This window comes from Micromonospora sp. LOL_021 (genome assembly GCF_048060215.1).
Lineage (GTDB): Bacteria > Actinomycetota > Actinomycetes > Mycobacteriales > Micromonosporaceae > Micromonospora_E.
Genome location: NZ_JBHMIN010000054.1, coordinates 1 through 45,008 on the forward strand (window position 1 = coordinate 1; position 45,008 = coordinate 45,008).

Genomic DNA, 45,008 nt, shown 5'->3' on the forward strand with positions numbered 1-45,008 from the left:
CCGCCGACGAACGCCTACGCGAGGTAGTCAACAGGGCCAACGTTGCCTGACGCGGCACTAGCAGAACGGCGCACGCCACACCGCCCGCCCCCTCCGGATTGGCCCGGCGACAGCTGGGAAACAATCGCCAGGTGAGCGACGGAGGGACGGTTGGGCAGGACCGCGCTGGTGGCGGCGGCCGGCGGCTGCTCGGTTTCCTGCTCGCTGTGCTCCCGGTCGCCGTGGTGCCGGTGACCGCCGAGGCGCTGCGCCACCGGCTGCCGGACCGGCTGCCGATGCACTGGAACACCGCCGACGTGGTCGACGCGACCAGCTCGCTGACGAACAGCGTGACCGGCTACACGATCGGTGCGGCCGCCGGAGCGGTGCTCGCCGCGGTCGGGGTGCTGCCGCTCGGGCTGCGGTGGCAGCTGCGCCGGTGGCTGATCACCATCGGCGCGGCGGTCGCCGGGTTCGTCGCCGGGATCTGGCTGACCACCGTTGCACTGTCGGTGGACGTCCTGGACCCGACCCGGGCGCCGGCTCCGAGCTGGCACATTTCCGCGCTGATGATCGGGGTGACCGGTTGGACGGTGCTGGCGTACGCGGCGTGTGGTCCGCCGCCGGCCCGGCCGGCGGCGGACGGCCGACCCGCCGCCGAGCTGCCCCGGGTGCCGCTGCCGGCCGACGGTGCCGGATGGACCGAGCAGACATCGGTGTCCCGCACCGGGCTGTGGATCCTGGTCCCGTTGCTGCTGCTCGCCGGGGTCCTGGCGGTCTGGATCAACGTCTGGGTGGCCAGCCCGGTGTTGCTCACCGTGGCGTTGGTGATGCTGCTGCTGGTCAACCGGCTGACCATCGACCGGCAAGGCATCCACATCGGATTCGGTCCGTTCGGGTGGCCGCGGATCAGCGTACCGGCGCGGGAGGTCGTCGGGGCCGTCCAGACGACGGTACGGGTGTCCGAATGGGGCGGCTGGGGCTACCGCTACCACCCCGACACGCGTGGACGTGGCCTGATCACCCGATCCGGTCCGGGCATCCGGGTGCAGCTGTCCGGTGGGCGCTATCTCGTGCTGACCACCCGGGAGCCGCAGACCGCAGCCGGTCTGGTGAACACCATCGCCGACCTCGCCGACCGCTGACTCCGGTCCCGGAGGCTCACAGGCCGGTCGGCCAGCCACTCGACGACTGACCGGACGGGTTGAACACGGTGTGCAGCTCCGCCGCCACCCGGTCCTGAGCCGCCTCCGCCACGTCCAGCACCGCACCCATCCCGAAGAACTCGTGCGGTACGCCGTCGTAGTGGATGTGCTCGACCGGCACCCCGGCCGCCCGCAGCCGCTGCACGAACGCCCGCCCCTGGTCACGCAGCGGATCCCGTTCCACGGTGAGCACCACCGCCGGCGGTAGGCCGGCCAGCCGTTCCACCGGCAGATCGAGCAACGCCACCCTCGGGTCGTCGAGCATCTCCGGCCGGGGGAAGGCGTGCCGGGCGAACCAGCTGAGCATCGGACGGTTCAGCGGTGCCGCGTCGGCGGCGTCCACCCCGGATCCGTCGTCGACCGTCACACTGGTCACCGGGTAGATCAGCACCTGCAGCAGCGGCAGCCGCTGACCGGCGTCGCGCAACTGCAGACAGGTGGCCACCGCCATGTTGCCGCCGGCGGCCTCGCCGGCGATGGCGAGCCGCTGCTGGTCACCGCCGATCTCACCGGCGTTGTCCAGCAGCCACCGGGTCGCGGCGAGCACGTCGTCGTGGGCGGCCGGGAACGGATGTTCCGGGGCGTGCCGGTAGTCCACCGCCACCACCAGACACCGTTCCTTGTTGCACAGCGCCCGGGGGGTGGCGTCGTAGGTGTCCAGGCTGCCCACCACCCAGCCACCCGCGTACAGGTAGATCAGCACCGGCAGGCCACCGGTCGGTGACGCCGACGTCGGCCGGTACACCCGCAGGGTCAGTTCCCCGCCGGGACCGTCGATGGTGAAGTCGAAGACCGAGTCGACCGGCTCCCGTTCCTCCAGGTCCCCCCGGTCGGTACGGATCCGGGCCACCGCGTCGGACAGGGTCGGCTGACGCCGCGCCTCGACCGGGTCGAGGATCTCGGTGGGTCGGGGGCCGAGCGCGGCGAACGCGTCCAGCAGCGCCTGGGACTGCGGCTCCAGCAGCCCGGACGCGTCGGTGGCGAACCAGCCACGCCGCCCCGAGGTCCGGTCGCGGAGCCGGTCGACCAGCGCGGCCGGACCGCCCAGCAGCCGACTGCTGCGGGAGGTGTTCGGTGCCTGCGGGTGCGGATGGGTCGGGGCACGGTACTTCGCGGCGGTGAACTGCGCCCCGAGTTCGGCCATCCGCTGCGGGCCGACCGCGGCCCGCAGCGCGGGCAGCAGCGTCCCCTCCTGCTCGGCGGCCTGCCGGCGGACGTCGGCGATCAGGTGGTTGAGCGCCTCCTCGAAGTCCAGGTTGCCGGGTCTGGACCGGTCGATCTCGGCCGCCGCCTGCTTGATCCGCTGCCGGGTGTCCCGCCCCCGCCGGACCAGTTCGGCCACCGACCCGGCGGTCAGCCGTTCGGTCACCGTCGGCTCGTCGAAGACCGGGTCGAGGACCTGCTCCTCGGCCGCCAGGTGCATGGAGATCCGGTAGACCACCTGATCGGCCAGGATCCGCCGGTCGCCCTGCCCCGTCTCCAGCCGCCGGAAGAGCTGGTCCAGCAGGACGTGATCGTCGTTGATCGCCCGGTCGATGTCGCCCGGCAACACCTCGATCACCCGTACCATCGTTCTCCCCCGCTGTCCGCACCCCCGCCGGGCTTCGGTCGCTGACGTCAGCCCGGGTACGGGTACCCCCGGCGCGGGCCATGATTCCGCGTTACGGGCGATTGCTTCGGCGAATCTCCTCCGACCGTCGCCCACCGGGTGCCAGGATTCGGTCAGCAGGGTCCACCCAGCCGATCCGCAGGAGGAGATCCGCCATGTCCGTCGCCGCGGCCGGGGTACCCGCCTGGGTCGACCTCGGCACCTCCGACCTGCCCGGTGCGATCCGGTTCTACGGCGAGCTGTTCGGCTGGTCCGCGCAGCCGCCCGACGATCCGGACGCCGAGGGCTACACCCTGTTCAGCAAGGACGACAAACTGGTTGCCGGGGCCGGCTCGGTGTCCACCGGCGGGCAGCCGCCGACCTGGACCACGTACATCGGCACGCTGGACGCCCAGGCGAGCGCCAAGCTCGTCGAGTCGGCCGGCGGCACCGTGCTGATGCCGCCGTTCGACGTGCTCGACCGGGGCCGGGCGGCGGTCTTCACCGACCCGGCCGGGGCCAGCTTCGCCGTCTGGCAGCCGCTGTCCATGGCCGGCGCGGAGCTGGCGAACGTGCCCGGCTCGCTGTGCTGGAACGAGCTGACCACCCGCGACCCGGAGGGCGCAAAGGAGTTCTACGGCGCGGTCTTCGACTGGGAGTGCCGGGACACTCCGTTCCCGCCGATCATGTACACCGAATGGCTGGTCGAGCAGCAGCCGGTCGCCGGGATGATGCCGATGGTCGGCGACGACTGGCCGGCGGACCTGCCGGCCCACTGGATGGTGTACTTCGCGGTGAACGACTGCGACGCCACCGCCGAGCACGCCGCCGCGCTCGGCGGGACCGTCTCAGTCCCGCCCACCGACCTGCCGCACGGCCGGTTCGCCGTGCTCAACGACCCGCAGGGGGCCTTCTTCTCGGTGATCCGGATCGCCGGCGACTGACGGATCCGTACCGTTGACGGACCGGTCGCGGACCGGGACGACCAGCGGGCCGTGCGCGCCGGGTAGCACCCGCACCCTGGCCCGGTAGTACCGGGCCAGGTTCTCCTCGGTGAGCACCTCCGCCGGCGGGCCGGCGGCAACGGTCCGACCGGCGGCGAGCAGCACCAGCCGGTCGGCGTACTCGCCGGCCACCGACAGGTCGTGCATGGTGGCCAGCACGGTCAGCCCACGGTCCCGGCGCAGCTCGTCGACCAGCTCCAGCACCTCCTGCTGGTGGCCGATGTCCAGCGCGCTGGTCGGCTCGTCGAGCAGCAGCAGCGGGGCGCCCTGGGCCAGCGCCCGGGCCAGCAGCACCCGCTGACGTTCACCACCGGACAGGGTGGCCAGCCGCCGGTGCGCGAACCCGGTCAGGTCGAGCCGGGCCAGCACGTCGTCGACCACCGCCAGGTCGGCCGCCGACTCCCGGCCCAGCAGCGGGACGTACGGGGTACGGCCAAGCAGCACGTAGTCGGCGACGGCGATCCCGGCCGGCACCACCGGCGACTGTACGACGGTCGCGACCAGCCGGGCCCGCGCCCGCCGGCCGAGCCGGCTGACCGGCGTACCGAACAGGTCCAGGCTGCCGTCGACCGGCAGCAGCCCGCCGACCGCCCGCAGCAGGGTCGATTTGCCGGCCCCGTTCGGCCCGATCACCGCCACCCACTCACCGGCGGCCACGGTCAGGTCGACACCGTCCAGCACCGGCGCGCCGCCGAGGCGTACCCGCAGATCCTGACCGACCACCGGGGTGCCGGCGGCGGCGGTCGCCGGCCCGGTCTTGAGCGCCGGCCCGGTCTTGAGCGCGGGCCCGGTCGCCGGCCCGGTCACAGCGCCACCGTCCGGCGGGTGGTACGCAGCACCAGCACGAAGAACGGGGCGCCGAAGAAGGCGGTGACCACCCCGATCGGGATCTCGGCCGGCGCGGCCACGGTCCGGGCCACCACGTCGGTGACGGTCAGGAACGCGCCGCCGAGCAGCATCGACAGCGGCAGGATCACCCGATAGCTGCTGCCGGCGACCAGCCGGACCAGGTGCGGCACGATCAACCCGACGAAGCCGATCAGCCCGGACACCGACACCGCCGCGGCGGTGCCCAGCGACGCGGCGGCGAGCAGCAGGTAGCGGGACCGCTGCGGGTGCAGGCCGAGGCTGGCCGCCTCCTCGTCACCGACCGACAGCACGTCCAACTCGCGGCGGTGCGCCAACACCACCACGGCGGCGATCACCGCGTACGGCAGGACCAGCCGGACCTCGTGCCAGCCGTCGGTGGCCAGCCGGCCCAGCAGCCACGAGTAGACCTCCCGGATGGTGTCCACGTGGCGTTGCAGCAGATAGGTCTGCCCGGCGGCGAGGAACGCCGACACCGCCACCCCGGCCAGGATCAGCGTCGCGGTGGACCGGTCCGACCCGGCGGCACCCGTACCGAGCAGGTAGGTCAGCGCGACCGCGCCGAGCGCGCCGACGAACGCGGCCAGCGGCACCGTCACCGGCAGCCCGGTCAGCACTCCGGTGCCGGGGCGCAGCGCGATGACCGCGGTCACCGCCAACCCGGCTCCGGCGGCGACGCCGAGCAGATGCGGGTCAGCCAGCGGGTTGCGGAACACCCCCTGGTAGCAGCCGCCGGCCAGGGCCAGCATGCCGCCGACCAGCAGCGCCAGCACCACCCGGGGCAGCCGCAGCTGGGTGACGATCGCCACCTGCCGGTCGTTGAGTCCACTGTCCACGTCGACGCCGGGCAGCAGGTTGAGCAGTTCGGCGGCGACCGCCAGCGGCGGCAGACTGGCCGGGCCGAACGCCAGCCCGGCCAGGGCTGCCAGCATGACGGCGGCCAGCGCGCCGGCGAACCAGCCGGTGGTCAGCCCGGGCCGCCGCCGGACCGGCCGCCGGACCGGCGTACGGAGCATGTCAGGACGCCGCCGCGTCGACCGCGTCGACGATCGCCCGTACCAGGTCGACCACCCGGGGACCCCAGCGGGAGGCGACGTCGTCGTCGAGCTCGACCACCTGGCCGGTCTGTACGGCGGTGATGGTGGACCAGCCGGCCCGCTGCGCCACCGTCTGCGCGTTCTGCTGGCAGCACCTGGTGTCGGCCAGGAAGATCAGGTCCGGGTCGGCGTCGATCAGCGCCTCGGCGGACAGCTGCGGGTAGCCGCCGGCCTCCCCGGACGGGTCCGCCGGGTCGGCGATGTTGGTCAGCCCGACCATGGTGAACAGCGAGCCGACGAAGGTGTCGCTGGTCACCGTGTAGAGGGTCGGGTCGAGCTCGTAGTAGTAGCTCAGCGGCTCGGCCGGCTGCGCCACGTCGGCGACCAGCTTGTCGATGTCGGACCGCATGGTGCCGACCAGGTCGGCCGCCGCGTCCGGGTGCCCGGTGAGCGCGCCCAGCTCGGTGAGCTGGCGGTACGTGTCGTCCAGGGTGACCGCCGCCTCGGCCAGGTAGACCGGGATCGACAGTCGGGTCAGCCCGGCCACCACCTCGTTGGTGTCGCCGGAGAGCACCACCAGGTCGGGTTCGTAGCCGGCGATCGCCTCGACGTTCGGGGTGAACCCAGACAGTTCGGTAGTCGGCGCCTCGGCCGGGAAGTTGGAGTTGTCGTCGACTGCGGCCACCTGGTCACCGGCGCCGATCGCGAAGAGCATCTCGGTGGCGGTCGGCGACAGTGCGACGATCCGCTCCGGGCGTACCTCCAGGGTCAGGTCGCCGACGGTGACCGGGTAGCTGGCGGCGGCCTCCGGGCTGACGCCGGGCTGCGCGTCGTCGGGTCCGCCGGAGCCGTCGCCGGCCTGGCCGCATCCGGTCAGGGCGAGGGTCGCGGCGGTGGCGACCGCAGCGGTACGCAGCAACGCTGCCCGCAGCGAAAGGGGTCTGCTCATCTGGTCCTCCTGTCGGTCGAGGGCTGGTGCTTCGCCGACAGGTCGGGGGTGGTGACGCCGGCCCCGGCCAGGTGGCGAGGCGCCCTTCCTCGAGAGCGCGGTTCGCGACCACGCCGCAGGCGACCTGGCTAGCCCCCGGTTGTCGGCCGGGGCATCACAGTTGCGGGACAGCGCCGGGTTCGCACCGGCTTCGCTGCGGGGCGGTCAGTAGCACGGTAACCCACCGGCGCCGGCCGGCAGACACCGCGACAGCGCAGGGCTGCCGTACGGTGATGTTCACCGCACGGCAGCCCTGCGTGCCGTCAGTAGCCGGCAGCCCTGCCCGACGTCAGGAGCTGGTGATCCGGACGTCGTCGACGGCCGCCTCGACCAGGCTGGCGGTGGAGGCATCCGCCGCCTCGACCAGGATCCGCACCGTCTGACCCGCGTACGGGGTCAGATCGTAGCTGCCGGTCGACCAGGACCCGTACCGGTTGCTCCCCGCGCCGGACTGGTTCAACAGCGTCGTCGTGCCGCCACTGTGTACCACACTGATCCGCAGGTAGTCGGCCGACGACGAGTTGCTCAGGTGGGCCAGGTACCAGGCGAGCGACAGGGTGAGGGTGCCACTCGACGGCAGCGTGATCGCCGGGGAGCGGGCACTGGTAGCCCCACTGTCGATGTCGTACGAGCCGGCCGAGGAGCCGGCCAGCCGACCGGTGACCAGGCTGTTGCTGCCCTGGTAGGCGGTCAGCTGCAGGGCCCCGCCGGAGCTGGTGGCCTGCGCGACGCCGCGCTCCCACTGCCCGGTGCTGGCGGTGTCGGTGCCGCTCGGGTCGGTCGTCCAACCGGTCGCGGACTCGAAGTCGTCCGCCCAGACGGTGCTGCCCGGCGGGTCGACCGGACCGCCGCCGCAGTACTGCGACTCCTTGCCGATCACCCGGTACGGGCAGTCGGCGTACTCGCTGAGCATCAGCACCGCTTCCCGGTTGCGGGCGGTCTGGGTGGGGATCACCTCGTCGGGCGGGTAGAAGCCGCCGCCACCGGACGATCCGGGGTACAGCTCGAAGGTGTACGCCCAGATGCCGTGCACGCCCCACATCCAGTCGATGCTGCTGCCGTCGGTGATGTAGAGGTCGGACGACTGTTCCGGGGTGTAGCCGTTGGTCGCCGCCATCTGCGAACCGAGGGTGGCGAAGGTGTTGTACTGGTCGGTGGTCATCCCGGACGGGGTGTTGGCTGTGGTCCAGCCGAACGGCCAGAGCACCAGCTCCGAGTAGCTGTGGAAGTCGATGTTGGCCTTGATCTGCTGTTCGCCGCCGACGACCCGGCTGTTGACGAAGTCGCGCAGCGCCTGGGTCTCCGGGGCGGAGAAGGCGTACGGGCCTCGGTAGGTCGACGACGACGGGGATCCGGAGGATCCGCCGCAGCAGCCCCACAGGTAGTCCCAGTTGCGGTTCAGGTCGGTGCCGACGGCGAAGGCACCGCTGTTCGGCTGGCGGTTCTTGCGCCAGGACCGGTACGAGCCGGTGGCGATGTCGTACTCGCTGCCGTCCGGGTTGACGGTCGGCACGATCCAGATCTCGCGGGTATTGACGATGTTGGTGATCCGCGAGTCGCTGCCGTAGCCGTCGGTGAACAGGTTCAGCAGGTAGATCGCCATCTCGACGGTGAGGTGCTCGCGGGCGTGCTGCTGTGAGTTGAACAGGATCTCCGGCTCGTCCTCGTCGGTGCCGACGTTGTCGGAGATCTTGACCGCCATCAGGTCGCGGCCCTCGTACGAGGTCCCGATGCTGATCTTCCGGGCGATGTTCGAGTGGCTGGAGACTACCTGGTTGACCACTGTGGTCAGCTCTGCGTAGTTGTGGTACGCCGAGTCGGACGGCGGGAAGTCCAACGTGGTGACGTCGCCGGATGCGTCGGTCCTGGTGGGTGCCCGCACCGCTTCGACCTCGAAGCCGAGCGCCTGGATCGCGCTGACCTCGGCCCGGGTCGCGGTGATGTTGAGGATGCCATGCTCGATGTAGTCGATCGCGGCGCCGGTCCCGGCCACCGCGTCGCGGTCGGCGAAGGTACGCGGCCCGAGGACCCGGTACGGGCCGGCGATCGACTCCCGGTCGACACCGCTGGGCTTGGGATCGGCCGAGACCGGGCCGGTCACGACGGCGAACAGGCCGACGACGGTCGCGACGGCCAGGACGGTGGTCCTGCGCCACGAGCCGGCGTTGGCAGTTGGTGCGCGGAATCGCATATAGACCTCCTGGGGGTGGGGAGGACTCCGCTAGTGAGCACAACTGCACCACCTGTCACATGGTCATATCAATATCTTTCGCGATCAATTCCATGCCAAGCTGATCATCACACGGCATCGATACTTCTCGTACCGGACACCGGGCGGGGAGGGACTACACTGTCCATGGCGGATCTCAGCCACTACGGACTCCTCGATCCACTGCGCCGCGAGCATCAGGCGGAGACGGCCGTCCGCGACCGACGGCGCAACCCGCAACTCATGATCATGTGAGCGCTATGAACGTCTCGTCGCGGTTGTGAGGTCCATAACGCTCACATGATCATGAATCCCGCCCGCCGGAGCGCCGGAGACCCGCCGGTAAACCGGGTGACGCCGTTCGCCGGCCGCACGATGATGGCCAACGTGGCGCAGGTGGAAGTCGTCGTCGCCCATCACGAACGCGCGACCCTGCGCGTCGGCGAGGTGTTCCTGAAGGTCGACGCCGACCAGATGCGCGCCGACGTCGAGGTCGAGGCCATGGCGAGAGCACCGGTGCCGACTCCGCAGGTGCTGTGGCGTAGACCGCCCGTACTCGCGCTTGCTGCCGTTGCCGGGACGGCGCTCGGCCGGCTTGGCGAGCCGTCGGCGGCGTCGGCGGCGGCCTGGGCTGCGACGGGTACCGCCGTACGGATGCTGCACGACGCGCCGCTGCCGCCATGGCCCGGTCGGAGCCTGGAGGAGTTGGCTTCGCAACTCGACGGCGAGTGCGAGTGGCTCATCGCGAACAGGGTGCTCCCCGCCGACCTCGTCGTGCGCAACCGCCGGATCGCCGCAGCCGCGTTGCGGCCGTGGACACCGGTCTTCACGCACGGCGACCTGCAGATCGCCCACGTGTTCGTCGACGGTGACGAGGTCACCGGCATGCTCGACTGGTCCGAGGCAGGCTGGGGTGACGCCCTGTTCGACCTCGCGACCCTGACGCTGGGGCACCGGGAGCGCCTTGGTGACGTCCTCGCCGGCTACGGCACCGACGTCGACCTCGACGTGATCCGCGCGTGGTGGTCGCTACGCAGCCTGTTGGCGATCCGTTGGCTGGTCGAGCACGGCTTCGACCCGGCCTCGCCGGGCTGCGAGATCGACGTGCTGAGATCCGCGGGGACCCCGCTGACCGGCCAATGACCGACCGGATCGGTGAACTGTAGGGTCGGGCACCGTGGCGGGTCTCAGGTGGCGGGTACGGTTGGCGGGCGTGACCGCCGCCGCCGGGTTCCTCGCCGTGGCACTCGGCATCCGGGTGCTGGCCGGTGGGAACGGCGTGCTGGACAGTTCCGGCGCGCTGCAGCAGTACTCCGGCACCGCCCTGTACGCGTCGATGGTCTACGCGGGCGTGTTCGTCCTGGCTCCGCGTGCCGGGCCGATCGTGGCCGGGGCGGGTGCCGTCGCCTTCTGCTGGCTCGTCGAGTTCCTGCAGCTGACCGGCGTACCGGCGGAGCTGTCCGAGCGCAGTCTGCTGGCACGGCTGGTCCTCGGCGTCCATTTCGACCCCACCGACCTGGCCTGGTACGTGGTGGGGGTACTGCCGTTGGTCCTGCTGCACGCGGGCGTCGACCGTTGGCGACTGTGCCACCGGGACCGGCAGCCGGCTGACGCCGGTGCCGGTCGCGGGCGTGGCCGGTGAGTCACGGTGTGGCCGGGCGGCCCAGGGCCGCCTGGACGATCCGGATCGCCTCGGCGGGGTCGATGCCGCTCCGGGCGATGATCGTCGCGTAGTCGCGGGCGGCGCGGTGGGCCTGTTCGAGAGCCTGGTCGCCGGCGGCCGTGACGAACGAGCCGGCCCGGCCACGGGTCTCGATCAGCCCGGCCTCCTCCAGCTCCCGGTACGCCCGGCCGACGGTGTTCACGGCCAGGCCGAGGTCGGCGGCGAGCCGGCGGACCGTCGGCAGCCGGGTGCCGACGGCCAGCGACCGGTCCTGGATCTGCCGGGCGAGCTGGGCCCGCAGCTGCTCGTACGGCGGCGTCGGCGAGGCGGCGTCGATGACGATCATCGGACGATCATGGCCTGCCGTGCGGTCGCCCCGACAGCCATGGTCCGGGTCTGGACCAGACCGAACGCGACGACACCGGCCACGACGAGTCCGATAGCGACCGCGTTCCACCAGCCCAGCGACTCCCCGTACAGGAAGATGGCCGGCAGCGACCAGACCAGGCTGGGGGTGACGAGGGCGCGCGCGTCCTCGACCCGCATGACGACGTCGGCCGTGAGCGACGCCTCGTCCTCGGCGACGGCCGGGCTGGTCAGCACCTGACGCAGCTGCATGACCATGCCGGCGCCGGCACCGACGAGGCCGATCAACACGACGGCGGCCCCGGCCCGCAGCACCGGGTCGGAAACCGGCAGTACGCTCACCGCGAGCACCAGCGCGCCGGTGTAGGCGGCGACCGTGAAGATGGCGTACGGCCGGCCGAGCACCGCCGGCCAGCCGAACCCGACCGAGTGGGCCACCCGCCGGGGCAGTTGCGCGCCGGCTCGCCGGTCGACGCGGCGGACCCATCGACGGAGCAGCCACTGCGCCACCAGCATGCCGACCACCAGCGCGGTGAGCACCAGTAACGGCAGCCAGGAGTACGCCGTGTCGGTGGCCCGGCCCGTCGCGTGGGTGAGTGCCGCGCCGATCAGGAACCCGGCCAGCAGGATGTCGCTGACGAGCTTGGCCCGCCGTCGCACGGCCAGCCGCGTCGCCAGCAGCGGCGTCGGCTCGGCCTCGGTCAGACCGTGCCGGTCCAGCCACTGCCTGGTCTCGCTGTGCTCTGTCTGGCGCATCGCCACCCACCTCCATAGTCGCAAGCTTTGTCTTACAACAATGAGTCATAACATGCGACAAAGTCAAGTCAGTCAGGCGTTGACCCCGTCCCCCGCCCTGCGCTGGAACCCAGAGGAGGGGAGGAAACCCTCGCAGCCCTGAAACACAACCGCTAGTATTACGTAGTACAAGTAATACGTGACATATGGAGGCACGGTGAAGCTAAACAGCAAGGGTCAGGTGACCATCCCTGCGCCGCTGCGCGCCAAACACGGCCTGCATGAAGGCGACGAGATCGAGGTTGTCGAGGAGGGCGGCGCGCTGCGGATCGTGCGGGTCGACGGTGCCCTCTCCAGAGGACAACGGCTTGTGCGGCATCTACGCGGGCAGGGCACCGCACGCGAGACGGAGGGCATGACCACGGACCAGCTCATGGAGTTGCTCCGTGGCGAGTGAACGGCTTCGCGCGGTGCCCCAGAGGCATTCGGACGGGACCGTCACCCTGGTCGACTCCAACGTCCTGCTCGACATCCTCACCGAGGATCCGACGTGGTCACAGTGGTCGGGTTCAGCGCTCGCCGCCTCCCGCGACGCAGGCGTGCTCGTGATCAACCCGATCGTGTACGCCGAGATCTCGGTACGGTTCGACCGCATCGAGGATCTGGACGAGGTCGTCCCGGCATCGGATTTTCTCCGCGAACTACTGCCTTACCCTGCGGGTTTCCTGGCGGGGAAGGCATATGTCAAGTACCGCAGGCAAGGTGGCACCAAGAGCTCGCCGATCGCCGACTTCTACATCGGCGCCCATGCGGCAGTATGCGGCTATCAGCTCCTCACCCGGGACTCCGCCCGGTACCGCAGCTACTTCCCCAGGCTGGCCGTGGTCGCCCCCGACTCGTCGCAGGCATAGCCGAGGTCATGCCGCTCACTGTCCGCGAGCTGGTGACGTAGACGCCCCGGTCGGTGACCGCTCGGCGGCGGCGAGGCCGCGTCAGGTCACCACTGACGGGCCCGTCAGTGGCCGAGGTCTGCGGCGCCCAAGCCTTCCCATGGGCCAGCCACGACGGCATCATGAAATCGTTGTATGTCGATCTTGTGGTGCCTGGAGACAGGCGGAAGATCGGCGAGTGCCCCGACCCTATGGGAGAAAGTATCCGAAGACTGACCACACTGCTGGTGGCGTTCATGATCGCCATGGCCGGCCTGTTCGCGACCACCGCCGCCCCAGCTTCGGCGGACTACCCGGACCCGCCCGCCGGGTGGCACGCTTCGCAACGTCTACAGTGACCTGAGCTTCGCCACTGGTACGGCAACTACGGGATCCAGAACGACCTGTGGAGTTCGTACCTCTGCAAGTACCGCGCGTACGGCAGCCCGCCCAACGTTCTCTACTTTCTCTGGACGTTCGAGTAGCAGGTGGCTCCTGGGGAGGCTCCACCGTGGAGCTATGGTCTGCTCCCAGCAACGCCCTCACCCACGTCAACCGGGCGTGCGAGACGGGGGCCGGCGAGCCGGGTCGAAGACGCGGGCCATCATCAGGGCGGCCCGGCGCCGACTCACGAATCGGCTCACGAGCACGCCGAGCCGGTTGCCACCGCCGTCAACGACGATCGGGCCCGGATCCCGGCGCTCGAGGTGGCGCAGCGCGGTCGCGACGACGTCCTCCGCGGCCCGCACCTTCCCTGCGGTCAGCACCGCCGCGTCCGGCCCCATCCCGGCCGTGAAATCGGTGCCGGTGGCTCCGGGGGCGACCGCGAACACCGTCAGGCCGGTGCCACGCAGCTCCGTCCATAGTGACTCGGTGAAGCTGAGCATGAACGCCTTGGCGGCGCTGTAGACGGCCATCCGGGGAGTCGGGAAGTACCCGGACACGCTGGCAAGGTTGATGATGAAGCCGTTGCCGGCACCCGTCAGCTGCGGCATGAAGGCCGCTGTCAGCGCGACCGGTGCCATCACGTCAACGGCGACCTCGGCGGTCGACTGATTCGGGTCCACATCGGCAAACAGGGCGAAAGAGCCGATCGCGGCATTGTTGATCAGGCTTGTCACCTCGACGCCCCGGTCGGCGACCACTCGGCGGATCTCGGTCGGCGCAGCGGGGCTGGACAGGTCCACGGGGACGACCTCGATCCGTACATCAGCAGTGCGGCGCAGCTCGTCCGCGATCGACGCCAACCGGTCGGCGCGCCGCGCGACCAGCACGAGGTTCGCGCCGCGCCCGGCCAGCGTCCTGGCGAAGGCAGCGCCGATCCCGGAGCTCGCCCCGGTGAGCAGAACGGTCTGTGAGCGGTAGTCGACAGGCATACGACCAGCCAACGTTCTGCCGGCGGCAGTGTCCAAGACCTGTTTCGCACCCCGTCATGCAACAGGCGCATGACGATCGGGACCCAGGGTCAGCCAACGAGGTGCCGCTCAGCAGAGCGGACGAACTCCGCGACCAACGGGTTGGCGTCCCCGGCGCGGGTGACCACGGCGACCTGGCAGGGCTCGACCTCGTCGATGGCAACGGTGACCAGGTCCGGACGTAGGCTGAACCGCCGGTCACCGGCCGGGACGACGGCGATGGCACTGCCGTCGGCGATGGCTTCGAGTTTGTCGTCGTAGGTGTCGGCCAGCGTGGGACCGAGCTGGGCGGGACTGCCGTCCGGGCGGGGTTCGAGCCGCCAGAAGCCGGCCCAGTCGGCGCCCATGCCGGTGCAGCCGACCAGCGGCTCCGCGGCGATGTCCGCGGCGGTCACCGACTCCTTGCCGGCCAGCCGGTGCGCGGCGGGCACGACCAGGACCCGGGGTTCGTCGTAGAGGACAGCCACGTCGAGGTCGTCGGCCGGAACCGGCAGCGGCGTACGGATGACCAGGGCGTCGGCCTGCCGGCGCAGCAGTGCGTCGGCATCCCGGGTGTCGAGGTGGCGGGTGCGGACGTGGGCGTCGGGAAACCGGTGGCGCAGGTCGCGTACGGCGGGGGTGATGATCAGATCGTCGACGTACCCGATGGTGATGGTGCGCTCCGGTGCCGCCGCCCGCGCGGCGAGCACCGCCTGTCCGGCACCGTGCAGTAGCTGCTCGGCGCGGGGCAGGAACGCCGAACCGGCGGCGGTGAGCCGGCTGCCCTGGCTGGTGCGTTCCAGCAGGCGTACGCCGAGAGCGTCCTCCAACCGCTGGATCTGTCGACTCAGCGACGGCTGCGCGACTCGGAGCTGCTCAGCGGCGCGCGCGAAGTTCAGCTGATCGGCGACCACGGTGAAGTACCGGACCAGCCGCAAGTCCAGATCCGGAAGCATGCCGAAAGCCTACTCGTCATGCAGTTCCTGCATAGCGAGGTCGTGCAGCAGGTCGGTGGAGCGCTCAGCCCGCTGGCCGCCCAACCGGATGTCGCATCCAGGCAAAGGGGGGATGCGCTGCAGACAAGGACGTTCGCGAGGAGGTCCGCGACGCCATCGCCGCTCCGGCTGCGGCACTCGGCCAGTCCATGCAGACGTAAAACAACGGTCTCTTCCCTGCGGGGCGCCAGCGGTGCCGGCTCCCGGGAGCCAAGCGTGCTCCGAGAGCCTGATGCCACAGGTGCATCATGATGCATCTCCGGCATCACACTCGACCGACACCCCCGGCCCGAGAAGCGACACTGCGTACGTCAGGCGCTGCGTTCCGTAAGGCGTCGTCGGGATCACGGTAATCGGCGGCGCCGCGGCCTGGCCCTCAGCGCCGGCCTGGCAGCCAGCGCCGGCCCGGTCCCCGTCGGCGGTGGGACGCACCGTCGAGACGGTTGCGGGCGATGGTGAGCAGTTCGCCGACCTCGGTCGGCAGCCGTCCGGCGGTCTCCCGGTGCAGGTGCCGACGAGCCGCCGCCGGGAGACCCGCGAGCAGGGCGTCGTCCAGCCCGGTGACCAGGCAGAGCCCGGCGAGTCTCGCCTCCAGGTCGGGCAACGGCTCGCCGCGCTGCAGCCGTACGGTCAGCCGGGCCCAGGCCCACGCGGCCCGGTTAGCGTCGGTCGGCACATGGCGCACGGCGGTGGTCAGCAGACGGCGTACCGTCCGGGGCCGCACCACACCCGCCGCGACCAGCCGCCGCGCGATCTGCTGATGTGCGCCGGGCGCCAGCAGCGCCAACCAGGTGCCCACCCGCCGGTACCCCGGCTCGGCGGCCATCCAGCGCAGGATCCAGCCGCCGAGCGCGTCCACCGGCACGTGCCGCGCCACCAGCCAGAGCCGGCCGTCGCGCACCCGCAGCGCCCCGGCGTCGACCAGGTCCACCAGCAGCGCGGCGGCCAGGCCGAACCCGACCGCCCGGTCCGGCAGCCGCGGCCGACCGGTCACCGCGTCCTGCGCCAGCAGGAAGAACTCGTCGGCCAGCAACGGTCTCCGCAGGTGCACCACCGGCATCGGCAGCGTCGCAGCCGCGACGGCGGCCCCGGCGGCGGTTCCGATCTGGCCGCCGCGCTGCTGGTGGACCATCATGGCTCCCTTCGTGGTCACAGGCCGACGGCCTACGCCGGCATCCGGGCCTGGAACTGCCGCGACTGCCAGTCCCGCAGCGCCTGCTTGATCCGTACGTTCTCGTCGCGGGTCATCGCCAGCTCGGCCCGCACCGTGGCCAGCTCGTCGGCGACCAGGTGCAGGAAGGCGCGTACCTCGGCCGGGTCGAGACCGCGCCGGGTGCGGTCCAGGAACTGCCGGTCGCGGACCAGCCCGGGGCTGATCGACGGCCGGGCCGCGCCGCGGTAGTGGTGGGTGCCGGCGTTGCGGGTGTGCGGCCGGGACTGCCGCCGGGTACGCCGGGGAAACAGGACGAGGTGGAGAAGCCTGCGCACGGTGGAACCGCCTTTCGCATTTCGACGGGATCGCTGTCAGGGTGTTTATGATCAGGAGTGAGATTCGGGGGTACGGCCGTCGCGCTCGACGACGCCGGGCCGCCGCAAGGCGTGTTTGAACACCGACAGCAGCATCATCTGGCCGGTGCGGGGGCCGCTGACGAAGGTACCCATCACCGCGATCATGGTCACGTGCGGAATGTCGTGGCCGTGCCGCAGATGTGACACCCGGATCGCCACCGGGCCGTTGCCGAATGCCCAGTCTTCGGCGCGCAGCCGCAGCACGTCGCCGACCTTGATCAACGGTTCACCGGACAATTTCGCACCACCCTCCGCCGCTGCCACTCCGGCCGTCGTCGCTGCTCTCCGGCGGGTGCGGGAACTCCGGCGGCGACAGGCCGGCGACGGTGAGCACGGTCCGGATCCGCCGGGCCCGTGGCACGTCGCGCCGGTCGAGGATCGCCAGGGCCATGGTGAACGGTGCGCAGAACGCCACCGATCCGCACGTCGGGCATTCGCCGATCCGCCTCGGCAGATGCTTCTCGGCGGTCTCCCTTGCGTGCCGCAACACCGGGTCGTCGTCCGGATCCGCCCCGGCGGCCACCACCTTATTGATCATCGAATCCCTCCCGATTTTTCTGCTGTCAGCAGATCCACCCTGGACCCGCAGCGCCAGCAGTGGAAGGATTCCCACTAACAGAACCCGTTCCGAAACTTCGATCTTGAATCGGGAAGGACCGGTAATTCGTGAGCAGCAACGGGGTTCCTCGCACTCTCAAGTTCCTCCGCACCCTCAACGGAGGCATGACCCAGGAGCAGTTGGCGCAACGGTTGAGCGTCTCCACCTCGCTTATCGCCAAGTTCGAGACGGCCCGGCAGATCCCCTTGCCGGACACCGCCGAGCAGATCGACGATGTCTTCGGCAGCGGCACCCTGGTGCAGGAGACCGCCGCGGACGCTCGCAACGCCGTCCCGCCGGACTGGTTCCAGCCGTGGCCGGAGTACGAGGCCCAGGCCGAGATGCTGCGCTGGTATGAGCCAACCTACGTCCCCGGGCTGTTGCAGACCGAGGCGTACGCCCGCGCGGTGCTCGCCGTCGGCCTGCACCCGCCGGAGGTGGCCGAGCAGCGGCTGGCGCACCGGCTGGCCCGCCAGGTGACCGTCTTCGACCGCCGGACGCCGCCGGTCACCTCGTTCATCGTCGACGAGGCCGCGCTCCGCCGGGGCGACCCGGTGGTGATGAAGGAGCAGTTGCTGCACCTGGTCAACATGTCGCGGAGCGACCGGGTGCTGCTGCACGTGGTGCCGGTCGACGCCGGGCTATACGCCGGACAATCCGGCAATTTCATTCTTGCCACGCTGCCGGACGGGGCGACGGTCGCCTACACGGAGAACCCGGTGGACGGCCGCACCTACGAGGAGCCGGCGAAGGTCGCCGCCCTCGTCAACGTCTGGGAGGCGATACGCTCGGTGGCATTGCCCCAAGACATGTCCCGAGACCTGATCGCGAGAATGGCAGAGGAGCTATGACCCAGCCAGCGTGGCGCACCGCCAGCCGCAGCAACAGCAACGGCGGCGCATGTGTCGAGGTCGCCGACAACCTGCCGGGCCGGGTGCTGGTCCGCGACAGCAAGGACCGCACCGGCGGCACCCTCACCTTCACCCCTACCGCCTGGTCCACCTTCGTCACCCAGGCCAGCACCACCCGACCCTGACCGACCCGACGCAGCGCTGCGGCCCTGCCCTGCGCCTATGCCGGGCCAAGGCAGGACCGCAGCGCCGGTCGACACTTCCCACCCCCGGCTGGTCACCCGGGCCAGTCGCCTGATCGCGAGGATCGGCAGGCAAGCTATGACCCAGCCAGCGTGGCGCACCGCCAGCCGCAGCAACAGCAACGGCGGCGAATGCGTCGAAGTCGCCGACAACCTGCCCGGCCAGGTACTGGTCCGCGACAGCAAGAACCGCACCGGCGGCACCCTCACCTTCACCCCCACCGCCTGGTCAACCTTCATCACCCAGGCCGCCACCACCCGACCCTGACCAACCCGACACCGTCCTCCTTGGAGGAGGACGCAGAGCCGGCGCGCATCAGCGCTGACCTATCCGCCGGATGCATCCGCCACTCGACGTGACGGACGTCGGCCCTCAGCACGTCCGAGCGGCCGCACTCGCCGCCGAGAGTCCGTACAACTTCAGTGATTTTGGACATGCCGTGGTGCTTGGCGCGCTGTCGCGCCGATGACGGGATGTGAAGGGATTTAACCGGGCGGAAGTGTCGAGCAGCGATCGCTCTACTGGCCGCTCGGTGATACGGTCGTCCGTGCTTCGTCGCGGCAAGGCAGGCGGTCAGACGCAGGCAGGGAGCCAAGCAATGCCGGCAGTCTGCCGAACACGAGGGGAAGGCCGCCCAGGTCGCTGATCCCGACCCATCCGATGTCGTCATGCTCCTCCGGTGCATGGTTGGTGGGAGAGCCGACCCAGTCCCTGATGTGCCAGACGCCCACATGGAGGGCGTCCTCGCCGCTGCCGGCATGCAGGTCGCCCAACCGTGACGAGGACTCCGCCGCAATGCGAATCCCCAGCTCCTCATGCATCTCACGCGCGAGGGCCTGTAGTTCCGACTCACCCGCTTCGACATGCCCCCCGGGCAGATCCCACAGATCCGGGTATGCCCGGCGGTTCGGACTGCGGTGCACCAGCAGGACCGCGCCGTTCTCCACGAGTGCGCCGCAGACGACAAGATGCATAATCGGATTAGAGCACAGGGATAGGTGTCGGCGTACGGCTTCGAGTGCAGAGCCGGGTACACCACCGAGTACACGGCAGCTATCGACATCTGCAAGTGCGGCTGTGGCTCGCGGCCGAGCTTGCTCTGCAACAAGCAACTACAGTCAGTCATGTTGGTCGGCCCGGTCGCGTCCGGATTTGCCGATGAGCGGATGTTGAACCGCATCAAGTCCTCGTGGCCTGAGAGGTGAGCCAACCGTGCAACGTCGTGGCCAGTTGTACGGGCTGGTCAAGCTGGACCAGGTGACCCGCCCCATCGATCAGCTCGAGTTGAGCGCCCGGGATGAGTTCTGTCAGTAGGTGAGCACGGTCGACAGGGATCCACGTGTCGTTCTTGCCCCACACCACCAGAACGGGCAAGTCCAGACGCGGGTAGAGACCCTGAATCTCGTCCGTATAGATTTGGTCCGCCTGGGCGATCTGTCGGTAGAACGCGGCTTGCCCGTCGGTGTCCAGCCAGGGAGAAACGAGGTCCTGCATCTGGCTAGGCGTCAGGCCCATGTGACTGGCGCCTGCGATGTAGGCCCGGAGCGCTCCTTCGTGGACGGCCTTTGGCAACGCGCTGAAAGCTTCGGCGTTGTCGCGCACAAGCCGGAAGAAGTCCGACCCCCAGGCAGCCAGCGCCACCACGTCGACGAGCGCCAACGACGCGAACGAACAGCCGTGCAAGAGAAGGGCCCTCAACGCGACGGCGCCGCCGTAGTCGTGAGCTACGACATGTGGGGACGGCAGCTCCCAATGCGAGACGAGGTCAGCCAGTAACTCACCCTGGACGTCCAGAGACACCCGGTGATCTGGAAACTTTGAGGACTGCCCGTAACCGGGCATATCCCACAGGTGAACCGTAAACTGGGCGCTCAGAGCCTCGGCGTAGGGGCCCCACAACTGCGAGGACCACGGCGTCCCATGGCAGAACACGACGTCGGGCCCAGAACCCGTCCGACACCATCGGACCTCACGTCCGCGCCACTCGAACTCTTCCGTCAGATGCACCCGGCCAACATTGCCAGACGATCGCCCATCCCCTGAACATCCGCACATGCCGCGAGCCACGCGTCACGGAAAGCTGACCGGCTCGGACGTACGCCGACTCCCGCGCCGAGCACCACGTCCTGCTCGACCAGGATTTCGACGGCGTACTCGCCGGGTGACACGGTCTGGGCGGACGCTTAGTGGGCGACTTCGCCGGCGGGGAAGCCCTCTGGCGGTTCGGCGGCCACCAGTCGACCGCTGCCCCAGCCGTCGTTCCGGTCGGAAGTGCGGCGGCCGGGATGTCCGGCCCGATCCGATCATGCCCCACCAATCGCCGTCGAGCCCGGCGTGCGTCGGGCTGTCACGCCCCGGCACGTTGTCGAGTGGAGGGTCCGGGCACGTCATCCCCGATGAATTACGTGCCTGGACCCTCCACTCGACGCGTACCGACAGGCGCGGGAAGAGGCGATGCACACGCTGCCCCGTAGCGCCCGAACAACTCGGCCCCCTTCACCGCCGCTGGGCTGCCGGCGTCGAGGCTCAGCAGACAAGTTGGACGGCGACCAGCTGGACCTCGTCCCACCGGTCAGAGTCTGCGGGCGACCAGCATGCCCAGCGGCGGCCGGTCCGGCGCCGGCGCAGTCTGCTCGACGGTCACCAGGACCTGGAAACCGGTTCCGGTCAGCAACCGCGCCACCTCAGCCGGCCGCTGCCGGTGGAAGCTCAGGTCGATCCGCTTACCCTCGAACTCGTCCCGGTGCCGAACGTGGTCGCCGATCTGGAAGGCCAACATCAGGTAGCCGCCCGGCACCAGCACCCGATGGAACTCGGCGAACGCCTCCGGCCGCCGCTGCCACGGCAGATGGATGATCGAGAAGAAGGCGAGCAACCCGCCGAGCCCACCGTCGGGCAGATCCAGATCGAGCATCGAGCCGACCTCGAACCGCAGCCCCGGGTACGCCCGGCGGGCGTGGTCGATCATGCCCGGGGACAGGTCGACACCGAACGCGTCCAGCCCGTGCCCGGCCAACAGCACGGTGACCCGGCCCGGCCCGCAGCCGACATCGGCGACCGCCGTGTTACCTGTCGAGCGCACCAGCTCGGCGAACATGCCCAGCATGGCCCGGTCCAGCGGTGACTCGTCCAGCTCCGACTTCACCGCCTCGGCGTACTCGCCGACGATCGCGTCGTAGGAGTCACGGGTGGTGGTCAGGAAGTCGGCGTCGGACACCCTCAGTACGTTACCCGTTCTCATCCTTCTCCCATGATGGCGTGATTTGATCAGCAGACATGGGCAACGCATCGGCGCGCATCCTGGTCGTCGACGACCAGCCGAACATCGTCGACATGCTGGTCACCGTGCTCACCTTCCACGGCTTCGCCGTCGACTCCGCGACCACCGTGGCGCAGGCGGAGCAGCTCGCCGAGTCGGGTAGGCCGGATCTCGTCGTACTCGACGTGATGCTGCCCGACGGCGACGGCTTCGACCTGTGCCGACGGCTACGGCAACGCGGCCACCGGTTCGGCATCGTCTTCCTGACCGCCCGCGACGCCCGCCGCGACCTGGTCTCCGGTCTCACCCTCGGCGGTGACGACTACCTGACCAAGCCGTTCGCGGTGGAGGAACTGCTGGCCCGGGTACGGGCGGTGCTGCGCCGGGTCGGCTCCGGTCCCGCTGGGCGCGACGGTCCCGCCGGCCGAGACGGTCCCGCCGGGCCGGGGGATCCGGCTGGGACGGCTGGCCGGGCCGGGCCCGTGCTGCGCTACGCCGACCTGGAGCTGGACGAGGACACGCTGCTGGTGCAACGGGCCGGCACCCCGGTCCAGTTGTCGCCGACCGAGTTCAAACTGTTGCGCTACCTGATGCTCAACTCCGGCCGGGTGCTGTCCCGCAGTCAGATCCTGGAGGCGGTGTGGCGCTACGACTTCGGCGGCGAGTCGAACGTCGTCGACACCTACATCGGCTACCTGCGCCGCAAACTGGACCCGCTGGGCGAGCCTCTGATCGTCACCCACCGCGGCTTCGGCTACGCGCTGCGTACCGCCGTGCAGGGGTGAGCCGTGCTGCCGCGCAGCCGCACCCGCCGGGCACCGCACGGTCGCACCCGGCGGGCGCCACGCTGGTCGCTGCGCGGGTCACTGATCGCCGCCACCGTCGCGCTCACCTGCGCCGCGCTGCTGATCACCGGCGTGGTCAGCGCGGTCGCGTTGCGCCAGCAGCTGATGAACCGAATCGACGAGCAGCTCACCACCGCCGCCGCGCTGGTCGCCAGCGGCAGCCGGCAGATCGCCCGGGTCGGCGAACGGGACCTGCGGGACCAGACGGTACGCGCGGTGATCGGCCCCACCGAGTTCCTGGTGGAGATCCGGACCGCAGACGGCGAGCTGACCCGGTTCGCGTCCACCGCGCCGGTGCCGGCGACCCCGCTGCTGGACGCCGCACCGGCCCCGCCGCCCGGCGGGCGGTCCCCGCTGACCAGCATCACCACCCCAGAAGGGGGGTACCGGGTGGTGACCGTCGACACCGCCCCCGCCGTGGTGCTGCTGGGGCTGCCGCTGGCCCCGGTCCGGGAGACCGTGGCACGGCTGCTCGGCATCGAGGTGCTGGTATCGGTGGCGGTCGCCGTACTGCTGGCGTTTCTGGCCCGGATGCTGATCGTGGCCCGGATGCGGCCGTTGGACGACATCGCACGGACCGCCGACGCGATCGCCGGTGGGCAGTTGGACCGCCGGGTGCCGATCACCGACGACCCCCGACGGGTACGGCGTACCGAAGCCGGCCGGCTGACCCTGGCGGTGAACGGCATGCTGGACCGGATCCTCGCCGCGCTGGCCGTGCGGGAGCGTTCCGAGCAGCGGATGCGGTCGTTCGTCGCGGACGCGTCGCACGAGCTGCGCACCCCGCTGACCGTGATCCGCGGCTACACCCAGCTGCTGCGCGGCGACATGGTCGACGAGCAGCGCCGGCCGGACGTGCTGCGCCGGCTCGACGACGAGGCCGCCCGGATGTCCAAGATGGTGTCCGATCTGCTGTTTCTGGCCCGATTGGACGCCGAGCCGCAGTTGCGGGACGAGCCGGTCGACATCGCCGTGCTGGCCCGCGACGCGGTCGCCGACGCGCTCGCTGTCGAGCCGCAACGGGTGATCGCGTTGGACTCGCCGCCGCATCTGCTCGTCGCCGGCGACACTGACGCGCTGCGGCGGGTGCTGGCGAACCTGCTGGCCAACGTACGGGCGCACACGCCGGTCGAGGCGAACGCCGAGGTGTCGGTGCGCGCCGCCGCCGGCCGGGTGCGGGTGGCGGTGTCGGACACCGGGCCGGGGCTGACGCCGGAGGCCGCCGAACGGGTCTTCGACCGCTTCTACCGGGTAGGCGCGGCGGGCGGCGCCACCGAGGGCAGCGGGCTCGGGCTGGCGATCGTCGCCGACGCGGTACGGGCTCTCGGTGGCGAGGTCGGTGCCGACACCGCTCCCGGCGGCGGGACCACCATCTGGTTCACCGTCCCCGCTGGACCGGCCGGTGCCGCTGGCGTCACTCGTAGTGGTAGCGGCATGAAATGACAGTGATTGCCCCCTGCTCGACCGCGTACACCAGACGGTGCTCATCGTCGATGCGCCGCGACCGCAGGCCGGCAAGGTTGTTCCGAAGAATCTCGGGCTTGCCGATGCCTGGCCCGTCAGGGTCCCGCTTGATGTCGGAAATCAAGGCGTTGATTCGCCTCAGCGTCTTGCGGTCCTGGGTCTGCCAGTACAGGTAGTCGGCCCAGGCGTTGTCGGTCCAGGTGAGCTTCACTCGTCGAGACCCAGGTCACGCTCGACGGCGGTCCCGGCCCGCCACTGATCGATGCTCTCCATCAGGTGATTCGCGTTGGCAGGCGTCCGGAGCAGGTAGTTCGTCTCCATGATCGAATCCCAGTCCTCCTTGCTCACCAGCACTGCGTTGCCCCGCTTGGAGACGATCTCTATCGGGGTGTGGTCCTCGTTGACCCGCTCGATGAGCGGGAACAGGGTCTTACGGGCCTCGCTCGCACTGATCGCCGCCGCCACGACTCCTCCTCAATCTTGTACCGGATACGGTACCACTTACCGGACTCCGCTGCCAGGATGCTCCCTCGCACCCCCGTAGCGGCTTGCGGTTGACGAGCAGCGCCGGGCGGGAGTGTCGCGGTGACGTCGGCGGGCACAGCGGGTACGGTCTCCGGACGTGGCGACGAAACCGGCGAACCAGGCCGCCGCGCGGGCGGCGGCGCTTGAGGCCGACGCGGAGGAGTATCCGGACGAGCGGGCCGAGCTCCTGCTGGAAGCGGCCGAGGCGTGGCGGGTGGCCGGCCAACTCGACCGGGCACGCAAGCTGCTGGCCGAGCTGATCGCGGCGGGCGGCGAGGACGGCTGTTACGCGCGGTGCGACCTGGCCGGCATCGAGTTCGAAGCCGGGGCGGAGAGCGAGGCGTACGAGGAGCTGGCCCGGCTCGCCCACGACCCCGACCTGGGTCAGGCGCAGTGCACCCTTGTCGCCGAGTTGCTGGCTGAACGCGGTGACCTGCCGGCGGCGCTGGAATGGTACGACCGGGCCGTCGCTCGCCTGACCTCCGAGGACATCGAGGCGCTGCGCGGGCCGAACGGCTGGATGCGGATGTCGTCGGTGCTGGTCAGGGCCCGGCGCGAGGTCCGGCGCCAGCTCGGGTTGCCGGCCGACGCCACCGACGAGATCGCCCCGGCGGCACCGGCGCAGCGGATGGCCGAGTCGACCGGACTGCCGACGACCCTGGATGAGGCGCGTGAGCACTTCGAGTCGGGTCGGATACCCGATAAGTTGCGGCTGCTGGTGTTTCAGCGCGCCGAGCGGGCCGAGGCCCGCCGCCGGTGGCCCGACGCGTACGTCGACCCTGACGAGGAGTACTTCCCGGCGGCGGAGCGTCGCTGGCGCGGCTTGGCCGAGAGCGGGGTGCCGGCGATCCGCGTGGTGCCGGCCACGGTTGCCGGGTTGTCGGAGTTCGCCGAGCGGATCGGTGAGTCGCCGCTCGACTCGGCGGTCAAGACCCGGTACGCCAGGCTGGCCGCCGACCAGGACACGATCGTCTGGCCACCGGGACGCAACGATCCGTGCTGGTGCGGGTCGGGCGCCAAGTACAAGAAGTGCTGCGGCCGAGCAGGCCTGGGCTCGTAACGCCGCCGGCAAACCAGATCAACGGACCTCGCCCTCGCGGGCCTCGATCAGCAGGTCCAGCGGTGACGCGTCCTCAGGTACGTCGTAACGCGGGAGTTGGTCCAGGTCGTTCGTTGTGGTCGTGACGAGTTTGATCAAGCCCTTGGCTACTAACGGCTCATAGCGGCTGAGAGCGGCTGGATCAGACAACCCGGCCTCCTCGCTGCATCTACGACTCGACCACCGTACCTACGCCCAAGCCGCTGCCAGAAACGACAGGGACTCAGTTCATAACGGGTTCTCATCGAACTCACGTCCGGCTTGCACCCCGGCCGGGTGTGATCGGGGCATGCGTATCTGGAGACCTCGCAACCGGCGAGGATGGCTGCTGCTCACCGCGGCGCTGCTGGTCCCCGGGAGTCTCGTCGTCGCGGACCGGATCGCCGCCGGCGTGGTCGGCGGCCGGCTCGCCGACGCCGCCGCCTGCGTCCTCGGGCTGGCCGAGCCGCCGCAGGTCGACGTACACGGCTTCCCGTTCGTGACGCAGGCGTTGGCCGGCCGGTTCGCCGGTCTCACCGTCACCGCCGACCGCTTCGGCGACAGCGAGCTGCCGATCGCCGGGGTCACCGCAGAGGTACGCGACGTCGAGATCGACGGCGGCCTGACGGCGGCCGGTGCCAGCTCCGCCGGCTCGGACCCGGTCGAGATCCGGATCGGTCAGCTGCACGCCGCGCTCACGGTCGACCTCACGCGACTGGACGCGCTGGCCGACAACCGGGCCGGCGGCGGGACTGACGAAGAATCGGCAGACTCTTTCGGCGGACTGCTTTCCGGGGCCGACGTGCAGGTTCGCGGCAGCGACAGCGGCCAGCTGATCGTCGACGTGACAGCGACGATCTTCGGCCAGGCCGTGCCGGTGACCGTGTACGCCGTACCCGTGCTCGACGGCCGCATGTTGCGGATCGAGCCGGTGGAGGTCGAGGTGTTCGGGCTGCGCCGCTCCGCTGACCAGCTGGCCGGTGCCCTCGGCGCCGGTGCCCTCGGGGAGCGCCGGATCGATCGGGAGCTGCCCGAACTGCCGGCCGGGCTGGCGTACCACGGACTGACCGCGACCGCCGACGGGCTGCGCCTGGAGATCACCGGCGAGTCCGTCGCCGTCGGCGGGGACGGCCTACGGCCCGCCGGACGGGCGACGCCGGCAGCCACCGACACCTGCGGGGAGGCGGCGTGAACACGGTGGAGACCGGTGCCGTGCACCGGATGATGGGCGCGCTCGGCAGTGCGGTGGTACGGCGGCCGTGGTGGGTGATCAGCGCCTGGTTGCTGGTGGCCGTCACGGTGGCCGCGTTGATCGCCGGCTTCGGCCGGCCGACCGAGGAGGACGTCTCGCTGCCCGGCAGTGACGGCCAGATCGGGCGGGACCTGGCCGACGAGCACTTCCGCGGCAGCGACGAGGCCAGCGGGCAGTTGATCTTCAAGGCCGGCAGCGGACGGTTGGACGATCCGGCGAACGCCGCTGCGGTCACCGCCGCGCTGGACCGGGTCGGGCAGGCACCGCACGTGGTGTCGGTGGCACCGCCGGCAGCCGCAGCCGGCACGATCAGCGCCGACGGCACGATCGGCTACGCGACCGTACGGCTGGATGTCGGCCCGCGTTCGGTCACCCGGCAGATGTCCGACGACATCGTCGACGCCGCCGCGCCGGCCCGCGACGCTGGCATCGAGGCCGTGCCCGGCGGTGCGCTGGCCCGCCACGACGCCGCGACGCACACCAGCGAACTGCTCGGTCTCGGGGTCGCGGTGATCGTGCTGGTGCTGGTCTTCGGTGGGCTGGTCGCTGCCGCGTTGCCGCTGTTCACCGGGCTGCTCACGCTGCTGATCGGGGTCGGCGCGGTCGGGCTGGCCGGGCATCTGACCGACATGCCGGGGGTGGCGAGCACCCTGGCCACGATGATCGGTCTCGGTGTCGGCATCGACTACGCACTGTTCCTGGTCACCCGCTACCGGGCGCTGCTCGACGACGGCATGGCGGTCCGGTCGGCGGTCGTCGCCACGGTCGCCTCGTCGGGCAGCGCGGTGCTGTTCGCCGGCGGTACGGTCATCGTCGCGCTCGGCGGGCTGGCCGTCGCTCAGGTGCCGATCCTCACCACGCTGGGCTGGACGGCCGGGCTGGTGGTGCTGGTCGCGGTGGCCGCCGCCACCACTCTGCTGCCGGCGCTGCTGGCCCTGCTCGGTTCCCGGATCGGCGCGCTGCGCGTCCCCGGCCTGCGTCGGCGCGGTGACGGCGGCGCTTTCTGGGGGCGGCTGGCCGGCCGGGTCACCCGCCGCCCCGGCCGCTACGCCCTCGGCACGACCGTCCTGCTGGCCCTGCTGGCGGCACCGACGCTGGGGTTGCAGCTCGGGCAGACCGACCCCGGCGACGATCTGCCGGGCAGCCCGACGCGGGTCGGCTACGACCTGATGGCGGAGGGGTTCGGGCCGGGGGTCAACGGCGTGCTCAGTGTGGTCGTCGAGTGGGATGCGGCGGCCGCCGGGCCGGATGACCCGCGCGTGCTGGCGCTGCGTCAGGAACTGGCCGCCACCGACGGCGTCGCGGCGGTCGCAGTACCGGCCGTCTCCGACGACGGTCGGGTGAGCATGTTGCGGGCTCAGCCGACCACCGCCCCCAGCGATCCGGCCACGGTGGACACTGTGGCGGCGTTGCGGGACGTCCAGCCGGACGGCGGGCAGCTGCACGTCACCGGCGCGGCGGCGATCAAGTCCGACCTCACCGAACGGGTCGCCGACCGGATGCCGTGGGTGATCGCCGTGGTGGTGGCGCTCTCCGCGTTGCTGCTGCTGTTCGCGTTCCGGGCGCCCGTGCTCGCGGTCAAGGCGGCGGTGATGAACCTGCTGTCGGTCGGTGCCGCATACGGGGCGCTGGTCGCGGTGTTCGTCTGGGGCTGGGGGACCGCAGTGACCGGCCTGGACGGCCCGGTGCAGGTCGAGTCGTACGTTCCGATGATGCTGTTCGCGCTGCTCTTCGGCCTCTCGATGGACTACGAGGTGTTCCTTCTGACGGCGGTCGGTGAGAGCTGGCAACGGACCGGTGACAACCTGCTGTCGGTCCGCACCGGGCTGGCCGCCACCGGCCGGGTGATCACCTCGGCCGCGTTGATCATGATCTGCGTCTTCGCCAGCTTCATGCTCAACCCGAGCCCGGTGATCAAGATGTTCGGGCTGGGGATGGCGGTGGCGATCGCAGTGGACGCCACGATCATCCGTGGCCTGCTGGTACCGGCCACGATGGCGCTGCTCGGCCGAGCCAACTGGTGGCGCCCCGGCGCGGGCAGGCCGGCCGCCGGGGACACCCAGGCGGGCACCCAGCGCGACGAACTGCTACCGGTCGGCGAAGCGAGCCAACCACTCGACGCAGCAACCGGGCTGCCGTTCAGCACCGACGGTAACCCACCATAGTATGCCTGGTGGACCAGATCACGGGGGGTGCGGTGGCTGGGCGGCTGGCAAACCGACTGGGAACGGCCCGCGAGGAGGCGTTCGTCGGCCGTACTGCTGAACTGGACGCCTTCCAGGACGCACTCGCCGGCACGCCCGACGGATGTCCAGTGTGGTTCGTGCACGGCCCCGGCGGCATCGGCAAGTCCATGTTGCTGCGTCGGTTCGCCGCCCTCGCCCGCGACGCCGGCCGAATCGTCGTCCAGGTCGACGGTGCCGGCATCGACCCCTCCCCGGCCGGATTCACCGCAGCCGCCTACGCCGCGCTCAGCGGTGCGCCGGCCGTCCTGCTCGTTGACACGTTCGAACGCTGCCAGGGCCTGGAAGGCTGGCTGCGGGACCGGTTCCTGCCGCGCATCCCGGACGGCGTCGTCGTGGTGGTCGCCGGCCGGCAGGCACCGGACTGCGAGTGGCAGGCCGACCTCGGCTGGTCCGGCGTACTGCGGGTGGAGAGCCTCGGCGGTCTGCCGCCGGACGCGGCCACCGAGCTGTTGGACCGGCGCGGCGTACCGCGTGAGCTCTGGGAGGCGGTGCTGCGCTTCGCCGGCGGCCATCCGCTCGCGCTCAACCTCTCCGCCGCGGTCGCGGTCGGCGACCGGCGGGCCGCCGCCACCTGGACACCGACCCCGGACGTCGTCGCAACGCTGCTGCACCACCTGGTCGGCGAGGTGCCGTCGGCGCAGCATCGGCTCGCGCTGGAGACCTGCTCACACGCGCTGACCACCACCGAGGACCTGCTGCGTTCGGTGGTCGGCGAGGCGGCGGCGGAGCTGTTCGCCTGGCTGCGCCGGCTACCATTCGTTGAAAGTGGCCGTGATGGGGTCGTCCCGCACGACGTGGTACGCAGTGTGCTGGACGCGGATCTGCGCTGGCGGGACCCGCACGGCTACCAGGTGATGCACGCCCGGGTGGCGGCCCACCTGCTGCACCGGGCGCGGGCCGCCAGCGGCGAGGCCGTGCTGCCGGCGGTCCGCTCGCTGTACCACATCCTGCAGGACACCGCCGTGATGGCGCCGTTCGCGCTGCGCCACGGCGGCGGCGCGGTCTACCCGGACCAGATGGCACCCGGCGACCACGCCACCCTGCGGCGGATCGTGCGGGAATCCGGCGACGGCACCGACCAGCTGGTCGGCTTCTGGCTGGACCGCCAACCGGAGGCGTTCGACGTTTACCGGCGCTCGCTCGACGGAGCCGTCGCCGGGTTCCAGGTGACACTGCGGCTGACCGGCCCGGATCCGGACGAGATCGCCGCCGACCCGGTGGTCGCGGCGGTCTGGCGGCATGCCGCAGCCGCGCCACCCCGGGCCGGCGAACACATCCTGCTCACCCGGTTCAGCTACCCGCTGGCGGCGCGGCGGCGCTCCGCGGTCCGGGATCTGATGCACGTCCGGACCCTGCAGTGGTGGATTCGGTCGCAGCGGCTCGCCTGGTCGTTCCTCACGCTGGCCGACGAGGCGGTCGGGGTGGCCGAGTTCATCGACCACCAGCCGGTCCGGCCCCGGCCGGTGGTGGACGGCCGGGCGTACGACCTGTACGCACACGACTGGCGGGCGGTCCCGGTGGACGTGTGGGCGGCCCGGGTGACCGCGTGGCCGCTGACCGCCGCGCCGGCCCGGTCCTCGACCGGCGCGACCACCGCCGTCGCGACCCCGGTCCACACGGTGCTGTCCCGGCCCGACTTCGACGCGGCGGTCCGGTCGGCGCTGCGGCGGCTGCACGACGGGTCGGCACTGCGGGCCAACCCGTTGACCCGCAGCCGGCTGGTGGTCGACCCCGGGGGTGGCTCCGCCGCCGATCAGTCGAGCGTCCGGGACCCGGTGGACACGCTGCGAACGCTGCTGACCGACGCGGCGGAGTCGCTGCGGCATGACCCCCGCGACGCCAAGCTGCACCGGGTGCTGTCCGCCACCTACCTCGCCGGGCCGACCACCCAGGAGGCGGCGGCGGACCGGCTCGGCTTAGCGACCAGCACGTACAAGCGGCATCTGCGGGCCGCCGTCGACCGGGTCTGTGAGCTGTTGTGGCGCCGGGAGTCGTGACCCGACCGTCGCTCAACTTGAGTCAGCCGTGCAGTTCGCGGTGCCACAGGGCGTCGCTGATCCGGTCCAACGCCCGGGTCAGATGCCGCCGGTAGGTGCTGAACGGCAGGCCGAGCCGATCCGCCGCCGCCTCCTGCGTCGGGGTGCCGTGCACGAACGTGGTGACCAGCACCCGATGTGACCGGGTGTCGTCGCGCAGGCCGTCGAGCGCGGCACCGAGCACACCGCGCAGCGCGTCGACCGGGTCGCCGTCCGGGCGGTCGGCGACCAGCCGGGTACGGACCAGCGGGTTGGCGGCCAGCGCGTCGGGGCGGCGCCAGGCCCGCATCGCGGACCGGACCGCCGCGTCGAACTCGGGGCGGGACAGCACCAGCAGGTCGGCACCGGACCGGGCGGTACGCGGCTGCAGCCCGTACAGCAGCTGCTGCTGGTTGTGGTCGAGCCAGTGCATCAGCGGCGTGACCCGCCAGTCGTGGAAGAACAGGTGGTACGGGCGTCCACCGACCTGCGGCACCGTCTCGACGGGATGGTCGTCGAAGTACGCCAGGTGCGCCCCCCAGAACTCAGCGTCGTGCAGTACCAGGTAGTGCAGGGCCAGCCCTTTGTCATGCAGGTAGTGGGCCAGCATCCGCATCTGGATCATGTCGGTCACCGGCGACGGTCGCTGGTAGGACGGGGGATGCACCATGAACCGGGCCAGACCGATGTGTTCGCCGCCGCGCAGCGGGGCGCTGGCCCGGCAGTGCCGCCAGGCGGTGTCGACGACCGAATCGGCTTCCAGCTCGGCCGGCTGCGGGTCGTCCAGGTCCAGCCAGATCATGAAGCCCACCACCTCGCCGGTGCCGGAGCTGCGGTAGACGTGGCAGCCCTCGGGCTGGCGGTCCAGCCAGAAGCCGACCAGCGCGGCGGACTCCGGGCCTTCGGCCTCGCCGGCGAGGTCCAGCACCGTCGGCCGGTCCGCCGGCTGGTACGGATCCTCGTAGACCTCGCCCTCGCCGGCGAAGGTGAAGTAGCGGCGGATCTCCTGCGCGTGCCGTTGCAGGTACATCATTGCGCCGACCGCCGGCAGCACCGCCGGCCCGGTGGCGGCCAACGCCTGCTCGAGCAGGTAGGCGTGCAACCGCCGGTGCATCGTCTCGTAGCCCTGCGGGTCACGCCAGCGCAGGTCGTCGTTGAGCGCGTCGCGGACCACGTCGTGCGGGCGCAGGCCGCGGGTGTCGGACTCGATGAACGGCAACTCACGCAGCCAGGCGAAGATCGGCCCGGGGTCGCGGTCCAGGGCCGCCCGCAGCAGTCCTTCGGTGGTCGTCTGGGCGTGCGCGCAAATCTCCAGCGCCTGCCGGTGCAGCGGCGACGGCGTCTCCCCGATAAGCTGGGTGAGCAGGGTCTCCACCACGTTCAGGCTGGGCCGCCAGGCGGCGGTGGCGGCGGCGTCGTGGGTGACCGCGGCCTCGGCTGCGAGCCGCAGCGCCAGCGGGTGGCCGCCGGCGAACGACAACACCGAGGGATGCAGATCCGGCGGTACGCCCCGGCGGTTGAGCAGCGCGACCGCATGCTCCCGGGACAGGTTGCCCATCGGGATCACTTTCAGCAGGTCACGCCAGGCCGGATCGGCCCGCCACTGCGGCCCGGGGCCGCCCCGGCCGGCCAGCACCACCAGGACGGACTCCGGCAGTCGGGGCAGAAACCGGTCCCGCAGCCAGTCCTCCAGCCCCTGGCAGTGCTCGAAGGAGTCGACCAGCAGCACCGCCGTGTCGTCGGCCAGCGCGTCGCCGGCGGCGAGCTCGAAGCGGGCCGGTGACGGACTGACCGCCCGGCCGTCCACATGCACCACGCGTCGCCCGGCGGCGGCCGCCTCGTCACTGAAGTACCGCAGCAGGGTGGACTTGCCGATGCCGCCCGGCCCGTGCAGGTAGAGCACTCCGAGCGGCTCGGGGGCGCGCTCCAACGCCTGCCGCAGCAGAGCGAGCTCGGCGGCCCGGCCGACGAAGTGGTGCTCCCGGGTCTGCCGCAGCCGTCGGTCCAGACTGGTGGTCGCTTGCCCACATCCGGCCATCACAAATCGATATCTTAGTGAAGCCGGTACGCCAGCGGCCGCCCCGGCCCGGCAGCCGGGATGGCACCACCAGCCGCCCCGGGGCGGGATCGGCAGGTCAGCGTGACTGCAGGGTGTCCAGTGCGACGGCCATGGCGATCACCAGGCGGCGGTCCAGTTGCGGGTGGTGGATGTCGACCTGGTAGTTGTCCCGCAGGCTCCACTTGCGTACCACCGAGAAGGCCGGTTGGCCGTCGATGGTGAAGTCGAAGTGGTACGGCAGCCAGGGGGGCAGGTCGCCGATCCGGCGCAGCACGGCCACCACCATGTTGCGCTCCGCGCCGGTCGCCACGCCGAGGCCGGGCTGATCCAGGTGCCAGGTGGAGCGCAGCAGCGACCGGGTGAAGTCCTTGCGGAACAGTCCGATCGGGTGGCCGGCGGCGTCCGTCACGTCGTAGGTCGCCCCGAGGTCGATTACCTGCCGGGCCTTGAAGCCGAGTACGGGCTGCTGACGCTGGTCGTCGGCGTAGAAAGTGACCTGTTCACGGAAGGCCAGCCGCTTCTGCTGGGCGAAGGCGAGCAGCGGCCCGGGTACGCCGTCCGGGCCGACGGCGCGGACCTCGTACTGATTGACGACTGGCCGGATGCGTTGCCTTACGTGCATCTGTCGCAGCGTCTGCAGTTGCTGCTGGTCCATTGGTCGGTGGCTCTCTTCCGTCGGGGGTGAGCGGCCGTGCGCCGCCGGCACGGTGGGCGGCCGTGCGCCACCGGATCGAGAGTTTGCCATGGATATCCGGTACGACACTCACCGGCATCACCGGCCACATATCCTTAAGTAGCCTCCACGCTACGTTCCGTCAGCCCCTGCGGCAGGCCGACAACAAAGGATTTGGACGTATGTGGCCTATTCGGCAAAAGGCTCCCGCTGCCACCCAACCATCCAACTCTCCCGACGACCGCGAGGCGCTGCCCGAACTCGCCGACGCGGACTGGATGCACCACGCCCGCGCGTTCGCCGAGACCAGCTTCTGGACGGTCGCCCGCCGGCTGCCCGGGATCCTCGCCGAGGCGGTCAAGTTGGCCTGGTCGGTGAGCCCACGCGACACGGTCGCCGCGATCGGGCTGAACGTCGTGGCCGGGGTAATGACCACCTTCGGGCTGCTGGCCACCAGCAGCGTACTGCGGGAACTGTTCGCCTCCGGGCCGACGCCGGACCGGATCCGCGCGGCCGCTCCAGCGCTCGCCGTCGCCGCGCTCGCCGTAGCGGCCCGGGGCGGGCTGACCATCGCCGCCGGCTGGGCCCAGGCCCGGCTGATGCCACAGGTCACCTACCGGGCCGAGCTGCGGCTGTTCGAGGCCACCACGTCGGTGGAGCTGGCCGCCTTCGACGACGCCGGCTTCGCCGAGGAGATGGACCGGGCCCGCGACCGGGGCACCGTCGAAGCGGCGTCCATTGTCGATGACGCGGTGAACCTCACCACCGGGGTCGTCGGGGTGGCCGCCACCGCCGCAGCGGTCACCGTCATCGAGCCGCTGCTGCTGCCGTGTCTGCTGCTGGCGGCGGTACCGGCCGCCGTCACCGCCATTCGGATCGCCCGCCGCGAGTACCTCGCGTTGCTGGCCCGGATCACCCGGCGGCGGCGGATGTGGATGTTGGCCCACCTGATGGCCAACCGGCACACCGCCGCGGAAATCCGCACCTACCAGATGCGGGACTTCCTGCTCGGCGAGTACCACCGCACGATGACCACCGAGACCCGGGCCCAACTGCGGTTGGTGCGGGCGCAGACCGGCACCCGGGTCGTCGGGGGTGCGTTCAGCGGCACCGCTGCCTTCGTCGTCTACGCCGTACTCGGCGGTCTGCTCCTGGTCGGCATGATCCCGCTGGCCGCCGCCGCCACCGCGATGATCGCGCTCCAGGCGGCCCGGGCCAACCTGAACACCGCCATCCACGCCACCAACGCGCTGTACGAGGACGCGCTGTACTACCGCGACTACCGCGACTTCCTGGCCCGCGCCGACCGACAGGTGCCGCCGGCCGGCGGCCGGCGGATCGGCGGGTACGACGAGATCGAGCTGGACGGCGTCAGCCTGAGCTACCCGGACACCGACCGACCGGCGGTCGACGGGGTCAGCCTGACCCTGCGTCGGGGTGAGGTGATCGCGCTGGTCGGCGAGAACGGCTCTGGAAAGTCGTCGCTGGCCAAGCTGATCGCCGGGCTGTACCGGCCGAGCAGCGGCACCATCCGCTGGGACGGCGTCGACATCGACGAGATCGACCCGCAGCGGCTCGCCGGCCAGGTCGCGGTGGTGAGCCAGGACTGGTGGCGGTTCCCGTTCACCGCCGGGCAGAACATCACCATCGGCCGGCCGGACGGCGACCAGACAGGGCACGGTCAGCCGGACCGCGACCGGCCGGCGGGTGACCGGTCGGTGCGTGGCCGGGTGCGGCCGTCCATGGTGGATGCAGCGAGGGCCGCCACCGCCCACGACATGATCGAGAGCCTGCCCCGCGGCTATCGGACGCTGCTCGACCGCAACTTCCGGGAGGGCCACGACCTCTCCGGTGGCCAGTGGCAGCGGCTGGTCGCCGCCCGCGGCATCTACCGCGACGCGCCACTGCTGATCTGCGACGAACCATCGGCGGCGTTGGACGCCCGCGCCGAACACGCCCTGTTCCAGCAGCTCCGACGCCGGCCGGACCGGACCGTCGTGCTGATCACCCACCGGCTGGCGAACGTCCGCTGGGCCGACCGGATCTACGTGCTGCGGTCCGGCCGGCTGGTCGAGGCCGGTACGCACGACGAGCTGCTCGCCGTCGACGGGCTGTACCGGGAACTGTTCGAACTGCAGGCGAGCGGGTACGCCGACACGCCGGTCGGATAATCGACCGGTGACCGCCACCACCGGACCCACCGCCGCCCCGGCCACGCCCCCGACCGCCGCGCCGCCAGCCATGCCCTCGGCCACGCCCTCCGCAGCGCCGCCGACCCGGGCTCCGGCAGCGGTGCTGGAGGCGGTCCTGGAACGGATCACCTACGCCAACGAGGAGACCGGCTACACCATCGCCCGGGTCGCCACCGACCGGTCCGGCACCGACCTGCTGACCGTGGTCGGCTCGCTGCTCGGCGTACAGCCCGGGGAGAGCATCCGGCTGGTCGGCCGGTGGGGGTCGCACCCGAAGTACGGCCGACAGTTCGAGGTCCACTCGTACACCACGGTGCTGCCGGCCACCGTGCAGGGCATCGAACGCTACCTCGGCTCCGGCCTGATCAAAGGGATCGGGCCGAAGATGGCCGGCCGGATCGTCGCCCACTTCGGCGCCGACACGCTACGGGTCATCGAGGAAGAGCCGGCCCGGCTGGTCGAAGTGCCCGGTCTCGGGCCGAAACGCACCTCGCTGATCGCCAAGGCCTGGATCGAACAGCAGGCGATCAAGGAAGTGATGATCTTCCTGCAGGGTGTCGGGGTCACCACCTCCCTCGCCGTACGGATCTACAAGAAGTACGGCGACGCGTCGATCTCGATCGTGCGCAACGAGCCATACCGGCTGGCCGCCGACGTCTGGGGCATCGGGTTCAAGACCGCCGACACCATCGCCCAGGCGGTCGGCATCCCGCACGACAGCCCGGAACGGATCAAGGCCGGCATCCAGTACACCCTCTCCGAGGCGGCCGACAACGGCCACTGCTACCTGCCGGAGCCCAACCTGTGCACCGACGCCGCCGGCATCCTCGGCGTCCCCGTCGAACTGGTCCGCGACGCGCTCACCGCGCTGGTCGCCGAGGAAGGCGTGGTACGCGAGGCGGTGCCGAACCCGACCAGCGACGGCGGCACCATTCCGGCGGTCTACCTGGTGCCGTTCCACCGCGCCGAATGCTCACTGGCCGGCAGCCTGCTGCGACTGCTGCACCACCGGGCCGACCGGTTGTCGGCGTTCGCCGACGTCGACTGGGGACGGGCGCTGGCCTGGCTGCGCGCCGGCACCGGCGCCGATCTCGCCCCCGAGCAGGAGCAGGCGGTACGCCTGGCGCTGACCTCGAAGGTGGCGGTGCTCACCGGCGGGCCGGGCTGCGGCAAGTCGTTCACCGTCAAGTCGATCATCACGTTGGCCGCCGCCAAAGGTGCCAAGATCGTGCTCGCCGCGCCGACCGGCCGGGCGGCGAAACGGATGACCGAGCTCACCGGCCACCCGGCCGCCACCGTGCACCGGCTGCTGCAACTGCGGCCGGGCGGCGATCCGACGTACGACCGGGACAACCCGATCGACGCGGACCTGATCGTCGTCGACGAGGCCTCGATGCTCGACCTGATCCTGGCCAACAAGCTGGTCAAGGCGGTGGCACCCGGCGCCCATCTGCTGCTGGTCGGCGACGTCGACCAGTTGCCGTCGGTCGGTGCCGGCGAGGTGCTGCGCGACGTGCTCGCCGCCCCGGCCGTACCGCAGGTCCGGCTGACCCGGATCTTCCGGCAGGCCCAGGAGTCCGGGGTGGTGGTCAACGCGCACCGGATCAACGCCGGCGAGCAGCCACGCACCGACGGCATGGCCGACTTCTTCCTGTTCGCCGCCGACGAGCCGGAGGCGGTCGCCGGCCTGGTGGTGGACATCGTCGCCCGGCGGATCCCGCGCAAGTTCCGGGTGCCGGCCCGCGACATCCAGGTGCTCAGCCCGATGCACCGGGGCCCGGCCGGCGCCGGCAACCTCAACACCGCCCTGCAGGAAGCGCTGGCCCCGCCGCGCGACGACCGGCCGGAGCGGCGGCACGGCGCCCGGGTGTTCCGGATCAACGACAAGGTCATCCAGATCCGCAACAACTACGACAAGGGCACCGCCGGGGTCTTCAACGGCACCATCGGCGTGGTCACCGCGGTCAGCACCGAGGAGCGCAAGCTGACCGTACGCACCGACGAGGACGAGGACATCGAGTACGAGTTCGACGAGCTGGACGAGTTGCAGCACGCGTACGCGATCACCGTGCACCGCTCACAGGGCAGCGAGTATCCGGCGGTGGTCATCCCGGTGACGATGAGCTCGTACACGCTGCTGCAGCGCAACCTGCTCTACACTGCGGTGACCCGGGCGAAGAAGCTCGTCGTGCTGGTCGGCTCCCGCAAGGCGATCGCGATCGCGGTCCGGACCGCCGGTGCCGGCCGCCGGCACACCGCACTCACCCACCGCCTGGCACCCGACGACTGACCCATCCGCCGATCCGCCGATGACCAAGATCAATGTGAGCGCCATGGTTCCCATGTAGCTGTTTTGAGACCCATGGCGCTCGCATTGATCTTGTTTTGGGTCACGCGGATCCGGTCCGCCTAGCCAGATCGACGAACCCACGCAGCTCCGCGTCAGCTCAATGAAGGGCAGCTCCCGAGAGAGCTGCGATCGGACGGGCGGCGGCAGCTACTACGACCCGGACCCGCCTCAATGAAGGGCAGCTCCCGAGAGAGCTGCGATTCGGCCACCAGCAGCTGAGCACGACGTCCGAGATGCCTCAATGAAGGGCAGCTCCCGAGAGAGCTGCAACGGCGAAGCCGTGGCCGAGGCCGCCCGCGCTGAGCCTCAATGAAGGGCAGCTCCCGAGAGAGCTGCAACGGAGTGGTCCCGTGGGCACGGCGTTCCCCGGGAGTGCCTCAATGAAGGGCAGCTCCCGAGAGAGCTGCAACCTCATCCGGCCGAGATTCGCCAGGATCGACAGCGTGCCTCAATGAAGGGCAGCTCCCGAGAGAGCTGCAACGGCCCGGCAATCATCAGCCAGAAAGCCAAGATTGTCGGCCTCAATGAAGGGCAGCTCCCGAGAGAGCTGCAACCCACCACCCACCAGCGAACAGGAAGCCATCCTCGACGCGCCTCAATGAAGGGCAGCTCCCGAGAGAGCTGCAACGTCACCGCCTCGGCGGTCGACACCTCGATACGGGCCATGCCTCAATGAAGGGCAGCTCCCGAGAGAGCTGCAACCAGGCCTCGCACCTTGACCGACATGGCCAGCCGGTCGTGCCTCAATGAAGGGCAGCTCCCGAGAGAGCTGCAACTGACCACGGTGGCGGTGGCTGATGCCGTGGGGTCGTGCCTCAATGAAGGGCAGCTCCCGAGAGAGCTGCAACCGGCGGCGTCTGCGGTGCTGCCGGCGGCCTCGGGGCGCCTCAATGAAGGGCAGCTCCCGAGAGAGCTGCAACAGGGTCGAAATTTTACCCCTCCTGACCTGCTGCGGAGCACGGGGTCCGCGAGAGGTCCGCCAACAGAGGGCACTGCGACAACGCAAACGCCGCCATTGTCCACTACAGAACGATGTCTGATCAGGGAATACGGCTCCGCGAGGGGTCCGCGCTCACGGCCGTCATGACGGAGCCTTCGCGGCGGGGAGCTGAACCGCCGGGCCGGCCGGCAATCAGGCGGCCTCGGTCCCCCACTGTCAGGCGAGCAGTGCGGACCCCTCCTGGGCGCCTCAACCGGCGTAGGCCCCACCTCGGCGGCCCGGGCCGGACCGTCGAGGTGGGGCACGCACTCTTGACAGAAGGGCAGTCTAGAACCAGGCCTGCCTGGGTTACATCCCGGACGCAGACCTGGAGCGCCGACCCTGCCGAGGCGGGGTCGGCGCTCGTTGGCTGTCTCGCCGGGGTAGGCGCCAGGCGATCAGTGGTGCTGCTTGGCCAGTTCGACGAAGGAGTGCCACGCGGACGGGGCGAAGATCAGCGTGCCGCCGTCGCGGTTCTTGGTGTCCCGGACCAAGACCCGGCCGGGCAGGTTGTCGGCCACTTCGACGCAGTTGTTCTGTCCGTTGCTCCGGCTCGACGTGAACCAACGAGCCGCCGAAACATCACCAGTGATCATTTGCCCATCTCCTTCATTGCGTCCCTGATTGCCTGCCTCGACGCGTGCTCGCCCAGCGAGGCGTCCCAGATGTTGCTGAATGCTGCCTCGTACCGGTCGATCTCATGCGGTTTGTCGAGGAACAGCGCCCCGGTGAACCCGTCGACGTAGACCGTGGGCGGTTCGGTGGCCTGGCCGTTGCCGTTGGTGGGGAACTCCAGCACGACGAACGGACCCGACATGATGCCGGCGTGTGTCCCGACCGCGAAGGGCAGCACCCGCAGTGCCACGTTCGACATCTCGCTCACGGTGAGCAGCCGTTCCAGCTGCGCGCTCATGACCTCCTGTCCGCCCACCGGCCGACGGAGGATCGACTCGTTGAGCACCACTCTCAGGTCCGGTGCCGCGACCGGTCTGGTGAGCAGCGCCTGCCGAGCAATACGGAGTTGAACCCGTCGGGTGATCTCGCCCGGCTCCGTGCCGGGGTTGTCGGCCTCGATCAGCGTACGGGCGTAGTCCTCGGTCTGCAGTAGCCCTGGAACGAGCTCGGCTTCGTACCACCGCAGGCGTCGACAGGACTCCTCGAGGCCGATGTACACGTCGAAGCCTTCGTTGATGACGGCGGCGTACGACAGCCACCAGCCCTTGCTCTTGGTCTCCTTGGCGAGAGCCATGAGCGATGTCGTCGTCTCGGCCAACGCGCCGTAGACGCGGCACATCTGCTCGACGTCGAGTGACCGCATGGACGTCTGCCCGGTCTCGATCCGCCAGATCTTCGCTTCGCTCCACTCCAGAGCGGAGGCGGCGGCTCTGACCGTGAACCGGGCCTGCATCCGGAGATCCCGCAGGCAGCGACCCAGTTGCCGTCTCGGCACCGTTGACCCTGTCGGTCCTTCCGCCATGTCTCGTCCTCCGCTCCTCGCCTCACGGTGAGGCGATCCTGTCACTCACGATGAAAGCGCCCGTACGCCTGTTTTGCAATGCATGCTTCGCTCTCTATGACCGACTTCTGGGTACCCTACATGAAGTCTTGCAGATCGATACACGCAGTGCTCTACTCGTCTTCGATACCTGGGCATGCCGCACCGCCCAGCAGCCGGCGAGGGGTAGCCCGAGCAGGCACATGTCGTCGGTCCTGCTCAACTCCGAAGGGGCAGTCCATGGTGAAGCCGCTGTACGGCTACCTGCGGGTGGACCGCGACACCCTCGACGGCGACATCCGGCAGATGGAACTCGCCCTTAAGTTCTGGGCCGAGCAGGAGGGCTACTGCCTCGCAGGGCTCTTCCATGAGTGCGACGCCGCGCTGAACCGCCCCGCCCTCACCGCACTGATCGAAGAGATCCGCCGCTCCAACGCCCGGCGCGTGATCACGCCCAGCCTCGCGCACCTCTCCACGCACCCGGTCGTCCAGCACCACCTTCTCAACGCGCTGGAAGACACCGGCGTCCAGGTCCACACCCTGCAGGAGGAACTAGACCCATGAAACCGCCGCTGTACGGCTACATCCGCCTACTGCCGCCGCACGCCAACATCAGCAACGCCATCGTGGACCAAGCCGAGCGACGCATGCAGCAGCTCGCCGACAGCCACGGCTACGAGCTGACCGCCGTCTTCATCGAACGCGCGACCAGCCGAGCCGCGTTCGACCGCCTGATGCTTGACCTCCTCGTCGAGGACGCCCACCACATCATCGTCCCCGACCACGAAACCCTCTCTGCACACCACAGCCACCTCTTCGACGACCTGATCGAGGAACTTCACGCGGCAGACGCGCTCATCTTCGATCTCGAAGCCATCGATACCTGCGACAGGAGGATGCGGCCATGCTAGGAATCGGGGCGGCTATCGGCGCAGCGCTGCTCGGCTTCTGCGCCGGGCTCTGGTCGTTCAAGATCAAATCCAGGTGGTGCCCAGACTGCGGGCGTACGACCTACCCGATGGCGGATCGGCCTGGTGAGTAGCCGACTACTCGCCACGCCCGAGCCGAAACCCGGCGACGTACTGATCATCGGCCGGCAAGCCAGCGTCCAGTTCGCCGACGACCGCGCCATCCGACTCCGGGTCATCGCCGTCGACCGCAAGTGGACCTACGACGGGTGGATCTGGCTCACCGGATACGTCATCGACCGCCACGGCAACGCAGCCGAACGACGCGAGATTTTCGTCCAGCGCCACGGACTCTACCGACTACCCCGGCGCACAGAAACCCGACCATCGACCAATTGATCAAGGGAGAGAAATGATCATCGAGATGCTCCGTGACTGGTGGCTGCGCTGGCTCGACTGGCGCTCCGGCCGGTCGACGGCCTATCAGCGGCTGCACCACCTGCGCCGCGAGTTGCGGCGACAGCGGCAGACGACATCGGCCCGCCACCGCCGACTCGACGGCAACCGGGGACACCACTGGACCACACAGGCGACCCAACTGGTCCCGACCCTGCGCCCACTGATGACCTACGGCCAACAACTCGGCTACCGCCTACCGCCCACCACCATATGGTGATGCCGCCAATGGCGATCGGGCGATCGGCGTACGCCAGCGGTACGTCTGCCGGCGGCGGTCATCTGCCGGCAGACGTACGGCTGGCGCGACCACCGCGACCACTGCCCTGCGCCGGCACCTGCGGCGGGCTCGGCGGCCCCGGCGTCTGGCCGGCCGAACCGCGCTGCCGGCCGGCCGGGCGCCAGGTGCGGCCGTTGGCATAGACGATCCGGAAGCCCAGGTACGCCGCCAGCGGCGCCCAGTGCGACGAGCCCATCCGCAGCTCGGCGGCGTTGTTGTAGACCCCGTTGGCGAGCACGTCGAGTAGCACCGTCTCGAACGCCGCCGACTCCACCCAGTCGACCTCCCGGGTGTAGCCGCAGATCAGCGAGGCCCCGGTGGTGGCGAGGAACTCGCGCATCCGGGCGTCGGAGGCGCGCAGCACCGAACAGCTGCCGAAGTACAGCCGCTTGCCGGTGCACCTGCCGGCCATCTGCTCGGCCACGTCGTCCAGGTCGACGTGGTGCCGTTCGGTCAGGCACAGTTTGGTCGGCTCGCCGTGCATGGCGAAGAAGCCGACCCGGTAGTCGGCGTACTGGCGCAGCAGCCAGCGGTCCAGGAAGTAGGCAAGCTCGTCGGGGGTCGCGGCGTCGCGGTGGATAAACCGGATCCGGCTGAGCCGTTCCAGCAGTTCCAGGGTCGGCAGCACCGAGCCGCGCTCGTTCAGGTCGCGATGCCACTGCCCCTCGATGCAGAAGACGCCACCGCGCGCCACGTCGCCTCCCACCGTCGGATCGCCCGCCGGACCGCCCAGGTTTACAGCCAGCCGGGCCCCGCCGCCCGCCTGTCGGTCCGGTCAGTGACCATACCGCCGGTCAGGCCGGCGGTGTCACCTCGGACCGGGGCACCGCGAGACGGACCACCCCGGCGTCGACCGCCGCCAACTGTTCGACGCTGACATAGCCGACACCGCCCGGCAACGCTGCCGGCTCCGTCGTGCTGATCTTGATGAAGCCGGTACGCAGCAGCCGGGCCGCCACGTCGGGCGCGGTGGCCGGCTCGTCGCCCACCTGCGGGTGGGGCACCTCGTCGCCGATCGCGTCCTGCGGATCGACGCCGCCTTCCACCGTCACCGCGTTCGGATCCGCCGGACGGACCAGGGCGACCGTGCCGATCTCCTCACCCCGTGCGTCGACCACCGGCATGCCGGTGGTGATCCGGTCTGTCACAGATGCGTCAGCCGCGTTCATGGACGTCCGGTTCCCCGTGTCGGCCTGCGACAAACCGTCCGTCGGAGACCTCGCGCCAGGTGCCGGGTCCGTCGACGAGGCGACGGACCGCGTCGTACGCGGACTCCTCGGTGTCGTACTCGGTGAACCGGGACCTGCCCTCGGCGCCGCCGACGCGGGCCTCGACGAACCACCGGTCGGCGTCGGCGCGGAGGAACACGTCCCGCCGGGCCAGCCGCCCCCAACTGCCGTTCCACCAGTGTTTACGCTGCTCCACCCGACAGACCCTATCGAACATTTGTTCGAGCTGGTACGGCGGTGGTGGGCGGCCACCGGATCGGGCGACCGACCCGGGTACGGCGGTCAGTCCGTCTCCGGCCGCTGGTAGCAGGTGCCGCAGGTGGGGTCGTCACAGCGGGGCCGGACAAGGGTGGCCACCGCCCGCCCACCGGCGGGTTGGGCGGTCGGTCGACCGAGGTCGGCGACGGGTCGGGTAGGGGTTGCGCAGTCCTGGGACGTGATCCCGGCTAGCTGCTCCATGTGTCAAGTGTCACGCAGATCAGGTCCCGCCGCCGCCATTTTTCAACTGCTGGGAGTGATAGGGCAACTACGGAGAGTCCTCCAAGGTCAGCGGTCGGTGCGACGGGTCACCAGAGCGTCCCGGATCTCGGTGAGCAACTTGATCTCCTCGCTCGGCGCGGCCGGCGGCGGCTCCTCGCCCCGACGCCGACGCTCCGCGAGCCGGTTCATCGGCATGACGACCAGGAAGTACAGCGCGGCGGCGGTGAGCACGAAGGTGATCACCGCATTGACGAAGGCCGGCCAGTCGAAGACCACGCCACGGAGGGTGAACCCGACGGCCGCGATGCCCTCCTGGCCGGTCAGCAGCACGGACAGCAGCCTGATGAACGGCTCCAGGAACGACTTGGTCAACTGGGTCACCACGGCGGTGAACGCCGCACCGATGACGATGCCGACCGCGAGGTCGACAACGTTCCCGCGCAGGATGAAATTCTTGAAGCCGTTGATCATGAGGGGCACTCCCGGCAGCTGAGCGGGATATCGGTCGACAACCTACCGCGACAAGCTGGCCGCCCCGCTGGCGCACGCCTCGTCGCCCGGCCCCCGGCAGCGGGGTGGAATGCCTGGTGACCGGCGGTCGTTGTGCATGGTCCGCCCCCGCACCGCACGACCACCTGGAACGGCGATCCCCCCGGCACGGAGAGGTGGACCCCCCATGAACGCGATCATCACCGGTACGCTCCGCGACAAGCTGTGTAACACCGCCCTCGGCATCGCCGGGTTGGCCCTGGCCGGCGGCGCGATCGCCGCGCCCGCCCTGGCCGCCCAGCACACCCCCGGCGTCCAGGCCGCCACCCCGGACACCGCCGTCACCACCAGTGACACCGGCGCCACCAACGACCGCGTCGACACCGGCAAGCTGACCCCGCACGGCGTGCAGGGCGAACAGTCCCGCATCACCCTGTCCGCCGAGCAGACCGGCAACGTCAAGGGCATCATCGCCGCCACCAAGAAGGCCGGCATGGACGAGCGGGCCGCCGTG

At 70.5% G+C, this 45,008-nt stretch carries 49 protein-coding genes, 2 pseudogenes, 1 CRISPR repeat array and 1 riboswitch; of the genes and pseudogenes, 23 read left to right on the forward strand and 28 right to left on the reverse strand.

Going from position 1 to position 45,008, the window contains the following annotated elements; translation table 11 throughout:
• The first annotated feature begins 131 nt into the window (after window positions 1-131).
• On the forward strand, window positions 132-1,124 hold the full coding sequence (locus ACFHWT_RS26080) for a hypothetical protein (RefSeq protein WP_416597333.1): 993 nt from the start codon (window positions 132-134) through the stop codon (window positions 1,122-1,124).
• Between the two features lie 16 nt (window positions 1,125-1,140).
• Here ACFHWT_RS26080 and ACFHWT_RS26085 read toward each other — a convergent pair whose 3' ends face one another.
• Window positions 1,141-2,745 (reverse strand): alpha/beta hydrolase fold domain-containing protein, encoded by a 1,605-nt coding sequence (locus tag ACFHWT_RS26085; RefSeq protein WP_416597334.1) that lies wholly within the window; start codon window positions 2,743-2,745, stop codon window positions 1,141-1,143.
• A 203-nt stretch (window positions 2,746-2,948) separates the two neighbouring features.
• Between ACFHWT_RS26085 and ACFHWT_RS26090 the strand changes: the two genes are divergently transcribed.
• Complete coding sequence (locus tag ACFHWT_RS26090) at window positions 2,949-3,716, forward strand: VOC family protein (RefSeq protein ID WP_416556521.1); 768 nt, start codon at window positions 2,949-2,951, stop codon at window positions 3,714-3,716.
• A gap of 18 nt (window positions 3,717-3,734) precedes the next feature.
• Here ACFHWT_RS26090 and ACFHWT_RS26095 read toward each other — a convergent pair.
• From ACFHWT_RS26095 to ACFHWT_RS26110, 4 genes and pseudogenes are all read right to left on the reverse strand, one after another.
• A pseudogene (locus ACFHWT_RS26095) lies at window positions 3,735-4,499 on the reverse strand (ABC transporter ATP-binding protein); the annotation flags it as partial.
• An 80-nt stretch (window positions 4,500-4,579) separates the two neighbouring features.
• Window positions 4,580-5,659, reverse strand: coding sequence for a FecCD family ABC transporter permease (locus tag ACFHWT_RS26100; protein ID WP_416597335.1), 1,080 nt, complete (start codon window positions 5,657-5,659; stop codon window positions 4,580-4,582).
• A gap of 1 nt (window position 5,660) precedes the next feature.
• Window positions 5,661-6,629, reverse strand: a complete 969-nt coding sequence (locus tag ACFHWT_RS26105; protein WP_416597336.1) for an ABC transporter substrate-binding protein — start codon at window positions 6,627-6,629, stop codon at window positions 5,661-5,663.
• A gap of 123 nt (window positions 6,630-6,752) precedes the next feature.
• Window positions 6,753-6,818, reverse strand: a riboswitch (cobalamin riboswitch).
• A 139-nt stretch (window positions 6,819-6,957) separates the two neighbouring features.
• Window positions 6,958-8,859 carry a M14 family zinc carboxypeptidase gene (locus ACFHWT_RS26110; RefSeq protein ID WP_416597337.1) on the reverse strand — a complete coding sequence of 634 codons (1,902 nt, stop codon included), beginning with the start codon at window positions 8,857-8,859 and terminating at the stop codon, window positions 6,958-6,960.
• Window positions 8,860-9,228: 369 nt separating this feature from the next.
• Here ACFHWT_RS26110 and ACFHWT_RS26115 point away from each other — a divergent pair, with 369 nt between their 5' ends.
• Together ACFHWT_RS26115 and ACFHWT_RS26120 are read left to right on the forward strand one after the other, a co-directional pair.
• Window positions 9,229-10,020: an aminoglycoside phosphotransferase family protein gene (locus tag ACFHWT_RS26115; RefSeq protein WP_416597338.1), complete on the forward strand. Its 792-nt coding sequence runs from the start codon at window positions 9,229-9,231 to the stop codon at window positions 10,018-10,020.
• A 34-nt stretch (window positions 10,021-10,054) separates the two neighbouring features.
• Window positions 10,055-10,519 carry a DUF2809 domain-containing protein gene (locus ACFHWT_RS26120; RefSeq protein ID WP_416597339.1) on the forward strand — a complete coding sequence of 155 codons (465 nt, stop codon included), beginning with the start codon at window positions 10,055-10,057 and terminating at the stop codon, window positions 10,517-10,519.
• Between the two features lies 1 nt (window position 10,520).
• Here the strand turns inward: ACFHWT_RS26120 and ACFHWT_RS26125 are convergent, their stop codons facing one another.
• Together ACFHWT_RS26125 and ACFHWT_RS26130 are read right to left on the reverse strand one after the other, a co-directional pair.
• Window positions 10,521-10,886, reverse strand: a complete 366-nt coding sequence (locus tag ACFHWT_RS26125; protein ID WP_278173272.1) for a GntR family transcriptional regulator — start codon at window positions 10,884-10,886, stop codon at window positions 10,521-10,523.
• Window positions 10,883-11,662 (reverse strand): hypothetical protein, encoded by a 780-nt coding sequence (locus ACFHWT_RS26130; RefSeq protein ID WP_416597340.1) that lies wholly within the window; start codon window positions 11,660-11,662, stop codon window positions 10,883-10,885. The genes ACFHWT_RS26125 and ACFHWT_RS26130 overlap by 4 nt, the downstream gene beginning before the upstream one ends.
• Window positions 11,663-11,858: 196 nt before the next feature.
• Here ACFHWT_RS26130 and ACFHWT_RS26135 point away from each other — a divergent pair, with 196 nt between their 5' ends.
• The 3 genes from ACFHWT_RS26135 (at window position 11,859) to ACFHWT_RS26145 (ending at window position 12,929) form a co-directional block, all read left to right on the forward strand.
• The gene (locus tag ACFHWT_RS26135; RefSeq protein WP_282233253.1) at window positions 11,859-12,098 is read left to right on the forward strand and encodes an AbrB/MazE/SpoVT family DNA-binding domain-containing protein; all 240 of its coding nucleotides are present in this window, start codon (window positions 11,859-11,861) and stop codon (window positions 12,096-12,098) included.
• The gene (locus tag ACFHWT_RS26140) at window positions 12,088-12,552 is read left to right on the forward strand and encodes a type II toxin-antitoxin system VapC family toxin (RefSeq protein WP_416597341.1); all 465 of its coding nucleotides are present in this window, start codon (window positions 12,088-12,090) and stop codon (window positions 12,550-12,552) included. Before ACFHWT_RS26135 ends, ACFHWT_RS26140 begins: the two co-directional genes overlap by 11 nt.
• A 107-nt stretch (window positions 12,553-12,659) precedes the next feature.
• Window positions 12,660-12,929 carry a hypothetical protein gene (locus ACFHWT_RS26145; protein ID WP_416597342.1) on the forward strand — a complete coding sequence of 90 codons (270 nt, stop codon included), beginning with the start codon at window positions 12,660-12,662 and terminating at the stop codon, window positions 12,927-12,929.
• Between the two features lie 192 nt (window positions 12,930-13,121).
• On the opposite strand, the gene ACFHWT_RS26150 is transcribed toward ACFHWT_RS26145, so the two are convergent.
• The 6 genes from ACFHWT_RS26150 to ACFHWT_RS26175 form a co-directional block, all read right to left on the reverse strand.
• Window positions 13,122-13,946: an SDR family NAD(P)-dependent oxidoreductase gene (locus ACFHWT_RS26150; protein ID WP_416597343.1), complete on the reverse strand. Its 825-nt coding sequence runs from the start codon at window positions 13,944-13,946 to the stop codon at window positions 13,122-13,124.
• An 89-nt stretch (window positions 13,947-14,035) separates the two neighbouring features.
• A complete protein-coding gene (locus ACFHWT_RS26155; protein WP_416597344.1) occupies window positions 14,036-14,920 on the reverse strand; it encodes a LysR family transcriptional regulator in 885 nt (294 codons plus the stop codon).
• A gap of 415 nt (window positions 14,921-15,335) precedes the next feature.
• Entirely contained in the window at window positions 15,336-16,112 is a 777-nt protein-coding gene (locus ACFHWT_RS26160) for a GOLPH3/VPS74 family protein (protein WP_416597345.1), read from the reverse strand.
• Window positions 16,113-16,123: 11 nt separating this feature from the next.
• Window positions 16,124-16,423, reverse strand: coding sequence for a DivIVA domain-containing protein (locus ACFHWT_RS26165; RefSeq protein ID WP_416597373.1), 300 nt, complete (start codon window positions 16,421-16,423; stop codon window positions 16,124-16,126).
• A gap of 75 nt (window positions 16,424-16,498) precedes the next feature.
• Window positions 16,499-16,765, reverse strand: a complete 267-nt coding sequence (locus ACFHWT_RS26170; protein WP_416597346.1) for a hypothetical protein — start codon at window positions 16,763-16,765, stop codon at window positions 16,499-16,501.
• A complete protein-coding gene (locus ACFHWT_RS26175; RefSeq protein ID WP_416597347.1) occupies window positions 16,755-17,066 on the reverse strand; it encodes a hypothetical protein in 312 nt (103 codons plus the stop codon). The genes ACFHWT_RS26170 and ACFHWT_RS26175 overlap by 11 nt, the downstream gene beginning before the upstream one ends.
• 128 nt (window positions 17,067-17,194) lie before the next feature.
• On the opposite strand from ACFHWT_RS26175, the gene ACFHWT_RS26180 reads away from it, so the two are divergent.
• From ACFHWT_RS26180 to ACFHWT_RS26190, 3 genes are all read left to right on the forward strand, one after another.
• A complete protein-coding gene (locus tag ACFHWT_RS26180; RefSeq protein ID WP_416597348.1) occupies window positions 17,195-17,977 on the forward strand; it encodes a helix-turn-helix domain-containing protein in 783 nt (260 codons plus the stop codon).
• On the forward strand, window positions 17,974-18,162 hold the full coding sequence (locus ACFHWT_RS26185) for a DUF397 domain-containing protein (RefSeq protein ID WP_416597349.1): 189 nt from the start codon (window positions 17,974-17,976) through the stop codon (window positions 18,160-18,162). Before ACFHWT_RS26180 ends, ACFHWT_RS26185 begins: the two co-directional genes overlap by 4 nt.
• Window positions 18,163-18,298: 136 nt before the next feature.
• The gene (locus ACFHWT_RS26190; RefSeq protein ID WP_416597350.1) at window positions 18,299-18,487 is read left to right on the forward strand and encodes a DUF397 domain-containing protein; all 189 of its coding nucleotides are present in this window, start codon (window positions 18,299-18,301) and stop codon (window positions 18,485-18,487) included.
• 251 nt (window positions 18,488-18,738) lie between these two features.
• On the opposite strand, the gene ACFHWT_RS26195 is transcribed toward ACFHWT_RS26190, so the two are convergent.
• The 3 genes from ACFHWT_RS26195 to ACFHWT_RS26205 form a co-directional block, all read right to left on the reverse strand.
• Window positions 18,739-19,194 carry an NUDIX domain-containing protein gene (locus ACFHWT_RS26195; RefSeq protein WP_416597351.1) on the reverse strand — a complete coding sequence of 152 codons (456 nt, stop codon included), beginning with the start codon at window positions 19,192-19,194 and terminating at the stop codon, window positions 18,739-18,741.
• A gap of 205 nt (window positions 19,195-19,399) precedes the next feature.
• The gene (locus ACFHWT_RS26200; RefSeq protein WP_416597374.1) at window positions 19,400-20,152 is read right to left on the reverse strand and encodes an alpha/beta fold hydrolase; all 753 of its coding nucleotides are present in this window, start codon (window positions 20,150-20,152) and stop codon (window positions 19,400-19,402) included.
• 640 nt (window positions 20,153-20,792) lie between these two features.
• Window positions 20,793-21,437, reverse strand: a complete 645-nt coding sequence (locus tag ACFHWT_RS26205) for a methyltransferase domain-containing protein (protein ID WP_416597352.1) — start codon at window positions 21,435-21,437, stop codon at window positions 20,793-20,795.
• A 59-nt stretch (window positions 21,438-21,496) separates the two neighbouring features.
• On the opposite strand from ACFHWT_RS26205, the gene ACFHWT_RS26210 reads away from it, so the two are divergent.
• Both ACFHWT_RS26210 and ACFHWT_RS26215 read left to right on the forward strand, forming a co-directional pair.
• The gene (locus tag ACFHWT_RS26210; protein ID WP_416597353.1) at window positions 21,497-22,264 is read left to right on the forward strand and encodes a response regulator transcription factor; all 768 of its coding nucleotides are present in this window, start codon (window positions 21,497-21,499) and stop codon (window positions 22,262-22,264) included.
• A gap of 3 nt (window positions 22,265-22,267) precedes the next feature.
• Window positions 22,268-23,767, forward strand: a complete 1,500-nt coding sequence (locus ACFHWT_RS26215) for a sensor histidine kinase (RefSeq protein WP_416597354.1) — start codon at window positions 22,268-22,270, stop codon at window positions 23,765-23,767.
• Here ACFHWT_RS26215 and ACFHWT_RS26220 read toward each other — a convergent pair.
• Complete coding sequence (locus ACFHWT_RS26220; RefSeq protein ID WP_416569481.1) at window positions 23,739-23,999, reverse strand: Txe/YoeB family addiction module toxin; 261 nt, start codon at window positions 23,997-23,999, stop codon at window positions 23,739-23,741. The genes ACFHWT_RS26215 and ACFHWT_RS26220 overlap by 29 nt on opposite strands.
• Window positions 23,996-24,253, reverse strand: coding sequence for a type II toxin-antitoxin system Phd/YefM family antitoxin (locus ACFHWT_RS26225; RefSeq protein WP_278173223.1), 258 nt, complete (start codon window positions 24,251-24,253; stop codon window positions 23,996-23,998). The genes ACFHWT_RS26220 and ACFHWT_RS26225 overlap by 4 nt, the downstream gene beginning before the upstream one ends.
• 157 nt (window positions 24,254-24,410) lie before the next feature.
• Between ACFHWT_RS26225 and ACFHWT_RS26230 the strand changes: the two genes are divergently transcribed.
• Window positions 24,411-25,373, forward strand: coding sequence for an SEC-C metal-binding domain-containing protein (locus ACFHWT_RS26230; RefSeq protein WP_416597355.1), 963 nt, complete (start codon window positions 24,411-24,413; stop codon window positions 25,371-25,373).
• A gap of 18 nt (window positions 25,374-25,391) precedes the next feature.
• On the opposite strand, the gene ACFHWT_RS26235 is transcribed toward ACFHWT_RS26230, so the two are convergent.
• Window positions 25,392-25,562, reverse strand: coding sequence for a hypothetical protein (locus ACFHWT_RS26235; RefSeq protein WP_416597356.1), 171 nt, complete (start codon window positions 25,560-25,562; stop codon window positions 25,392-25,394).
• Window positions 25,563-25,701: 139 nt separating this feature from the next.
• Between ACFHWT_RS26235 and ACFHWT_RS26240 the strand changes: the two genes are divergently transcribed.
• From ACFHWT_RS26240 to ACFHWT_RS26250, 3 genes are read left to right on the forward strand one after another with little or no spacing between them, the layout of a single operon-like run.
• The gene (locus ACFHWT_RS26240; protein WP_416597357.1) at window positions 25,702-26,583 is read left to right on the forward strand and encodes a DUF2993 domain-containing protein; all 882 of its coding nucleotides are present in this window, start codon (window positions 25,702-25,704) and stop codon (window positions 26,581-26,583) included.
• Entirely contained in the window at window positions 26,580-28,808 is a 2,229-nt protein-coding gene (locus tag ACFHWT_RS26245) for an MMPL family transporter (protein WP_416597358.1), read from the forward strand. Before ACFHWT_RS26240 ends, ACFHWT_RS26245 begins: the two co-directional genes overlap by 4 nt.
• A gap of 8 nt (window positions 28,809-28,816) precedes the next feature.
• Complete coding sequence (locus tag ACFHWT_RS26250; RefSeq protein ID WP_416597359.1) at window positions 28,817-30,886, forward strand: AAA family ATPase; 2,070 nt, start codon at window positions 28,817-28,819, stop codon at window positions 30,884-30,886.
• 22 nt (window positions 30,887-30,908) lie between these two features.
• On the opposite strand, the gene ACFHWT_RS26255 is transcribed toward ACFHWT_RS26250, so the two are convergent.
• Window positions 30,909-32,942 (reverse strand): AAA family ATPase, encoded by a 2,034-nt coding sequence (locus tag ACFHWT_RS26255; protein WP_416597360.1) that lies wholly within the window; start codon window positions 32,940-32,942, stop codon window positions 30,909-30,911.
• A gap of 97 nt (window positions 32,943-33,039) precedes the next feature.
• Complete coding sequence (locus ACFHWT_RS26260) at window positions 33,040-33,618, reverse strand: hypothetical protein (RefSeq protein WP_416597361.1); 579 nt, start codon at window positions 33,616-33,618, stop codon at window positions 33,040-33,042.
• A 200-nt stretch (window positions 33,619-33,818) separates the two neighbouring features.
• On the opposite strand from ACFHWT_RS26260, the gene ACFHWT_RS26265 reads away from it, so the two are divergent.
• Window positions 33,819-35,807 carry an ABC transporter ATP-binding protein gene (locus ACFHWT_RS26265; RefSeq protein WP_416597362.1) on the forward strand — a complete coding sequence of 663 codons (1,989 nt, stop codon included), beginning with the start codon at window positions 33,819-33,821 and terminating at the stop codon, window positions 35,805-35,807.
• Between the two features lie 70 nt (window positions 35,808-35,877).
• A complete protein-coding gene (locus ACFHWT_RS26270; RefSeq protein ID WP_416597375.1) occupies window positions 35,878-38,118 on the forward strand; it encodes an ATP-dependent RecD-like DNA helicase in 2,241 nt (746 codons plus the stop codon).
• Window positions 38,119-38,272: 154 nt separating this feature from the next.
• Window positions 38,273-39,098: a CRISPR direct-repeat array (repeat unit 36 nt; unit sequence GCCTCAATGAAGGGCAGCTCCCGAGAGAGCTGCAAC).
• A 457-nt stretch (window positions 39,099-39,555) separates the two neighbouring features.
• Here the strand turns inward: ACFHWT_RS26270 and ACFHWT_RS26275 are convergent.
• Both ACFHWT_RS26275 and ACFHWT_RS26280 read right to left on the reverse strand, forming a co-directional pair.
• The gene (locus ACFHWT_RS26275; protein ID WP_416597363.1) at window positions 39,556-39,753 is read right to left on the reverse strand and encodes a DUF397 domain-containing protein; all 198 of its coding nucleotides are present in this window, start codon (window positions 39,751-39,753) and stop codon (window positions 39,556-39,558) included.
• Window positions 39,750-40,634, reverse strand: coding sequence for a helix-turn-helix domain-containing protein (locus ACFHWT_RS26280; RefSeq protein WP_416597364.1), 885 nt, complete (start codon window positions 40,632-40,634; stop codon window positions 39,750-39,752). The genes ACFHWT_RS26275 and ACFHWT_RS26280 overlap by 4 nt, the downstream gene beginning before the upstream one ends.
• A gap of 258 nt (window positions 40,635-40,892) precedes the next feature.
• Between ACFHWT_RS26280 and ACFHWT_RS26285 the strand changes: the two genes are divergently transcribed.
• The 4 genes from ACFHWT_RS26285 (at window position 40,893) to ACFHWT_RS26300 (ending at window position 42,236) form a co-directional block, all read left to right on the forward strand.
• Complete coding sequence (locus ACFHWT_RS26285; RefSeq protein ID WP_416597365.1) at window positions 40,893-41,216, forward strand: recombinase family protein; 324 nt, start codon at window positions 40,893-40,895, stop codon at window positions 41,214-41,216.
• Window positions 41,213-41,563: a hypothetical protein gene (locus ACFHWT_RS26290; RefSeq protein ID WP_416597366.1), complete on the forward strand. Its 351-nt coding sequence runs from the start codon at window positions 41,213-41,215 to the stop codon at window positions 41,561-41,563. The genes ACFHWT_RS26285 and ACFHWT_RS26290 overlap by 4 nt, the downstream gene beginning before the upstream one ends.
• A 123-nt stretch (window positions 41,564-41,686) precedes the next feature.
• Window positions 41,687-41,959, forward strand: a complete 273-nt coding sequence (locus tag ACFHWT_RS26295; protein WP_416597367.1) for a hypothetical protein — start codon at window positions 41,687-41,689, stop codon at window positions 41,957-41,959.
• A 13-nt stretch (window positions 41,960-41,972) separates the two neighbouring features.
• The gene (locus ACFHWT_RS26300) at window positions 41,973-42,236 is read left to right on the forward strand and encodes a hypothetical protein (RefSeq protein WP_416597368.1); all 264 of its coding nucleotides are present in this window, start codon (window positions 41,973-41,975) and stop codon (window positions 42,234-42,236) included.
• A 58-nt stretch (window positions 42,237-42,294) separates the two neighbouring features.
• Here ACFHWT_RS26300 and ACFHWT_RS26305 read toward each other — a convergent pair whose 3' ends face one another.
• The 5 genes from ACFHWT_RS26305 to mscL form a co-directional block, all read right to left on the reverse strand.
• Entirely contained in the window at window positions 42,295-42,990 is a 696-nt protein-coding gene (locus ACFHWT_RS26305) for a DUF6642 family protein (protein WP_416597369.1), read from the reverse strand.
• A gap of 100 nt (window positions 42,991-43,090) precedes the next feature.
• Window positions 43,091-43,444, reverse strand: a complete 354-nt coding sequence (locus ACFHWT_RS26310; protein ID WP_416597370.1) for a hypothetical protein — start codon at window positions 43,442-43,444, stop codon at window positions 43,091-43,093.
• Between the two features lie 7 nt (window positions 43,445-43,451).
• A complete protein-coding gene (locus ACFHWT_RS26315) occupies window positions 43,452-43,742 on the reverse strand; it encodes a hypothetical protein (protein ID WP_416597371.1) in 291 nt (96 codons plus the stop codon).
• A 65-nt stretch (window positions 43,743-43,807) separates the two neighbouring features.
• On the reverse strand, window positions 43,808-43,984 hold the full coding sequence (locus ACFHWT_RS26320) for a hypothetical protein (RefSeq protein WP_282233223.1): 177 nt from the start codon (window positions 43,982-43,984) through the stop codon (window positions 43,808-43,810).
• Between the two features lie 87 nt (window positions 43,985-44,071).
• On the reverse strand, window positions 44,072-44,476 hold the full coding sequence (gene mscL, locus ACFHWT_RS26325; protein ID WP_416597372.1) for a large conductance mechanosensitive channel protein MscL: 405 nt from the start codon (window positions 44,474-44,476) through the stop codon (window positions 44,072-44,074).
• Between the two features lie 205 nt (window positions 44,477-44,681).
• On the opposite strand from mscL, the pseudogene ACFHWT_RS26330 reads away from it, so the two are divergent.
• Window positions 44,682-45,008: pseudogene (locus ACFHWT_RS26330) on the forward strand (hypothetical protein); the annotation flags it as partial.

What these genes read in the sequence shown, in the direction of transcription:
- ACFHWT_RS26150 (WP_416597343.1), bottom strand. Translation starts at nt 13,946, where the DNA reads ATGCCTGTCGACTACCGCTCACAGACCGTTCTGCTCACCGGGGCGAGC.
- ACFHWT_RS26105 (WP_416597336.1), bottom strand. Translation starts at nt 6,629, where the DNA reads ATGAGCAGACCCCTTTCGCTGCGGGCAGCGTTGCTGCGTACCGCTGCG.
- ACFHWT_RS26315 (WP_416597371.1), bottom strand. Translation starts at nt 43,742, where the DNA reads ATGTTCGATAGGGTCTGTCGGGTGGAGCAGCGTAAACACTGGTGGAAC.
- ACFHWT_RS26090 (WP_416556521.1), top strand. Translation starts at nt 2,949, where the DNA reads ATGTCCGTCGCCGCGGCCGGGGTACCCGCCTGGGTCGACCTCGGCACC.
- ACFHWT_RS26285 (WP_416597365.1), top strand. Translation starts at nt 40,893, where the DNA reads ATGGTGAAGCCGCTGTACGGCTACCTGCGGGTGGACCGCGACACCCTC.
- ACFHWT_RS26270 (WP_416597375.1), top strand. Translation starts at nt 35,878, where the DNA reads ATGCCCTCGGCCACGCCCTCCGCAGCGCCGCCGACCCGGGCTCCGGCA.
- ACFHWT_RS26280 (WP_416597364.1), bottom strand. Translation starts at nt 40,634, where the DNA reads ATGGCGGAAGGACCGACAGGGTCAACGGTGCCGAGACGGCAACTGGGT.
- ACFHWT_RS26300 (WP_416597368.1), top strand. Translation starts at nt 41,973, where the DNA reads ATGATCATCGAGATGCTCCGTGACTGGTGGCTGCGCTGGCTCGACTGG.
- ACFHWT_RS26125 (WP_278173272.1), bottom strand. Translation starts at nt 10,886, where the DNA reads ATGATCGTCATCGACGCCGCCTCGCCGACGCCGCCGTACGAGCAGCTG.
- ACFHWT_RS26290 (WP_416597366.1), top strand. Translation starts at nt 41,213, where the DNA reads ATGAAACCGCCGCTGTACGGCTACATCCGCCTACTGCCGCCGCACGCC.
- ACFHWT_RS26195 (WP_416597351.1), bottom strand. Translation starts at nt 19,194, where the DNA reads ATGCATCTTGTCGTCTGCGGCGCACTCGTGGAGAACGGCGCGGTCCTG.
- ACFHWT_RS26275 (WP_416597363.1), bottom strand. Translation starts at nt 39,753, where the DNA reads ATGATCACTGGTGATGTTTCGGCGGCTCGTTGGTTCACGTCGAGCCGG.
- ACFHWT_RS26110 (WP_416597337.1), bottom strand. Translation starts at nt 8,859, where the DNA reads ATGCGATTCCGCGCACCAACTGCCAACGCCGGCTCGTGGCGCAGGACC.
- ACFHWT_RS26240 (WP_416597357.1), top strand. Translation starts at nt 25,702, where the DNA reads ATGCGTATCTGGAGACCTCGCAACCGGCGAGGATGGCTGCTGCTCACC.
- ACFHWT_RS26190 (WP_416597350.1), top strand. Translation starts at nt 18,299, where the DNA reads ATGACCCAGCCAGCGTGGCGCACCGCCAGCCGCAGCAACAGCAACGGC.
- ACFHWT_RS26155 (WP_416597344.1), bottom strand. Translation starts at nt 14,920, where the DNA reads ATGCTTCCGGATCTGGACTTGCGGCTGGTCCGGTACTTCACCGTGGTC.
- ACFHWT_RS26265 (WP_416597362.1), top strand. Translation starts at nt 33,819, where the DNA reads ATGTGGCCTATTCGGCAAAAGGCTCCCGCTGCCACCCAACCATCCAAC.
- ACFHWT_RS26260 (WP_416597361.1), bottom strand. Translation starts at nt 33,618, where the DNA reads ATGGACCAGCAGCAACTGCAGACGCTGCGACAGATGCACGTAAGGCAA.
- ACFHWT_RS26130 (WP_416597340.1), bottom strand. Translation starts at nt 11,662, where the DNA reads ATGCGCCAGACAGAGCACAGCGAGACCAGGCAGTGGCTGGACCGGCAC.
- ACFHWT_RS26175 (WP_416597347.1), bottom strand. Translation starts at nt 17,066, where the DNA reads ATGATCAATAAGGTGGTGGCCGCCGGGGCGGATCCGGACGACGACCCG.
- ACFHWT_RS26185 (WP_416597349.1), top strand. Translation starts at nt 17,974, where the DNA reads ATGACCCAGCCAGCGTGGCGCACCGCCAGCCGCAGCAACAGCAACGGC.
- ACFHWT_RS26255 (WP_416597360.1), bottom strand. Translation starts at nt 32,942, where the DNA reads ATGGCCGGATGTGGGCAAGCGACCACCAGTCTGGACCGACGGCTGCGG.
- ACFHWT_RS26210 (WP_416597353.1), top strand. Translation starts at nt 21,497, where the DNA reads ATGGGCAACGCATCGGCGCGCATCCTGGTCGTCGACGACCAGCCGAAC.
- mscL (WP_416597372.1), bottom strand. Translation starts at nt 44,476, where the DNA reads ATGATCAACGGCTTCAAGAATTTCATCCTGCGCGGGAACGTTGTCGAC.
- ACFHWT_RS26320 (WP_282233223.1), bottom strand. Translation starts at nt 43,984, where the DNA reads ATGGAGCAGCTAGCCGGGATCACGTCCCAGGACTGCGCAACCCCTACC.
- ACFHWT_RS26100 (WP_416597335.1), bottom strand. Translation starts at nt 5,659, where the DNA reads ATGCTCCGTACGCCGGTCCGGCGGCCGGTCCGGCGGCGGCCCGGGCTG.